This window comes from Pseudomonas sp. VI4.1 (assembly GCF_002029345.1).
In the GTDB taxonomy this organism is placed as follows: Bacteria; Pseudomonadota; Gammaproteobacteria; order Pseudomonadales; family Pseudomonadaceae; genus Aquipseudomonas.
The window spans coordinates 114,739-172,409 of sequence record NZ_MULM01000183.1; the positions used below are offsets into that span (position 1 = coordinate 114,739).

The 57,671-nt window shown below is 60.3% G+C and carries 47 protein-coding genes and 3 pseudogenes (2 of these 50 only partly in view); 38 read left to right on the top strand and 12 right to left on the bottom strand.

The annotated features are described in order from the left end of the window. A pseudogene (locus BZ163_RS31490) lies at positions 1-2,420 on the bottom strand (indolepyruvate ferredoxin oxidoreductase family protein) (it extends 1,143 nt beyond the left edge of the window). A gap of 385 nt (positions 2,421-2,805) precedes the next feature. Here BZ163_RS31490 and BZ163_RS31495 point away from each other — a divergent pair. The 8 genes and pseudogenes from BZ163_RS31495 to BZ163_RS31530 all read left to right on the top strand — a co-directional run bounded on the left by BZ163_RS31495 (position 2,806) and on the right by BZ163_RS31530 (position 11,835). Continuing rightward, positions 2,806-4,476, top strand: coding sequence for a DUF1302 domain-containing protein (locus tag BZ163_RS31495; protein WP_128874178.1), 1,671 nt, complete (start codon positions 2,806-2,808; stop codon positions 4,474-4,476). 66 nt (positions 4,477-4,542) lie between these two features. Beyond that, positions 4,543-5,895: a DUF1329 domain-containing protein gene (locus BZ163_RS31500; RefSeq protein WP_128874179.1), complete on the top strand. Its 1,353-nt coding sequence runs from the start codon at positions 4,543-4,545 to the stop codon at positions 5,893-5,895. Positions 5,896-5,959: 64 nt separating this feature from the next. Next, positions 5,960-6,778, top strand: a complete 819-nt coding sequence (locus BZ163_RS31505; RefSeq protein WP_128874180.1) for an SDR family NAD(P)-dependent oxidoreductase — start codon at positions 5,960-5,962, stop codon at positions 6,776-6,778. A 33-nt stretch (positions 6,779-6,811) separates the two neighbouring features. Continuing rightward, the gene (locus BZ163_RS31510) at positions 6,812-7,246 is read left to right on the top strand and encodes a nuclear transport factor 2 family protein (RefSeq protein WP_128874181.1); all 435 of its coding nucleotides are present in this window, start codon (positions 6,812-6,814) and stop codon (positions 7,244-7,246) included. A gap of 52 nt (positions 7,247-7,298) precedes the next feature. Beyond that, a complete protein-coding gene (locus tag BZ163_RS31515; RefSeq protein ID WP_128874182.1) occupies positions 7,299-8,675 on the top strand; it encodes a phosphotransferase in 1,377 nt (458 codons plus the stop codon). 59 nt (positions 8,676-8,734) lie between these two features. Next, positions 8,735-9,556 carry an SDR family oxidoreductase gene (locus BZ163_RS31520; protein ID WP_128874183.1) on the top strand — a complete coding sequence of 274 codons (822 nt, stop codon included), beginning with the start codon at positions 8,735-8,737 and terminating at the stop codon, positions 9,554-9,556. Positions 9,557-9,567: 11 nt separating this feature from the next. Beyond that, positions 9,568-10,815, top strand: coding sequence for an MFS transporter (locus BZ163_RS31525; RefSeq protein WP_128874184.1), 1,248 nt, complete (start codon positions 9,568-9,570; stop codon positions 10,813-10,815). Positions 10,816-10,909: 94 nt separating this feature from the next. Next, positions 10,910-11,835, top strand: a pseudogene (locus BZ163_RS31530) (zinc-binding alcohol dehydrogenase family protein). A gap of 149 nt (positions 11,836-11,984) precedes the next feature. Here BZ163_RS31530 and BZ163_RS31535 read toward each other — a convergent pair. Continuing rightward, positions 11,985-12,890 (bottom strand): AraC family transcriptional regulator, encoded by a 906-nt coding sequence (locus tag BZ163_RS31535; protein WP_128874185.1) that lies wholly within the window; start codon positions 12,888-12,890, stop codon positions 11,985-11,987. Between the two features lie 140 nt (positions 12,891-13,030). Between BZ163_RS31535 and BZ163_RS31540 the strand changes: the two genes are divergently transcribed. Continuing rightward, positions 13,031-13,942, top strand: coding sequence for a LysR family transcriptional regulator (locus tag BZ163_RS31540; protein WP_128874186.1), 912 nt, complete (start codon positions 13,031-13,033; stop codon positions 13,940-13,942). A gap of 5 nt (positions 13,943-13,947) precedes the next feature. Here BZ163_RS31540 and BZ163_RS31545 read toward each other — a convergent pair whose 3' ends face one another. Beyond that, positions 13,948-14,511, bottom strand: coding sequence for a TetR/AcrR family transcriptional regulator (locus tag BZ163_RS31545; protein ID WP_223518006.1), 564 nt, complete (start codon positions 14,509-14,511; stop codon positions 13,948-13,950). A gap of 402 nt (positions 14,512-14,913) precedes the next feature. On the opposite strand from BZ163_RS31545, the gene BZ163_RS31550 reads away from it, so the two are divergent. The 7 genes from BZ163_RS31550 to BZ163_RS31580 all read left to right on the top strand — a co-directional run bounded on the left by BZ163_RS31550 (position 14,914) and on the right by BZ163_RS31580 (position 24,393). Continuing rightward, on the top strand, positions 14,914-16,533 hold the full coding sequence (locus tag BZ163_RS31550; protein WP_128874188.1) for a GMC family oxidoreductase: 1,620 nt from the start codon (positions 14,914-14,916) through the stop codon (positions 16,531-16,533). Beyond that, on the top strand, positions 16,530-18,020 hold the full coding sequence (locus BZ163_RS31555; protein ID WP_128874189.1) for an aldehyde dehydrogenase family protein: 1,491 nt from the start codon (positions 16,530-16,532) through the stop codon (positions 18,018-18,020). Before BZ163_RS31550 ends, BZ163_RS31555 begins: the two co-directional genes overlap by 4 nt. Before the next feature lie 65 nt (positions 18,021-18,085). Beyond that, the gene (locus tag BZ163_RS31560) at positions 18,086-19,753 is read left to right on the top strand and encodes a DUF1302 domain-containing protein (RefSeq protein ID WP_128874190.1); all 1,668 of its coding nucleotides are present in this window, start codon (positions 18,086-18,088) and stop codon (positions 19,751-19,753) included. Between the two features lie 26 nt (positions 19,754-19,779). Beyond that, positions 19,780-21,141 carry a DUF1329 domain-containing protein gene (locus BZ163_RS31565; protein WP_128874191.1) on the top strand — a complete coding sequence of 454 codons (1,362 nt, stop codon included), beginning with the start codon at positions 19,780-19,782 and terminating at the stop codon, positions 21,139-21,141. 230 nt (positions 21,142-21,371) lie between these two features. Then, positions 21,372-22,409, top strand: a complete 1,038-nt coding sequence (locus tag BZ163_RS31570) for an amidohydrolase family protein (RefSeq protein WP_128874192.1) — start codon at positions 21,372-21,374, stop codon at positions 22,407-22,409. Continuing rightward, positions 22,406-23,605, top strand: coding sequence for a phosphotransferase (locus BZ163_RS31575; RefSeq protein ID WP_128874193.1), 1,200 nt, complete (start codon positions 22,406-22,408; stop codon positions 23,603-23,605). The genes BZ163_RS31570 and BZ163_RS31575 overlap by 4 nt, the downstream gene beginning before the upstream one ends. A 2-nt stretch (positions 23,606-23,607) precedes the next feature. Beyond that, positions 23,608-24,393: a tyrosine-protein phosphatase gene (locus tag BZ163_RS31580; protein ID WP_128874194.1), complete on the top strand. Its 786-nt coding sequence runs from the start codon at positions 23,608-23,610 to the stop codon at positions 24,391-24,393. Here the strand turns inward: BZ163_RS31580 and BZ163_RS31585 are convergent. Together BZ163_RS31585 and BZ163_RS31590 are read right to left on the bottom strand one after the other, a co-directional pair. Next, positions 24,390-25,274: a DMT family transporter gene (locus BZ163_RS31585; protein WP_128874195.1), complete on the bottom strand. Its 885-nt coding sequence runs from the start codon at positions 25,272-25,274 to the stop codon at positions 24,390-24,392. The genes BZ163_RS31580 and BZ163_RS31585 overlap by 4 nt on opposite strands. A 79-nt stretch (positions 25,275-25,353) precedes the next feature. Beyond that, positions 25,354-26,199, bottom strand: coding sequence for an SDR family oxidoreductase (locus tag BZ163_RS31590; RefSeq protein WP_128874196.1), 846 nt, complete (start codon positions 26,197-26,199; stop codon positions 25,354-25,356). A gap of 420 nt (positions 26,200-26,619) precedes the next feature. Between BZ163_RS31590 and BZ163_RS31595 the strand changes: the two genes are divergently transcribed. From BZ163_RS31595 to BZ163_RS31630, 8 genes and pseudogenes are all read left to right on the top strand, one after another. Further along, positions 26,620-28,281 (top strand): DUF1302 domain-containing protein, encoded by a 1,662-nt coding sequence (locus tag BZ163_RS31595; protein ID WP_128874197.1) that lies wholly within the window; start codon positions 26,620-26,622, stop codon positions 28,279-28,281. 30 nt (positions 28,282-28,311) lie between these two features. Next, positions 28,312-29,677, top strand: a pseudogene (locus BZ163_RS31600) (DUF1329 domain-containing protein). Between the two features lie 95 nt (positions 29,678-29,772). Then, positions 29,773-30,903 (top strand): YCF48-related protein, encoded by a 1,131-nt coding sequence (locus BZ163_RS31605; RefSeq protein ID WP_128874198.1) that lies wholly within the window; start codon positions 29,773-29,775, stop codon positions 30,901-30,903. Between the two features lie 35 nt (positions 30,904-30,938). Then, positions 30,939-33,470 carry an RND family transporter gene (locus BZ163_RS31610; protein ID WP_128874199.1) on the top strand — a complete coding sequence of 844 codons (2,532 nt, stop codon included), beginning with the start codon at positions 30,939-30,941 and terminating at the stop codon, positions 33,468-33,470. Positions 33,471-33,517: 47 nt separating this feature from the next. Then, the gene (locus tag BZ163_RS31615; RefSeq protein ID WP_128874200.1) at positions 33,518-34,489 is read left to right on the top strand and encodes a lactoylglutathione lyase; all 972 of its coding nucleotides are present in this window, start codon (positions 33,518-33,520) and stop codon (positions 34,487-34,489) included. Next, positions 34,486-35,304, top strand: coding sequence for an enoyl-CoA hydratase/isomerase family protein (locus BZ163_RS31620; RefSeq protein WP_128874201.1), 819 nt, complete (start codon positions 34,486-34,488; stop codon positions 35,302-35,304). Before BZ163_RS31615 ends, BZ163_RS31620 begins: the two co-directional genes overlap by 4 nt. 30 nt (positions 35,305-35,334) lie before the next feature. Next, entirely contained in the window at positions 35,335-36,156 is an 822-nt protein-coding gene (locus tag BZ163_RS31625; protein ID WP_128874202.1) for an SDR family NAD(P)-dependent oxidoreductase, read from the top strand. A gap of 99 nt (positions 36,157-36,255) precedes the next feature. Continuing rightward, positions 36,256-37,860 carry an NAD(P)/FAD-dependent oxidoreductase gene (locus tag BZ163_RS31630; RefSeq protein WP_128874203.1) on the top strand — a complete coding sequence of 535 codons (1,605 nt, stop codon included), beginning with the start codon at positions 36,256-36,258 and terminating at the stop codon, positions 37,858-37,860. A gap of 146 nt (positions 37,861-38,006) precedes the next feature. On the opposite strand, the gene BZ163_RS31635 is transcribed toward BZ163_RS31630, so the two are convergent. Beyond that, positions 38,007-38,666, bottom strand: a complete 660-nt coding sequence (locus tag BZ163_RS31635) for a TetR/AcrR family transcriptional regulator (RefSeq protein WP_128874204.1) — start codon at positions 38,664-38,666, stop codon at positions 38,007-38,009. A 174-nt stretch (positions 38,667-38,840) separates the two neighbouring features. Between BZ163_RS31635 and BZ163_RS31640 the strand changes: the two genes are divergently transcribed. From BZ163_RS31640 to BZ163_RS31660, 5 genes are all read left to right on the top strand, one after another. Further along, the gene (locus BZ163_RS31640) at positions 38,841-40,118 is read left to right on the top strand and encodes a cytochrome P450 (RefSeq protein WP_178110519.1); all 1,278 of its coding nucleotides are present in this window, start codon (positions 38,841-38,843) and stop codon (positions 40,116-40,118) included. Positions 40,119-40,169: 51 nt separating this feature from the next. Beyond that, entirely contained in the window at positions 40,170-41,201 is a 1,032-nt protein-coding gene (locus BZ163_RS31645) for a hypothetical protein (RefSeq protein WP_128874205.1), read from the top strand. Positions 41,202-41,334: 133 nt separating this feature from the next. After that, a complete protein-coding gene (locus tag BZ163_RS31650; RefSeq protein WP_128874206.1) occupies positions 41,335-42,123 on the top strand; it encodes an SDR family NAD(P)-dependent oxidoreductase in 789 nt (262 codons plus the stop codon). Positions 42,124-42,168: 45 nt separating this feature from the next. After that, positions 42,169-43,470 carry an MFS transporter gene (locus BZ163_RS31655; protein ID WP_128874207.1) on the top strand — a complete coding sequence of 434 codons (1,302 nt, stop codon included), beginning with the start codon at positions 42,169-42,171 and terminating at the stop codon, positions 43,468-43,470. A gap of 23 nt (positions 43,471-43,493) precedes the next feature. Beyond that, positions 43,494-43,844 carry a nuclear transport factor 2 family protein gene (locus BZ163_RS31660; RefSeq protein ID WP_128874208.1) on the top strand — a complete coding sequence of 117 codons (351 nt, stop codon included), beginning with the start codon at positions 43,494-43,496 and terminating at the stop codon, positions 43,842-43,844. A gap of 56 nt (positions 43,845-43,900) precedes the next feature. Here BZ163_RS31660 and BZ163_RS31665 read toward each other — a convergent pair whose 3' ends face one another. From BZ163_RS31665 to BZ163_RS31680, 4 genes are all read right to left on the bottom strand, one after another. Beyond that, positions 43,901-44,734 (bottom strand): oxidoreductase, encoded by an 834-nt coding sequence (locus tag BZ163_RS31665; protein ID WP_128874209.1) that lies wholly within the window; start codon positions 44,732-44,734, stop codon positions 43,901-43,903. A gap of 85 nt (positions 44,735-44,819) precedes the next feature. Further along, complete coding sequence (locus BZ163_RS31670; protein ID WP_128874210.1) at positions 44,820-46,055, bottom strand: NAD(P)/FAD-dependent oxidoreductase; 1,236 nt, start codon at positions 46,053-46,055, stop codon at positions 44,820-44,822. Positions 46,056-46,075: 20 nt separating this feature from the next. Next, positions 46,076-46,396: a 2Fe-2S iron-sulfur cluster-binding protein gene (locus BZ163_RS31675; protein ID WP_128874211.1), complete on the bottom strand. Its 321-nt coding sequence runs from the start codon at positions 46,394-46,396 to the stop codon at positions 46,076-46,078. A 26-nt stretch (positions 46,397-46,422) separates the two neighbouring features. Further along, on the bottom strand, positions 46,423-47,685 hold the full coding sequence (locus BZ163_RS31680; protein WP_128874212.1) for an MFS transporter: 1,263 nt from the start codon (positions 47,683-47,685) through the stop codon (positions 46,423-46,425). Between the two features lie 421 nt (positions 47,686-48,106). On the opposite strand from BZ163_RS31680, the gene BZ163_RS31685 reads away from it, so the two are divergent. The 6 genes from BZ163_RS31685 (at position 48,107) to BZ163_RS31710 (ending at position 53,568) form a co-directional block, all read left to right on the top strand. Further along, complete coding sequence (locus BZ163_RS31685) at positions 48,107-48,343, top strand: ferredoxin (RefSeq protein WP_128874213.1); 237 nt, start codon at positions 48,107-48,109, stop codon at positions 48,341-48,343. Positions 48,344-48,394: 51 nt separating this feature from the next. Continuing rightward, entirely contained in the window at positions 48,395-49,153 is a 759-nt protein-coding gene (locus BZ163_RS31690) for an SDR family NAD(P)-dependent oxidoreductase (protein ID WP_128874214.1), read from the top strand. Between the two features lie 78 nt (positions 49,154-49,231). Continuing rightward, complete coding sequence (locus BZ163_RS31695; protein WP_128874215.1) at positions 49,232-50,182, top strand: VOC family protein; 951 nt, start codon at positions 49,232-49,234, stop codon at positions 50,180-50,182. A 1-nt stretch (position 50,183) separates the two neighbouring features. Continuing rightward, positions 50,184-51,068, top strand: a complete 885-nt coding sequence (locus BZ163_RS31700; RefSeq protein ID WP_128874216.1) for a fumarylacetoacetate hydrolase family protein — start codon at positions 50,184-50,186, stop codon at positions 51,066-51,068. 39 nt (positions 51,069-51,107) lie between these two features. Further along, positions 51,108-52,694: an MFS transporter gene (locus BZ163_RS31705; protein ID WP_128874217.1), complete on the top strand. Its 1,587-nt coding sequence runs from the start codon at positions 51,108-51,110 to the stop codon at positions 52,692-52,694. Between the two features lie 88 nt (positions 52,695-52,782). Then, positions 52,783-53,568: an IclR family transcriptional regulator gene (locus tag BZ163_RS31710; protein ID WP_128874218.1), complete on the top strand. Its 786-nt coding sequence runs from the start codon at positions 52,783-52,785 to the stop codon at positions 53,566-53,568. A 9-nt stretch (positions 53,569-53,577) separates the two neighbouring features. Here BZ163_RS31710 and BZ163_RS31715 read toward each other — a convergent pair whose 3' ends face one another. Then, positions 53,578-54,768: a thiolase family protein gene (locus tag BZ163_RS31715; protein ID WP_128874219.1), complete on the bottom strand. Its 1,191-nt coding sequence runs from the start codon at positions 54,766-54,768 to the stop codon at positions 53,578-53,580. Then, positions 54,768-55,166, bottom strand: a complete 399-nt coding sequence (locus tag BZ163_RS31720) for a Zn-ribbon domain-containing OB-fold protein (protein WP_128874220.1) — start codon at positions 55,164-55,166, stop codon at positions 54,768-54,770. Before BZ163_RS31720 ends, BZ163_RS31715 begins: the two co-directional genes overlap by 1 nt. A gap of 140 nt (positions 55,167-55,306) precedes the next feature. On the opposite strand from BZ163_RS31720, the gene BZ163_RS31725 reads away from it, so the two are divergent. The 3 genes from BZ163_RS31725 to BZ163_RS31735 form a co-directional block, all read left to right on the top strand. After that, on the top strand, positions 55,307-56,008 hold the full coding sequence (locus tag BZ163_RS31725) for an SDR family NAD(P)-dependent oxidoreductase (protein WP_128874221.1): 702 nt from the start codon (positions 55,307-55,309) through the stop codon (positions 56,006-56,008). Beyond that, complete coding sequence (locus BZ163_RS31730; RefSeq protein WP_128874222.1) at positions 56,005-57,003, top strand: fumarylacetoacetate hydrolase family protein; 999 nt, start codon at positions 56,005-56,007, stop codon at positions 57,001-57,003. The genes BZ163_RS31725 and BZ163_RS31730 overlap by 4 nt, the downstream gene beginning before the upstream one ends. A gap of 123 nt (positions 57,004-57,126) precedes the next feature. Next, on the top strand, positions 57,127-57,671 hold the 5' end (the start) of the coding sequence (locus BZ163_RS31735; RefSeq protein ID WP_128874223.1) for an aromatic ring-hydroxylating dioxygenase subunit alpha. 856 nt of this gene lie beyond the right edge of the window; 545 of the gene's 1,401 nt are visible here — the first part of the coding sequence; its start codon is at positions 57,127-57,129; its stop codon lies beyond the right edge, outside the window.

A 57,671-nucleotide genomic window follows, 5' to 3' on the forward strand; every position in this document is an offset into this window, starting at 1 on the left:
CAGGGTTTCGGTGTTGGCACTGACCACCAGGTCGCAGCCTAGCAGCAGCGCCGCTTCACCTTCGGCAATGCGGGGAGCGAACAGCTGATCCTGGTGCGCGGCAATGCGGATGTGCGACCACACCGCGCCACCTTTTTGCGCCATGCCGGCCATGTCCAGGTTGAGTGTGCCTTTGCCTTCGATAAACGCCGCCATCCCGAGCAAGGCGCCGATGGTCACCACGCCGGTACCCCCCACGCCAGTCACCAGAATGCTGTACGGCTCATCCAGCGCAACGGTTGAAGGCGTAGGCAACGCCCATACCTCATCCGCCTTGGCTGCCAGCGCTTTGGGTTTGCGCAAGGAACCCCCTTCGACCGTGACGAAACTCGGGCAAAAGCCGTTGAGGCAGGTGAAATCCTTGTTGCAGGAGGACTGGTCGATTTCCCGCTTGCGGCCGTACTCGGTTTCCACTGCCACCACTGACATGCAGTTGGATTTGCTGCTGCAATCGCCGCAACCTTCACACACCGCTTCGTTGATCACTACCCGGCGTGCCGGGTCCGGGAACTTGCCGCGTTTGCGACGTCGACGTTTTTCTGCGGCGCAGGTCTGGTCATAGATGATTGCAGACACACCCTGGAATTGGCGCAACTGCTCCTGCACTTCGTCCATCTGGTCACGACGCAGCACCGGCACGCCGTCTGCCAGATCCTGGATATGCTGGTATTTCTCGACATCTTCGCTGACCACCACCACACGCTGCACGCCTTCGGCAGCGAGCTGCCGGCTGATTTGCGCCACGCTGAGGCTGCGTCCACCGGTTGTCCGCCGGTCATGGCCACGGCATCGTTGTAGAGAATCTTGTAGGTGATCTGCACCTTGGCGGCGATGGCGGCCCGGATCGCGAGAATGCCGGAGTGGAAATAGGTGCCGTCACCCAGGTTGGCGAACACATGTTGTGTGGTAGTGAAGGGCGCCTGGCCGATCCAGGCTACGCCTTCGCCGCCCATCTGGCTGAAGGTCTGGGTTTGCGGGTAGATCCATGCCGCCATGTAGTGGCAACCAATGCCGGCCAGCGCTCGACTGCCCTTCGGGACTTTGGTCGAGCTGTTGTGCGGGCAACCGGAGCAGTAGTGGGGCACGCGTTCCATCAGGTTGCTGAACTGGTCCTTGCCGGCCAGTTGCGCATCCAGCACGGCCAGGCGCACTTGCAGCGGGCCGTTTTGATGCAGGCGCAAAATCCGCTTGGCCAACGCCCGGGCGATCATCGCCGGGGTCAGGTCGTTGATGGCCGGCAGTAACCAGCCTGTGTGCGGCAGGCTCCACTCGCCCTTGTCGTCGAACTTGCCGACGATGCGCGGGCGTACGTCTTCGCGCCAGTTGTAGAGTTCTTCCTTCAACTGGTACTCGATCATGTGGCGTTTCTCTTCCACCACCACGATTTCTTCCAGGCCCTCGGCAAACTGCCGCACACCTTCAGCCTCCAGCGGCCAGACCATGCCGACCTTGTACACGCGCAGGCCGATCTGTTGGGCGAGGGTGTCGTCGATACCGAGGATTTTCAGGGCCTGGCACACGTCGAGATAGGATTTTCCGGAAGTGATGATGCCGATCCGCGCGTTCGCCGAATCCATCACGACCCGGTCGAGGCGGTTGGCTCGGGCGTAGGCGAGGGCGGCGTACAGCTTGTGTTCCAGCAGGCGCTGTTCCTGTGCCAGGGGCGGGTCTGGCCAACGGATGTTCAAGCCGCCTTCGGGCAGCGGGATATCGGGAATGATCGGCTGTACGCGATGAATGTCGATGTCGACGACGGCCGCGCTCTCCACGGTATCGGCCACCGCCTTGAGGGCGACCCAGCAGCCGGAATAGCGCGACATGGCCCAGCCATGCATGCCGTAGTCGAGGTATTCCTGCACCCCCGAGGGCGCCAGCACGGGCATCATGACCGCTTTGAAAATGTGCTCGGTCTGGTGCGGCAGCGAGGAGGAACGGGCGCCATGGTCATCGCCGGCAATGGCCAGCACACCGCCGAATTGCGAGGTGCCGGCGGCGTTGGCGTGGCGGAACACATCGCCGCAGCGGTCGACGCCCGGGCCCTTGCCGTACCACATGCCAAACACGCCATCGTAGGTGGCGCCTTCGAAGAGATTGACCTGTTGCGTACCCCAGATCGAGGTGGCGGCGAGGTCTTCGTTCATGCCTGGGTGGAACACCGTGTGGTGCTCCTTGAGATAGTCGCGCGCCTTCCACAATGCCTGGTCGAAGCCACCCAGCGGCGAGCCACGGTACCCGGAAATAAACCCGGCTGTATTCAGACCATTGGCCAGGTCGCGTTGGCGCTGCATCAGCGGCAGACGCACCAGCGCCTGAATACCGGTGAGCAAAACTTTTCCAGTGTGCTGGACGTATTTGTCATCCAGGGACGGGACCGCACTCATGTTTCATCCTCCAGGCTTTATTGTCTTGGCGGCGCCAGGAGAGCGGCGTTGCCTAGTTATTGGCTGGAGTCTAGGGAGTGGGTTTGCCATCGTAAAATCACAAAAACGACGGGTCGGTATTGGTTATTCAAATACCGTTCAATCGTCGATCTGTCATTGTTTTCACAGCAGGTGCCTAACACGCCATCAGTTGGGCCAAGTGATCTCGTGCATTTGGCCAATACCAAAATGCATTTGAGCAATGCTCCCAATCGTTGTGCCCGAACCGCCCCGTCCCGTCTACTTCAGGCCATACCGAAGGCCGTCGAGCCAGCGCTTATTGCGCGGCCCCAAACGGCCCACCGCCTCGGCTGCCAATAACAACAAGAATGTAATGGGAGTGTTGATGATCCACGCAAAGCTAAAGCCGTTAAGCCTGGCTGTCTGGTTCAGCGTGACCGGGTGTGCCTTGACCGTTGGCGATATTCAGGCCGCCGAGTTCGACACCGGCAATCCCGACCTGACTGCGCGTTGGGACAACACCGTGCGCTACAACCTCGGCGTGCGTGCCGAGGGGCGTGACTCCGCGTTGGCCAACAACGCCAGCTACGACGAGTCCGATGCCAAGTTTGATCGGGGGGATGTGGTCACCAATCGCGTCGATCTGATGAGCGAAATGGAGGTTGCCTACAAGCAGTACAACGGCTTTCGCATCAGCGGCGCGGCCTGGTACGACCAGGCGTATGCAGACACCGATGTCGAAACCAGCCCTGGCACTGTCTACTACCCCGGCGCCTTTCCCGGTACCAGCACGCCGAGCTACACCAACGGCCGGTACTCCAGCTTCACCAAGCGCTACCACCGCGGCCCCAGCGGCGAGTTGCTGGACGCCTTCGCGTTTACCCGCTTCGATCTCGGCGATATTCCGGTCAGCGTGCGTGCCGGCCGGCACACCGTTTACTGGGGCAATGGCCTGCTGATTGCCGGGCATGCGGTGTCCTACTCGCAAGCACCGCTGGACGGGCGCAAGGCCGTGAGCAACCCCGGTACCGAGACACGCGAAATCTTCCTGCCGCTGACGCAGCTTTCCACCCAGGCGCAGGTCACCGACAAGCTTTCGGTGGCGGCGCAATATTTCTTCGAATGGGACACCACTCGCGCACCTGAAGGCGGCACCTATCTGGCCTCTGCCGACGTCGCCCTGGAAGGGCCGGACCGCTTGCCGCTGTTCAGTGGTGTCTCGCGGCCATTGATCGACCCGGTCAAACCCAAGGACAGGGGCAACTGGGGCGTGATGGGCACCTACAGCTTCGACTTCCTGCACTCGGAGGTCAGCGCGTTCTATCGCGAGTTCGATGACTACAACCCGTGGGGCCTGCAAGTGGCGCCGACCTTCGCCCGTTACGTTTACGCCGAGAACGTCAAGCTCTATGGCCTGGGTTACTCCGCAGGCCCAGTACTGGGTGGCGGCTCCCTCGGTGTAGACCTGTCCTATCGCCAGAATACCTCGCTGGTCTCCAGCAACATCAGCACCACCGACAACCAGGGCGCCCGGGGTGACACCTGGCACATGGTGGTCAATGGCCTGTGGCTGCTGCCGCGCACCGATTACTTCGACACCGGAAGCCTGATCACCGAAATGGCGTTCAGTCACGTGGAACGGGTGACCAAGCACGAGGAGCTGTTCAAGGGTGAAGGCTACGGCGGCTGCCCGGCGGGGCAGGACAAGCACTACGGCTGCGCCACCAAGAACTATGTCGGCCTCGCCGTCAGCTTCGCGCCGCAATGGCTCGGGGTGTTCCCCGGCTGGAATATTTCCACTCCCATGAGTGTGGATTACGGCGTGAACGGCAATGCCGCAACGGGCGGTGGCAACGAAGGCAAATACACCTGGAAGGCCGGCGTCAAGGGCACTTACGACGAGCGCGTCGACGTGACCCTGTCGTACATCGGCTACGGCAGCGAACGCAAATACGGGGATGTCGCCGGCGTCGGAAAAACCGTTGTCGGTGGTACCGGCGACGTCGGCCTGACCGACCGTAACTGGGTCTCCCTGACCCTCAGCACAGCGTTCTGAACCGCCCCTGAACTGCACTGCAGTGATCACCGGACTCGGCGATCACCCATCTGAATGGAGAACGTTATGACAGTTAATTCATACGCGATAGGCCTGCTGGCCATCGCCCTGGCGGGGGCGGCCGTGGCCGATGAGGGCGCTACCACCGCCGACCTGGGCGGCAAGCTCACGACCTTTGGTGCGATTGTAGCGGGCAACGCGGCAGGCACTATTCCGGCGTACGACGGCGGTCTGAAAGTGCCTGCCGGCCTGGTGCCCGGCGACGGCAACTGGCCCAACCCGTTCGCCAATGAAAAACCACGTTTGCGGATTACGGCGGCCAATGCCGATCAGTACGCCGACCAACTGGCAGCCGGGCAGCTGCAATTGCTCAAGCAGAATCCCGACACCTATTACCTTGAGGTGTACCCGACACATCGGACGGCGACCTTTCCGGCCAATTTTCTGGCAGCCACCCAGCGCAACGCCAGTCGCAAGGACTGCAAAACCGAGAACGATGGCCTGTCGATCAGCGAAGGCTGCCGTGGCGGCCTGCCATTCCCGCTGCCGCGAGATGGTCGGGAATTGATGTGGAACTACATCCTCAACTACCAGGGCGTGAATGGCTGGGACTGGAACCACAGTGCCTATGTGGTCAATGAGGGCCACGCGACGCTGACCAACACCAACCGTTCCACCGGCGAAAAACCTTTTTATCAAATGGATGTCCCCGGGCGTGATCCGAAAATTGCCCAACGTATCTGGTCGCGCATCGTCGCGCCGGCCCGTACGGCCGGGCAGGCATCGGGGTACTGGGATTACCTCGACCCGGTCGCCGACTCCCGATATGCCTGGAGCTACAGCACCGGCCAGCGCCGTGTGCGCAAGGCTCCGGAGTTCAACTATGACACCCCCAACTCGGCGTTCGGCGGGGTGGCGTTCTACGACGAAATCTTCCTCTTCTCCGGGAAGATGGACCGCTTCGACTGGAAGCTGGTGGGCAAGAAGGAAATGTTCATCCCCTACAGCAACTACACGCTGAAATGGGGTTGCGACATGGACAAGAAACTCATGCCAAAACACATCAACCCCGCCTGTGAGCGCTGGGAGCTGCACCGTGTCTGGGTGGTGGAGGCGACCCGCAAGGACGGCGTGCGCCACGCGCAGAAAAAACGTCGCTACTACATCGACGAAGACACCTTCGGCGCTGCTGTCTACGACGCCTGGGACGACAGCGGCGCGCTGTTCCGCACCGGCTCGCAGTACAACATCCAGGCCTATGGCATTCCCAACAACCCGCAACAGGATTCCTATTCGTTGTACGACTTCACCCGTGACCAGTACGGCATGTTCGGCAACGGCCCGACTCGCTACCGCCAGGATCCGGTCGCCGAGCGTGAAGCCAATCCGCAGACCATAGCCGGTGGCCAGACCCGCTGACCTCACGCTCCTTTTCGGCGTTCGCCACGGGCGCCGATTTTTTTATCCGTCCCGAGACCCCTTTATGAACGAGATTGTGCAACGTTTAGCCGGCAAAGTCTGCGTGATCACCGGCGCTGGCAGTGGCATTGGCCGTGCCTCGGCACTGCGCTTCGCCAAGGAAGGCGCCACGGTGGTGGTCACCGACCTCTTCGCCGAATCGGCGCAGGCTGTGGCAGCGGAGATCGGCGTCAACGCACTGGCATTGCAAGTGGATGTCGGCGATGAAAACGCCTTGCGGCAGATGGTTGAGCAGACCGTCCAGTCCTTCGGCCGTATCGACGTGCTGTTCAACAATGCCGTGTACCGGAACCCGGCCACCACCCGCGATATCGACTTCATCAATTTCAACACCGAGCTGTTCCACAACTGCATGCGTGTCAACGTGCTGGGCGGTGTGTTGGCGTGCAAGTACGCCTTGCCGCACATGCTCGCCCAGGGCAGCGGCTCGATTCTGTTCACCTCGTCCACCAGCTCGATTGCCGGTGAAGTTTCCCAGTTCAGCTACGGCGCTTCCAAGGCTGCGCTCAACTGGTACGTGCAAAGCATTGCCGCCACCTTTGGCAAACGCGGCATTCGTTGCAACGGCATTTTGCCGGGGGTCATTCGCACGCCGGCCATGGAGAGCTGGGCCAATGAGGCGATGAAGGCCGCTTTTCTCGAGCTGCAAAACGTACCGCAACTGGGCGAGCCGGAAGACATCGCCGCCATGGCCGCGTTCCTCGCCAGCGATGACGCCGCATACGTCAACGGCACGCTGATGCGCGTGGACGGCGGCATGAGCTGCGGCACGCCGATGGTGCCGGTGGTGCGCAACTTCCTGCTGCCCCAGGCCTCGGTCTGATCCCGATCCATTCACCGCACTGGAGCCCGTTTCATGGCACTCGAACAGGAAGCGCTTCATCCTCGACATGCAGGCCGCTGGGGCGATGGCAGCGACGGCAGCCGCCCCGATATCGAACGCATCATGGCCACCTTCGCCGACGACGCCGTCTGGCAACTGTGGGTGCCCGGTGGCCCGGTGATCCGCGGGCGCGACGCGTTGCGCCGCGAAATCGAGCGGCAAATGAGTTATGTCACGCATAACCGCTGCACCACGCGCCACATCGTCTCTTCCGAGCGTGTGGTGATGACCGAACGCGACGATTACTGCGTCAGCAACGGTGTTCCCATGCCGCACTCGATGGTGGCGGTGTATGAGCTGGACGAACACGGGCTCATCTGTGCCTGGCGCGAGTACCTGGACACCGCCGACCTGGCGAAGAAAAAGGGCGTACCGCTGGAGCACGTCGGCGGCCCGACGCTGGTGTGACCAGCACCCATTGATTGCGGCGCTGATCATCAGCGCCTGAGGAAGACCCTGCATGTCAACAACAACGCCAACAACCATAAATGCGCCCCGTGATCCGGTCGAAGAAAAGCTGCGGACCTTTGTCGAAGGGCTGCTGGGCGGGAAAATCACGGCCATGCAACGCCTGCTGCGCTGGCGCCCGGCGTGGAACCTTGAACTGCAGCGCGAGGGCGAAACCCTTCAATTGCACATTCGTGGCGAGCGCGGCGGTGATGTCAGTCCATTCCCGGATCTGCGCCGGGAGGCGGATATTCTTACCTTGCTCGGTCAGCAAGGCGTGCCGGTCCCGCGTATCCACGGCTTTTGCGAAGACCCTCAAGCGATCGTGATGCAGCTGGTGCCGGGTAGTCGCGACGTCAGCACGGCGAAGAATGACGTTGAACGCCATGACGTCGCACGCCAATGGGTCGACGCCATGGCGCGTATGCACCAGCTGCCGTTGCAACCCTTTATCGAGCAGGGAATTCACCTGCCGGCCAGTGCCGAGGACATTACCCTGGCAGGCCTGGAAGCGTATTACCCGCTGTATGCGCGCAATAAATCCAAGCCTCAGCCGCTGGCAGAGTTCGCCCTCGGCTGGTTGCGTCGCAACGTGCCACAGCACCGTACCCGGCCTGCTTTCGTTCAGTACGACTCGGGACAGTTCCTGTTCGAGAACGGCCAGGTCCATGGCCTCTACGATTTCGAGTTCGCCATGATCGGCGATCCCCTGGCCGACCTGGCGTCGGCGCGCATGCGCGACAACTACGAGCCGCTCGGGGACAGTTTCGCGGCGCTGTATCGCTACTACCAGCAAGTGACCGGCGAACCGGCGGACCCCGATGTGGTGCGTTACCACACCGCACTGTTTGCCACCGTCAGCACGATGCAGTTCTCGGCGTCGGTGGCCGCGCCACAACCGGGCGATCCCCATGACACCTATACCGAGTTCGACATCGCCCTGCGTCGGGTGGTGGTGCATGCGTTGGCCGAAGCCATGGGGGTGCCTCTGCAAACGCCGACACTGGACATGGCCAGCAGCGGCCCGAATGCACAGCTGCTGACCATGCTCGCCGATGCCTTGGCGCAGGTGGAGGTCGGCAGTGACTTCCAGAAAACCAAGCTGCGCGCAGTGAGCAAGCTGGTGGAGTACCTGGGCCGTGGCGATGCCATGGAATTGCGCTTGCGCGAGCTGGAACAACAGGAGGCGCAAGTGCTGCTCGACCGCACCTTCAGTGACTACAGCGAGATTGATGCAGCGCTGGAAGCCTTTGTCAAAAGCGCCGGGCCTGAATACGACGAACCCTTGCTGCGTCTATTCATGGCGCACATCGAGCGGCGCGTCCTGGTTTATGGCAGCACCGCCATCGGCGCCTCCGCCAGCCACATCGACCTGCCGCCAGTCGTCTGACGCGGTGAAACCTTCCTCGCCCGGTGGCTGGCCGCCGGGCCCTTGTTTTCGGAGTGTTTATGTCTGTTCCTGATAATGCCTTCCAGCATCGGTATGGCCCTTGGGCAGTGATTGCCGGTGCCTCCCATGGCGTGGGCGCCGCATTTGCCCATCAACTGGCCGAGCGTGGCCTGCACTGCGTGCTGGTGGCTCGCCGTGGCGAGGTCATGGCGCAATTGAAAAGCGAATTGGAGGATCGTTATGCCGTTGAGGTGCTGGTGGTGACCCAGGACCTTTCTCATCCCGATGCCTGTGAGCGATTGCTGGCGACGGTCGGTGAACGGCAAGTCGGCCTGTTTATCTACAACGCGGGCGGCGATCCTTACATCACACGTTTCCTCGATACCTCGGTCGAAGACTGGGGCGCCTTGCTGCGCCTTAATTGCTTGACCGTGATGCAATGCAGCCACGCCTTTGGTGCCGCGATGCTCGAGCGCGGGCAGGGCGGCTTGCTGCTGGTGGGTTCCCAGGCTGCCTTGGGGGGCATTCGCAAACTGGCCATGTACACCGCCACCAAGGGGTTTGCGCTGAACCTTGGCGAGTCGTTATGGGCGGAGTGGAAAGACCGTGGCGTCGATGTGCTCAACCTGCTCATCGGCACCGTCGACACACCCACCATGCGCGATGCCATGGTCAAGCTGAACATTCCCGACGCCCTGACCATGACCTTGCCCAAGGCTGAAGACCTGGCACTGCTGGCGCTTGCGGAGCTGGGCAATGGCCCGACGCTGATTCATCCCGAAGACACCCTGGTCCAGGACGTGAATGCACCTCGCGCGGCACGGCGTGCCCATGTGCTGGGCAAGAGCGCGGAAGCGGCTGTGTTTATCGGTAACGACTGAGGTCACATACCATGAAAGGCTTTGATAACGCAGAATTCAAACGCGGTTGGCGAGTGCTGATTCTGGCGCTCGTCGGCGTTGCCACCAGTTCCAGTTCGTTGCTGCTGTACAGCTTCAGCTCCATGGTGATTCCCCTGGAACAGGCCATGGGCTGGGGCAGGGCGGAATTGCAGGCGGCGATCACCGCACTCTCGCTGGGCACCATCGTCGCGTCGCAATTGGCCGGCTGGCTCAACTTGCGATATGGCCTGCGCCTGGTCACGTTGCTGTCGCTGCTGGCACTGTCCCTGAGTGTCTTCACCCTGACCTGTATCAATGGCTCGATCTGGACCCTCTACCTGGGGTTTTTCCTGGTGCCGCTGGCGGGGCTGGGTACGTTGCAGGTGACCTGGTCGCACCTGGTCAACTTGTGGTTCGAGGAAAACCGTGGCCTGGCGCTGGCGATCATCCTCAGCGGCTCCGGGCTGGCGGCGATCATGCTGCCGCTGATCACCGCCTGGGCGATCAGCCGGTGGAATTGGCAGGCAGGTTTCCTCGCGCTGGGCGTGTTGCCGGTATTACTGGCGCTGCCCTTGGCATTACGCTGGTTATTGCCGACGGCTGATGCCAGCCACCAAACAGCGACGCTCCCGACCACCAGCGGACAAGCCGGCGGGCTGCTGCTGCGGGAGGCGCTGCGTTCGTGGCGGTTCTGGGTGTGCAACCTGTCGATGACATTGGTGGTGTCCTGCGTGGTGGGCATGGTCACCAATATCGTGCCGTTGCTGCAGGACCGAGGCCTGAGCGCCCTGCAGGCCAGTCAGATTTTCGCCAGTTTTGGCGTGTCGCTGATTCTTGGCCGGCTGCTGGTGGGCTACCTGATCGACCGGTTGTGGGCGCCCGGTGTCGCCTCTCTGGCGCTGCTGATGCCGGCATTTGCCTGCGGCATCTTTGCCTATGGGGATTCCAGTATTGCCCTGTACACCCTCGCCACGTTGCTGGTGGGGGTGGGTGCGGGTGCCGAGTTCGATATCGCTGCATTCCTGATCGCCCGTTACTTCGGCATGCGCGACTACGGCCGCTTGTTTGGCGCGCACCTGGGTTTGATTACCGCGGGTGCCGCGATCTCACCGTTACTGTTCGCGGGGTTGTTCAAGCTCACCGGCGGCTACTCGGCCATGCTGCTGTTCAGTTTTATCTGCTTTGTCGTCGGTCCCTTACTACTCCTGACGCTGGGTGGGTATCCGCGTTATCAGCCGGTGACATTGGCGGCCAGTTAGACAGATTGCTTAAGTAAATATAGACAAATAACAGAAAAATGTTCAATTATCGTTGAAAGTGCAGCCTGACAATAAAACAGACAAGGAGAATGCCATGCGTGCAGCAATCATTTCCGAGCGTAATGCGCCGCCGGTAGTCGGCGAGTTTCGTGAGCCGCAACCGCAGGACGGCGCAGTACTGATCGATGTCGATACCGCTGGCCTGGGGGGCTGGGATGTACTCGGTGCGTACCGTCTCGGTGTCGAATACCCCTGTGTGATTCGCGGCGAAGGTGTGGGCCGTGCGCCGGATGGTCGCCGGGTGTACTTCGGCGAGCGCTCGGTGTTGCCGTTTGGTGCCTGGGCAGAACGCACCCTGGTGCCGCAAGCCGAAGTGTGGAATGTGCCGGACGACGTCGACGATAAAACCGCAATCAGCATGGGCATCGCCGCTACCGGTGCCATCGTCCCGCTGGAAAAGGCAGCGATTCAAAAGGGTGAAAAGGTCCTGATTCTGGGCGCCACCGGCACCCTCGGCCAGATCGCCCTGCAACTGGCGCGCGGCATGGGTGCGGGCAAGGTGGTCGGTGCTGCGCGGTCGGGCGAAGCACTGGGCCGTTTGAAGTCGCGAGGCCTCGCCGATGAAGTGGTGACTTGGGTGGCAGCGATGATGTCGCGGCCCTCAAGGACGCAGCCGATGGCGGATTTGATGTGGTGCTCGACCTCGTGTGCGGCCAACCCATGTTGACGTCCCTCAAAGCCACCAACTGGGGCGCGCGGATCATGACCATTGGCACGGGCGCCGGCCGCCAGCTCAATCTGGATATTGCCGATCTGTTGTTCCGCAACCTGTCGTGCATCGGCACTGGCCAGCGCCCGCCCGCAGACCGTGAGCAGATCTGGCTGCGTCTGCTGAAGATCGCCAAGGAGCAGCAGATTCAGGTGGATTATCTGGATTTCACCCTCGATCAGGCGGCTGAAGCCTGGGCCGCGCAGGTCAATGGGCCACACGCCAAAATCACCGCCACGATTCGTCGTTAAAGCCCTGAGGCGACCAGCTCTTTGTAGGAGCGAGCTTGCTCGCGATGGACGTTAACGATAACGCGTTTTTTCTGAGTAAACGCGTCGCCCTTGAGACCATCGCGAGCGAGCTCGCTCCTACAAATTTCCTTGCCTCGCCCGGGGGCCTTCTAGCGCTGGCGCTGCTGGCGAAATTCCTCAGGTGTGACCCCCAGTTCTTTACGGAATGCGGCACTGAATGCCGCGGCATTGTTGAAGCCCGCCTGATAGGCCACCTGTTTGATCAGCAACCGTGGGTCGGCCAGTAGCGCCACGGCTTTTTGCAGGCGACTTTGTGCGGCGTACTGGCGCAAGGTCATGCCTGTGGTGTTTTTGCAGCGACTGGACAGCGTTCGCAACGGCATCTCGCAGGCCAGCGCCAAGTGGCTCAGGGAGCGGCCTTCGTCGCCGGCAGTGTCGAGCAGTTCACGCAGGATGTTGAGTTGACGATGGCTGAGTTTTTCAGCGCAGTGTGAGGAACAAGTGGCATCGTCGGGTGCGTCGATAAATTCGCGGCGCAGGTCCAGGGCAATACTGGTGAGCAGGCATTCGGTTTGCAGTTCGCTGGCAAAACCGGGATTGGCCACCTCTTCGGCCAGACGTTGCAAGGAGGCGTGCAGGTAACCGCTTTGCAGGTTGAGCATGGCTTCGCTGACGTTGTCCTGCCAGTTCCAGCGATAGCTGCCCAGGACACCGAGAGAGGAGGGATCGAACAGGCACACCAGGGCCTTTTGCTCGCCGGCATCGTGGCGCAGGTGGAATTCGGTGCCATGGGGAATGAACAACAGCTTGCCCAGGGGTTGGAATTGGTGCACGCCGTGGCTGGAAAAACTGCCGCAGTTAGGCTTGATCTGAGCACTGGCAGGCAGCATCAGGCGCAACAGGCAACTGTTGCCGGTTTCGATCAAGGCGGTGCCCGTGTTGGACCATTGCGCGTGTTCGACCCGGATGTCGAAGCCTTGCCTGGCCAGCGAAGCTTCAGTCAGGAAATTGCCCGACGCTTCACAGTCGTATTCGCTGTAGTGGATCGCGTTCATTGTTCAACCTTCAGCCATTTTTATTGTTGGCGCTGAAATTCGAGATAACGATACGTCAGGGCAGCTACCCGGTCTTGAGTGTAACCAGCACGTGGACCGAGCTGTTTCATATATTCAGGCGGCAGGTATCAGAAAATCAGATGACAAAAGGCAAAGATATTTCCATGCGCCAACTGCGCTATTTCGTTGCCGCCGCCGACGCCGGGCAGTTTTCCCAGGCGGCGCTGAAGGCGCATGTCTCGCAATCGGCGATTACTGCAGCGGTGTTGCATCTGGAGCAGTCGATGGGCGTCAGCCTGTTCGACCGCTTGCCCCATGGCGTGACGCTGACCGCAGAAGGCAACAAGTTTGCCCAGCATGCGCGGCATATTCTCGACACGCTGCAGGACGCCCTCAGTGAACCGCTGTTTCTCGGCCACGCCATGCAAGGAATCGTGCGCGTGGGTGCCTCTTACACGGTGCTCGGCTATTTTCTGCCAGCGCTGCTGGCACGCTTCAAACGCAGCTACCCGCAGGTCGAGATCGACCTGATCGACATGGACCGCCAAAGCATTGAAGCAGCCCTGAGCAATGGCGACCTCGACCTGGGCCTGGCGATTGTCTCCAACACACCGAACCTCGAGGGGTTTGCTCACCATGTGCTGATCCGTTCCCGCCGCCAACTCTGGTTGGCCAGTCAGCACCCGTTGATGGCCGCCACCTCGATCAATCTCGAAGACGTTGCCGAGCATGCCTATATCCTCGCCACGGTCGATGAGGGGGAGACCTCGACCCTGCGCTATTGGGACTCCCGTGGACTGGCACCCAAGGTGGCTTTTCGCACCTCTTCCATGGAGGCATTGCGTGGGCTGGTGGGGCATGGTTTCGGTGTGACCATTCTCTCGGACATGCTCTACCGGGCCTGGTCCCTGGAAGGCAAGAAGATTGAAATCCGGCCGCTGGTGGACGTGATTCCACCGATGGAGCTTGGGCTGATCTGGCTGCCGGATAACCGTTTGTCGGCACCGGCGCAGGCATTCCGGCAGTTTCTGATCATGGCCTGCGCCTCGTAGCCTGGCTACTGGCGCACGGTGGTGTCCGGCGGCCAGGTGCCATTGTTCATCAGGCTGTCGAAGGTCTCGGTCATTTCCCGCGCCGGGTGCGGATAGTCGTGGCGTACCCACCACAACCAAAGCCCGACCAAAGCCCCGACAAAACAGCGCACTGCCGCTTCGCCACGCATATGCTCCAGCAGGTACAAGCCTTGTTTTCGATAATGCTCACGCACCTGAATGATCAGGATATTTTCCAGGTGGGCGAGAATCACGCCCTGTCCCGGGCCGCTGAAAAACGACGTCGTCAGCGCCGCATGGCGTTCGGTGGCGCTAAACAGCCAGGCTGAAACATCCAGCAGCACCCGGCGGTCGCCATCGACTTCGGTGACCTTGGTCGAGGGTGTGCCGATGGCCTCGTACCCGGCGACGATCAAATCTTCCTTGTCGCGAAAGTGCGCATAGAAGGTGGAGCGGGCCACCCCGGTACTGTCCAGTATTTGCTGAACGGTGACCCCGTCGTAGCCCTTTTCCAATGCCAGGCGGTACATGTGGTCCAGCAGCAATTCACGGGTGCGCTGAGAGCGCATTGCGTGACGTTGGCCGGATTGGGTTTTATCGACTGTTTGCGCGCAAGTGAAGTGAGCCATCCAGTACCTCGGCAGAGCTTTTTATTAGGGTCTTGGCGCCGGGCATGGGCATCCCGACGGTGATGGTTAAACAGTGACAGAGGATTTTTTACACCAGCCAGATAAGTTTTAGAACATTTTCACTGAAAGTGTTAATGAATCCCCTGCATGCCGAACAGATTTGCAGTTCTGTTCGTTGTGGCTTCTTCCCTCCAGCCTTACCGTTTCTCCAGTCCATCAGAGACCCTTGGAGAACAATAATGCACCTCCCCGCTGAAGCGTCCACGCCTGTTCCTGCGCTAATCCTCACGTGCCTCGCCTGGTGGTTCAAGGCTTAAAGCAACCAGCAAAAGAAGAACAATAATGAGCAAAATCTACGACTACATCGTCATCGGTGCGGGGTCATCCGGCTGTGTATTGGCCAATCGCCTGTCTGCCGACTCGACCGTTTCGGTGCTGCTGATCGAGAGCGGCCCGGATCACACCAGCCCGTTGATCTCCATGCCCCGTGGCATTGGCAAACTGCTCAGCCCCGGCAATCCCCATGTGTGGAGCTACAAGGCGGCGCGCGGGGAGGGCATGAGCGACGAGCAGTGGCTCAAGGGCAAGACGATTGGCGGCTCCAGTTCGGTCAACGGCATGGTCTATGTGCGGGGGACACCGGCCGACTACGACAACTGGGAAGCGCAAGGCTGCACAGGTTGGGGCTGGAAAGACATGGGCCGGCAGTTCGTCGCCCTGGAAGATCACCAGTTGGGCAAAAGCCAATGGCGGGGAGTCGGTGGCCCGCTCAAGGTCACTGTGCACCCGCCTGGCCATGCTCTGTGCGATGCGGTGATCAGCGCAGCTGGCGAGCTTGGCGTGGCGCGCACCGAAGACACCAATCATGTCGACTCGGTCAGCCAGGGTGGCTTTGGCTATCAACCGCAAACCACCTGGAAGGGCCAGCGTTTCAGTGCCGCCAGGGCCTTCCTCGACCCGGTTCGCGCCCGCCCGAACCTGACCGTAATGACCGGCACCGACGTGCAGCGCATCGAGTTCACCCAGCGGCGCGCCAGTGCCGTGCGCGTCGACGGCGTCGAAGGCAAGACCCGCTTCGAAGTTCGCCGTGAGGTGTTGTTATGCGCCGGAGCAATCGAATCACCCAAGCTGTTGCAACTGTCCGGTATCGGCCCGGCCGAGCTATTGAGCTCATTGGGTATCACCGTGCTGCAGGATGCGCCCGAGGTGGGTCGCAACCTGCGTGAGCACGTATACATGGCCATGCAGTACCGGGTCACCAGCGGCAGCTTCAACCACTGCTTCCATGGGGTTGGGTTACTCGGTGCAGTGGCGCAATACTTCTTGCGCAAGAAAGGCCCGATGACCCACGCCGCCCACGAGGCCGGCGGTTTTATCAAGACCCAGCCGGAGCTGGATTGTCCGGATGCGCAAATTGGCGTCAGCCTCTACTCCATGAACGGCGACGGCAACAAGGTCGAAATCGACAAGCAGCCCGGCCTGACCATCGGCGGCTATTTCCTGCGCCCACAGAGCCAGGGTGAGGTGCGCATTCAATCGACGGATGCCGCGGTACCGCCGCAAATCAACGCCAACTACTTGAGCGCCGAGATCGATCGCACCTCCGCGATCGCGTTGTTTCGCTGGTTCCGCCGCCTGGCCGCGCAGCCGGTACTCAAGCCATTCATCGTCGGTGAACTGACGCCCGGGCCGAAGGTAGAAAGCGACGAGCAGATTCTTGCCGCGTTCCGCCGCTTCGGTCAGACCGCCTATCACGTTTCCGGCACCTGTCGCATGGGTGCCGACAGTGCGTCGGTACTCGACCCCGAACTGCGTGTACGGGGCGTAGAGGGCTTGCGTGTGGTCGACACCTCGGTGATGCCATGCCTGGTGTCCGGCAACACCAATGCCCCGGCCATGGCCATCGCCATGCGCGCCGCGGAACTGATTACCGGCAAAATCTCAGGAGATCCAACCCCATGAATGTTCCCTTCACCCAGTTGGACAAGCTGTACATCGACGGCGCTTGGGTGGCTGCCGATGGTCCTCGTGAAGCAGTGCTCAACCCGGCCACGGAAGCGGTCATCGGTCATGCCCCGACAGGCGATCTGCACAGCGCCCATGCGGCCATTGCCGCCGCGCGCAGCGCCTTCGATAACGGCCCGTGGCCGTGGCTGAGCATGGCCGAGCGAGCGGGTTACATGCGGCGCATGCACGCCGCCCTCGTGGCCAAGCGGGAGCTGATTGCCGCGCTGATCATCGCTGAAGTCGGTTGCTCCCAAGGCGTGACGTACGCCATGCAGGTGGATATGCCACTCAGCCATGTGCTGACGGCGATCGAGCAGTCGCTGCTCAGCGACAGCCTGCAAATCCCGGTGCAGGCCAATCCCGATCCGTTCAACCCGACGGGGCCGATGATTCTCGGCAGCGGTACGGTGGAGCGCGAGGCTATTGGCGTGGTGGCCGGCATCACCGGCTACAACTTTCCGTTTTTGCTCAACCTGGCCAAGGTGTTTCCGGCCTTGCTGGCCGGCAACACGCTGGTGCTCAAACCCTCGCCGTTTACCCCGTACTCGGCATTGCTGTTCGGCCAGATCGCCGAAGAGATCGGTTTGCCCAAGGGCGTACTCAACATTGTCACCGGCGGCATTGAGGTGGGCAGTCTGTTGAGCAGTGATCCACGGGTGGACATGGTCTCGTTCACCGGTTCGGAAACCGTCGGCGTCAGCATCATGAGCCAGGCGGCGCCGACTCTGAAGCGCGTGCACCTGGAACTGGGCGGCAAATCGGCATTGATCGTGCGCGCCGATGCCGACATACAGGCCACCGCGCTGGGGGCCATCGCCGGGCTGGCGGTGAATGCGGGGCAGGGTTGTGCGCTGCTGACACGCTTTGTGGTGCACCACTCGGTACGCGAGCAATTCGTGCAATGCGCCAAAGCCATTGCCGGGCAATGGAAAGTCGGCGACCCGGCGGACCCGAGCGTGATGATGGGGCCGCTGATTCGCGAGTCGCAGCGCGCCAAGGTCGAGCACTTCATTGCCAATGGCCGCGATGTGGGGGCCACGCTGGTGTGCGGCGGTGGACGGCCGGCTCACCTGCGGCAAGGCTTCTTCACCGACATCACCCTGTTCGTTGACGTGCGCAACGACATGCTTATTGCCCAGGAGGAAATCTTCGGGCCGGTGGGGGTGGTGATCGGCTTCGACAGTGATGACGAAGCCGTCGCCATCGCCAACGATTCGCGCTTTGGCCTCAACGGTGCCGTGGCCTCGGCAGATGCTGCAACCGCCTACGCCCTGGCCAGACGCATTCGTGCCGGCAGCGTGTACCTCAACGGCGGCAGCGGCAGCCTGCCCTATGCACCCATCGGCGGTTTCAAGCGTTCAGGTCTGGGCCGCGAGTTCGGGCCGAACTGGCTCAAAGAGTTCACCCAGGAAAAATCCATCATCTACCCCATCGGGCGCTAGCGGTGGCGCCCTGAAACCGAGGGCGCAACCAAAACGAACGACAATAAAAACAAAAGGTGGTTTGCATGAAAAAGATGAGTAGACAGGGACGCATGCGAGCCCGGCGGGCGGTGGTACTGCTGGCGGTCGGGGAAATGGTGTTGGGTTACGGTGGTGCGGTGATGGCGGCGCCGATCGAACTGTCCAATCCGGACTTTCACCTGCGTTGGGATAACACCCTGCGCTACAACCTGGGGATGCGCATGGAGGACCAGGACCGGCGCATCATGAACAACCCCAACTACGATGAATCCGACGGCAAGTTCGACAAGGGCGACATCGTCACCAACCGCCTCGACCTGCTCACTGAACTGGATTTTGCCTACCGCAAGGAATGGGGCGCACGGCTCAGCGCCGCCGGCTGGTACGACCAGGCGTACCACGATAATGACGTGCGCAGTCATGTCGCCGGTTTCCAGAGCAGTTATGACAACGACCACTACAGCTCCGAAGTGAAGCGCTACGTTGAAGGCCCTTCGGGGGAAATTCTCGACGCCTTTGTCTGGAAAAACCTGCGCCTGGGCGATGCTTCGGTGAACGTCAAGATCGGCCGTCATACCAACTATTGGGGTGAAGGGTTGCTGTTCGGTGCCCACGCGATTTCCTACTCGCAAGCGCCGCTCGATGGTGCCAAGGCGGTGACCAGTCCCGGTATCGAAACCAAGGAAGTGTTCTTGCCCATCGGGCAGATTTCCGTCAAGGCCCAGGCCACCGACAACCTGACCCTGGCCGCGCAGTATTTCTACGAATGGGATTACACCCGTATCCCGTACGGCGGCACCTACTTCGGTGCGGCGGACCCGTTTTTCGAAGGCCCGGACCGCTTGCCGGTAGCGCCAGGTTTTTCTTTTAACCGGGAGAAATCCAAATACGGCCGTGACTCCGCCAACTGGGGCGTGATGGCCAAATACGATGTTGACGCGATTCAATCGACATTGGGTGCGTACTACCGCCAGTTCGATGACTACCAACCCTGGCTGGCGCCAGAAGTCTCGGCCGCTACCGGCAGCTACCGCCTGGTGTATCCACGTAGCGTCAAACTGGTCGGCCTGAGTCTTTCCACGGTGCTCGACACGGTGTCGATCGGTAGCGAGATCTCATATCGCAAGGGCGGTGCCTTGAACGCGGTGGGCGTCGACCCATCCGACAACGAAGGGCCGCGTGGCGATACGTTCCACTTCGTCGCCAACGCCGTGTATGGCGTACCGCGTAACTTTATCGCCAATAACGCCACGCTGGTGGGCGAGTTTGCTTACAGCCACCTGCGCAAAGTGACCGACCACGAAGAGCTTTACCTGGGCGAGAACAGCAGTAATTGCGTCGACCCACGTGCAGGCACGCCGGGTTCAGGGGGTAAACGCGACGGCTGTTCGACTCGCGATTACGCGGCCATTGCGGTCAATTACACACCGCAATACCTGTCGGTATTCCCGTCCTGGGACATGACCGTACCGCTGACCGTCAATTATGGCCTGTCGGGGAACGCCGCCAGCGCCGGCGGGGGTAACGAAGGCGCACTGACCTGGTCTGCCGGCGTGCAACTGACCTATGCCCAGCGTTACGAATTCGGCTTGCGTTACGCCGACACCGACGCCCAGTCCAAGCACATCCCCGGTGACACCGTCGGTGGTAATGGCGGCGTAGGCGGAACCGACCGTGGCTGGCTGGCCTTCACCTTCAAAACCTCCATCTAAAAAGCCAAGAAGCGGAGTACCAGTTTATGAAAGGACAATATGCATGGGCGGTGGCGCTGTTGAACATCGCCACCTGCAGCCAGGCTGCGGCACCGGCGGACCAGGTGGCACAAATCGGTAAAACCCTGACGCCGTTCGGCGCGATTATCGCGGGCAACGCCGATGGCAGCATTCCCCCTTACACCGGTGGCCTGAAGCAAAGCCCACCAGGCTTCAAGCCGGACAGCGGATTCTGGGCCGACCCCTTCAAGGATGAAAAACCGCTGCTGCGCATCAACTCGAAAAACATGGAGCAATACGCCGACCGCCTGAGTGGCGGGCAGAAAATGCTGCTGAGTAAATTTCCCGACTACTACCTGGATATTTACCCGAGCCACCGCACGGCGGCGTACCCACAGGAGATGCTGGAGGCCACGGTGCGCAACGCCAGCGATTGCCGCGCCACCAAGGATAACCTGGCGGTAGATCCGGTGTGCCGCGGAGGCCTCCCGTTCCCCCTGCCGCAAAATGGCAACGAAGTCATCTGGAACCAGCAATTGCGCTACAAAGGCCCGGGGTACACCACCACGGCGTCGTCCAACAGTTGGGTGGTGGATTCTCAAGGTTCGGTAACCAAGACCGCCGAGTCCGCGACCATGGAGGAGGCCCCTTACTACCAGGTCAAACAGGCTGATCGGGATCCACAGCTGTACTACCGCGCCTGGGCGCTGGACAGTTACCCGGCCCGCAGCGCCGGACAACTGATCATCCTTGCCGACTACCTTGACCCGCAACGCCAGCCGCGCCGTGCCTGGAGTTACACCCCAGGTATGCGCCGCATCAAGTTGGCGCCGGAATTTGCCTACGACACCCCGGTCCCCAACCAGGGGGGAGTGAACCTGTTCGACGAGTTGCAGATGTTCTCCGGCAGCCAGGACCGCTTCGACTACAAGCTGGTCGGCCGCAAGGAAATGTACATTCCGTACAACGCTTACAAGTTCTACTTCAGCTGCGGCCAGGAAGAGCAGTTCAAGCCGCATCATACCAACCCGGCCTGCGAGCGTTGGGAGCTGCACCGGGTGTGGGTGGTGGAGGCGACGCTGAAACCGGGCAAACGCCACGTCTACAGCAAGCGCACCTATTACCTTGACGAAGACACCTTTGGTGCCGGGCTGTATGACGCGTGGGATCAGGGCGGCGTGTTGTACCGCGCGCTGTTCCAGAGCGGCGTACAGCTGTATGACAAAAATCTGCCATACAACGTGAAAAACGTCAGTTACGACTTCAACAAAGGGATGTGGTCGTTGCTCAACGACGGCCTCAAGGGCGGCTATCGGGTCCACGACGCGCCGTTATCGGAGCGCGATATGAAACCTGAGTCGATTGTTTCCCAAGAGACCCAGCGCTGATTGCATCGATTGGACACGCTTTTGCGGCCTGAGAGGGCCGTTTTTTTTTGCCGGTTTTGATGGCAGCGCCGTTCATTCAGTCGTTGTGATTTTATTTTTCGTGATAATAATATAAACACATATTGTAAATGTGTTTATATTATTGCCGATGCAGTTATCCCTAAAATCGGCCCAAACATCCTGCAAATGGAGCGTTGGGCCTGCTGGCAAATTACAAAAAGGAGAACGCCATGCTGATTGATGTCCACGCCCACTTGCTGACTGAGGGCATGTTCAACCGCCACGAGTTCTGGGGGCCGTTCATGAAGGTGCAGGGGCTGACCGTGGGGCATTTTTCCCTCGGCACCAAGCAACCGGCCAAAGCGGCTACGGATGCCGAAGCGCAGGCCAATATCCTGGCGCGCATGAGCCACGCCAGCCGCCGCAAGCTGATGGCCGAACGGGGTGTCGACAAGCTGGTGATGTCCACGCCGTCCCATTGCTTTATGTATTGGGCGGGTGATTTTGCCAACGAATACGCGCGTATCTGCAACGACGAGTTGTCGGCGTTTTGCCGGGCCGATGCCGACCACTTCGATTTCTGGTGCCACGCCAACCTCGCGGACCCGCAGAACGCGGCCAAGGAAATCGAACGGGCGGTGACTCAGTTAGGCGCCAAGGGCGTGTGCGTCGGCGGGGCTAACTTCAACGGCCTGGAGGCTCACGACGAACGCCTGTTTCCAGTCTGGGAAAAGCTGACCCAGCTGGACGTGCCGATCATGGTGCACGGCTTCAACCAATCGATTTACTGGGGCGAAAAACACACTGACGACAAGTTCGAAACCACCTCCATCATCGGTGACTGTGTCGATGAAACGCTGTTTTTCTGGTACCTGATCTGCGGCGGTGCGCTGGATGTATTCCCGACCCTGAAAACCTACATTACCCATGCCGGTGGCATGGCGGTTTTCCAGTTGGGGCGCCTGAGCGAACTGAACCGGGCCATGGCACCGGACTCGCGCAACCAGCGACCGCTGATGGATTACCTGCAGAACTTTTACTTCGACCTCGACGTACACGCGCCAGGCCTGCGCCGTGGTGTCGCCGAGGTGGTGGGCGCGGAACGTCTGTTGTACGGCACCAACTTTGGCGGCGCCTATGACCATGGCGATCTGACCGAAGGCCTCGGATTGTCCACGGCAGACCGCGAACGGATTCGCAGCGGTAACGCGATCGAGCTGCTCAAGCTGCAGGTGCCGGCCAACGCCGGTCGGGTGCTGACGCCGTGAAGGATAGCCTGCCGGGCATGGCCGCCGGGCGGCCATACCCGCAGCGCAGCGGACGCCTGCCACGCCACCTGAACGAAATCAGTGCGGCGTGGCTCACGCAGTTATTGCAGCCGCGCTATCCGGGCATTGAGGTGCTGGCGTTGACGGCGGTGGAGGTCCGTAACGGTCACACCACTAAATTGCGCGCCAGGCTTGAGTTGAACGAGGTCGGTCGGCGCGCCGGTATTCCAGAACATGTGTGCTTGAAGTCTAACTGGTCCGACGGTTTCGAGAGTGGCGATATCTGTGAGCTGGAAGCGCGCTTTTATCATCTGGCGAGCGGCTGGTCCGATGCGCCACTGCCAAACACCTATTTCACCGACTGGGATGCCGACGGTGGCGGGCGAGGTCTGGTGATGATGGAAGACCTCGGCCTGGCCGTCGGGCAATTTGGCCATAGCACCGATCACCTGGGTGTGGACGGCGTCGCTCGGGGGCTGGAATCACTGGCGACGCTGCATGCGGCCACCTGGAACAATCCGCAGCTGCGGGGTCAGAGCTGGCTGCCGGTGTCGATGGACAACCCGGTGGACAGCGACGGCCTGCTGCGCATGTACAACTACATCAAGGTCAATCTGCGCAAACCGGAGTACCAGCGTCTGTTGCCAAAATGGATGTACGAGACACCGGAATTGTTCAGCCATGCTTTCGACGAATTGGCTGCCTTCGAGCGGGAGCAGACTTCACCCGGCTGTTTGATCCATGGCGACTCGCACCAGGGCAACAGCTTTTTACGCAGTGACGGTCAACGTATCTGGCTGGACTGGCAGCTCGCCAGGTATGGCCGGCCTTGGCGTGATGTCGCCTATTTCATGCTCGGCGCGCTGACCGTGGCAGAGCGCCGCACCGATGCGCAGCGTTTGCTCGGCGTCTACCGCGAAAAACTGATCAGCCTCGGTGCCGAAGGCGTGCTTGACCAGAACGCAGCCTGGGAACAATTGCGACGCTGGCCGGTGTGGGGGATGCAGACCTGGATGTCGAACATGGACGACTGGGGACAGGCAGGACAGCCGATGGTGGAACGTTTTTTCGCCGCCGCCGAAGATTTTGATACCGTGCACTTGCTGACTCACGGCCGCAAGCCTCGCCGAACGACTACATTGGGGCAGGGCGCGCGGCCACTCACACCAGCCTATCATCACCTGTTGGAGGGGTGATCATGGCAGATCAGGAATATCTCATTCTTCAAGGCGCGGATAACTTTCGCAGTTTGAAAGGCATGCCCACTCGCTGTGGTCGCCGCATTGGCGGCCATTCTCTATTGCGTGCAGATCAGTTGCATCGGTTGACCGTCCAGGACTGGCAGACGCTCCAGAACCTGAAGCTGAAGACCGTCTGCGATCTTCGCAGCGCGGGCGAGCGTGAGCGTTACCCGAACTGCTTGCCTGAATCCGCCATCCAGCATCTCCATCTGGAGGTTATTGGCGATGTGCGTGCCGACCCACGTATTGCCGCCATGCTGGTCGATAATCCGGTGGTGGAGGGCGCACGCGACATGATGCTTGAGGTTTACCGGCAACTGCCGGGCATGTTGGCGCCCCGGTTGCGTGCCTTGTTTGAACTGTTTTCCGAAGACAATGCAGCGGTGCTGATTCACTGCGCGGCGGGCAAGGACCGTACCGGCGTGGCGGTCATGTTGCTGTTGCACGCCCTCGGTGTCGCCCCTGAACACATCATGGCCGACTATGTACGTTCGGCACGGCGTTTCAGTCAGCTGGATGCAGAGCGTCAGGACGCGATGAGCAATGCTGTGAGTCGCATGGTGGGCCAGCCGGTCAGCGAAGCGGCGATCGACGCGGTATTGGATGCCCGGCCCGAATACTTGAATGCCGCTTATGCGGTGATCGAGGCCGAGTACGGTGGGCTGGATGACTATCTGCAAGGCTTCAGTGGTTTGAGTTACGCGGGCTTGCGGGAGTTGCGAAATACCTTGTTGGTCACCTAGGTCGCGGCTTCGGCCATGACCCGCGCGGGTTTCCATTGCGCCAAGCCGATCCCCAGCAAAATCAACCCGCCGCCGACCGCGTGGTACAGGTGCAATGTTTCGCCAAGGAGTCCAATCGCCAATACCGCGGTAAACAGGGGCACCAGGTTCATCAGCACGGCGGTTTTTTCCGGACCCAGTGCTTGCAGACCCCGCATCCATAAGCCGGGTGCCAGTGCCGAGGCAAACAGCCCGGCGAACAACACCAGCGGGATGTTCCTGACAGTCAGGTCTATCGACGGTGCCAGCACAAAGGGCGGCACCAGCAGCAGGGTGCCGCAGATAATTTGCACATAAAGGCTTTCCCAGGTCGGCAGGGGAATCTGCCAGCGCTTAACCAGCACGCAGTACAGCGCATATGACAGCGACGCCAGCAACATCATCAGTTCACCTCGGCCAACCCCGTGCTGCCAGAGCGAGGGCAAGTCGCCTGCTGCGAGCAACCAGATCAGTCCAGCAAACGAAACCAGAGCACCGACCAGCAATGTCGCGGTCGGTCGGGTATTTAGTAACGGAAATGCGAGCAGCACGGTGAGCAGTGGCATGGTCGCCAGGATCAGCCCCATGGAGGTTGCGCTCACCGTGTGCGCCGCGAAATACGCCAGCGACTGGTACAGCGACATGCCGAGCAAGCCCAGTAACCCCAGCTTGGGTAGATGGAGCCGAATCTGACGACGCAAGCGCCATACCCTGGGCACCAACACGGGTGACAACACCAACAACGCGGTCAGCCAGCGGTAGAAGGAAATGGCCGCAGGGTCAATCACCCCGACCGACAGGCGATTGACCACCGTACTGGCGGCCCAGATGAGTGTGGCAAGAACAGGTAGCAGCAGGTTCATTACGGGTGCGCCAACGTTGAGGGTGCGCAGTGCGCACCGTGATAACCGCCGTATTGGCGGTTGTCGATGTGCGCTCGCGTTATTCGCCGGCAGCGTTACGTGCCGCAATGGCAGCGGCAAAATCGCGCTTGAGGGTCGGGAAGTAGGCAATTTGCCCGCCCATGCCACCAGCGATGTCGATCGAGGCTGCGCTGATGAAGCTGGCATATTCACTGGCCAGAAACAGCGCCATGCCCGCCACGTCTTCAGGTTTGCCGTAGCGCCCCAGCGGTACGACTTTCATCACCATGGCGTCGAACTCCTCGCGACTGACCCCCGGCCCCATCTCTTTGTAATGACGGTCCCACTGACCGGTATCGATCCAGCCCATGTTCAGGCTGTTGACCAGGATATTGTCCTTGGGCAGGGACATGCCCAAGGAGCGGGAGAGGGCGATGCATGAGGCGCGGTTGATCACCGAAGGGATCCCGTCCGGTGTCGGAATCACCCCGGCCAGGGCGTTTATTTCGATGATCCGCCCCCAGCGCTGTTCGCGCATGAATGGCACCACGGCCTGGACGAAACGGAAATGCCCCATCTGCAGGATGTTGGCGTGTTCAAGGATGGCTTCCGGCGTCAGGGTGTCGAGATTGCCGCCACGACCTTGACCTGCGTTGTTCACCAGCACGTCGACCCCGCCCCAGGCGTGTGCAACTTCAGCCACGAACGCCTTGACCCCGTCACTGTCGGTGACGTCGACAACCCGGGCAATGACCGCTTGGGCATGTTGCGAGAGCTCTTCTGCGGCTTTGCGCACGGCTGACTCGCTGCGGGCGCAGATCGCTACGCGTGCCCCTTCAGCCGCGAAAGCCCGGGCGATGGCCAGGCCGATGCCCCGGGAAGCGCCCGTGATGATCACGCGCTTGGCACTCAAATCAATGTTCATGGTGGCTCCTGTTGTTTTTGTTGTGCCGGTTCAATGGCCGTCTTTGCTGCCGAACGCCACGAATTCAGTGGGTATGCCAGGGCTATTGAAAGCCCAAAGGTAAAAATCGTCAAAGATTATTTGAACGTTTATTGATTTTGTGTGCAGTATTACAGCTAGGGATGCCCTGAGCTAAATGGAATGTCTTCCTTTTCGGGTTCGAAATTCTAGATAGAGAATTGAAATCTTTATGTGGAATTTTGTTTGAGGATCCGTTACGGTGACTTTCAGCTGAGGAGGAAGTGGTCCTGGTAGCGTGCCAGACCTCTTGAGCGGACTGTCCAAGCGCGATTTCAACGGTCCTGTGGGGTTTCGCAGATCGCTGGAATGATCGTTTGAACGCACATAACGGCTGAAAAATAAAAATAAAAGGTAGTGTGTATGAAACATAAGACCAAGCAGGGTCGGCTGCTGCTAGCTCAAGGTGCGTTTACGCTGATGTTGGTTAGCGTTGCGCCTGGCGTGATGGCGCTCTCGTTCGATCTGCCAAACCCCGATTATCGCCTGCGCTGGGACAACACAGTCCGTTACAACCTGGGTATGCGGACCGACAGCCAGGACAGTCGCATAATGAACACGCCGAACTTCGACGAGTCCGACGGCAAGTTCGATAAAGGCGATATTGTTACAAATCGTCTCGATGTGTTGAGTGAGCTCGACTTTTCCTACCTCAACGAGTGGGGTGGACGCCTCAGTGGTGCAGGCTGGTTCGACCAGGCCTATAACGATCACGATGTGAAAAGTAACGTTCCCGGCTACGCCACCAGCTACCACAACAATCGCTACAGCGATGAAGTAAAGCGCTACATGAATGGTCCGTCGGGTGAGATTCTCGACGCCTTTGTCTGGCGTAACTTCAACATCGGCGAAACGCCGGTTAACGTGAAGGTCGGTCGCCATACCAACTATTGGGGTGAGAGCCTGTTGTTCGGCGGGCATGCCGTGTCCTACTCCCAGGCACCCAGCGATGGCGTGAAAGCGTCGACCAGCCCGGGTATCGAAACCAAGGAAGTGTTTCTGCCGGTCGGCCAGATCTCGGCCAAGGCGCAGGTCACTGATCACCTCTCGGTTGCCGGTCAATACTTCTATGAATGGGAGCCCACTCGCATTCCTTATGGCGGTACCTATTTCGGTGCGGCCGACCCTTTGTTCGAAGGGCCGGACCAGCTGCCGTTGGCCGCCAATGGCGCGACGTTCCAGCGTCAGGATTCACGCTTCGGTCGTGATGGCAAAAACTGGGGCGTGATGGCCAAACTGAATGTCGAAGAGGTCGAATCAACGTTCGGCGCCTACTATCGCCAGTTTGACGACTACCAGCCTTGGCTGGCCCCGCAGATCAAGGCAGCCGCCGGGTCCTACCGGGTTGTTTACCCGCGTGGCGTGAAGCTGGCCGGTCTCAGTTTTGCCCGCGTGTTCAATACGGTCGCGGTCGGTTCTGAACTGTCCTACCGCATGAACGGCGCCTTGAATGCCACCGGCGTCAGCGCGCTGGACGATGAAGGCCCGCGCGGCGACACCATTCACTTTATCGCCAACGCCGTTTACGGCGTGCCGCGTAACTTCATTTCCAACAACGGGACACTGGTCGGCGAGTTCGCCTACAGCCACTTGCAGCGCGTAACTGAACACGAAGAGCTCTTTAAAGGTGTCGGCAAAAACGCTTGCACCAACGCCAGAACCCCTGGCATTGCAGGCTCCGGCAGTGAGTCGGATGGCTGCTCCTCGAAAAACTACTACGCAGTCGCGGTCAACTACACTCCGCAATACATTTCGATCTTCCCGTCCTGGGATATGGACGTGCCACTGACCGTCAATTACGGCTTGCACGGCAACGCACCCACAGCCGGTGGCGGCAGCGAAGGTGCGCTGGCTTACTCCGTCGGCGTCAAACTCACGTATGCCCAGTTATATGAGTTCGGCCTACGGTATGCCGACACAGCGGCCCAACCGAAAAACCTGGCCAATGGCACCGTCGCCGGTAACGGCAACGTCGGTGGCGAAGACCGCGGCTGGCTGGCTTTCACCTTCAAGACCTCCTTCTGATAAATCAAACAAGAATCGGAGAACGTGTTCATGAACCGTCAACTTGCTTTAACTGTCGCCCTGATGAGTGTTGCAACCTGGAGCCTGGCAGCCACCGCTGCTGGCGATGCCTCTGACCTGGGCAAGAGCCTCACCAAGTTCGGCGCGATCCAGGCCGGTAATGCCGATGGCACGATCCCCGCTTACGAGGGTGGCCTGACCACCGCACCGGCAGGGTTCAAGCCCGACAGCGGATTTTGGTCGACCGGTTCAGGATGAAAAGCCACTGTTTCGCATCGATGCCAAAAACGTCGACAAGTATGCGGACAAGCTCAGCGAAGGACAGAAAACCCTGATCAAGAAGTACCCGTCCTACTACATCGACATTTACCCAAGCCATCGCACGACCGCCTATCCCCAGGCGGTACTCGATGCCACCGTGCGTAACGCCGGCAGCTGCAAGGTCCAGAAAGACGGCCTGGCCGTCGATCCATCCTGCCGTGGCGGCCTGCCGTTCCCGATCCCGAAGACCGGCAACGAAGTGATGTGGAACCAGCAAGTACGGTACAAGATCGGCACCGGCTACTCGACCACGTCTTCGTCCAACAGCTGGGTAGTCGACGCCAATGGTTCGGTCACCAAGACTGCCGAGCAGGCGACATTCGAAGAAACCCCGTACTACCAGGTGACTCAAGCGGATCGCGATCCACTGATGTATGCCCGGGTATTCTCGCGCAATGACTATCCGGCGCGGCGTTCCGGTGAAGTGGTGGTCCTCACCGACTTCCTCGATCCATTGGCCAAGGCCCGCCGTTCGTTCAGTTATTCTCCTGGCCAGCGCCGGGTAAAACTGGCACCCGAATTTGCATTCGACACCCCGGTGGCCAGCCAGGGCGGTGTGACGCTGTTCGACGAACTGCAAATGTTCTCCGGCAGCCAGGACCGCTTCGACTACAAGCTGGTCGGTCGCAAGGAGATGTACATCCCGTACAACGCTTACAAATTCTACTTCGGCGTCGGCAAGCAGGAAGATCAGTTCATGCCGCACCACGCCAACCCGGCGAACGAGCGCTGGGAACTGCATCGGGTATGGGTCGTGGAGGCGACGTTGAAGCCGGGCATGCGCCACGTCTACAGTAAACGCACCTACTACCTGGATGAAGATACCTTTGGCGTAGGCCTGTATGACGCCTGGGACAAGAGCGGCGCGTTGTATCGCTCGATCTTCCTCAGCGGCGTTCAGCTCTATGACAAGAACATTCCCTACAACGTGAAAAACGTCGTTTATGACTTCAACAAAGGCATGTACGCGTTGCTCAACGATGGTTTGAAAGGCGGCTACAAGTTCATCGACAAACCACTCTCCGAGCGTGACATGAATCCTGAAGCCATTGTGGCTCGGGTAACCCAGCGCTGATGTGATTTCACCTGTCCTGCCTGCCGGTTTGCGCATCAAGCCTGGCAGGCAAAACAGGTGTGTTTGCCACGCGGGATGGTTAAGGAATAAAAATAATGACTGGCCCTGGCCCTGCTTCTTTTCTTTTCTCCACGTCGCGCCTGCTCTTGGCTGTCATGTTGACGATCGGCGCCAGCGCATTGCTGACGGCGCCTGCCTACAGCGCCGTCGCGTTGTCGGCCGATTCGCTCGACGTGCCGGCGCAGCGGATCGACGAACGCCTGCCCGCCCCCTTGCTGTCGGTCGCCAGGGCTGGCGATGCGATGATCGGCGTCGGCCTGCACGGGCTGATCCAGCGCTCCACCGATGAAGGCCGCACCTGGCAACAGGTCGACAGTCCGGTTTCCAGCGATCTGGTGCAAGTACGGTTTCGCGATGAGCGTAATGGCTGGATCGTCGGTCACGATGCGCTGGTCATGCACACCACAGATGGCGGTGACACCTGGCAGGTGCAACTCGACGGGCGCCGCCTGTTGACCTTGCTCAACGCCTACTACGGCCCGCGGGCCGAACAAGGCGATGAAGCTGCATCCCTGGTGCTCAGGGAAGTTGCCATGGCCGCCGGTACCTCGGCGACACCGGATGTATTGGCCGCCCCCTTTCTGGATGTGATGTTCGATGAGCACGGCAGCGGATTTGCCGTGGGTGCCTTTGGCATGTTGTTGCACAGCACCGATAACGGCCAGAACTGGGAGCCGTGGATCGAGCGCAGTGACAACGATAGGCGCATGCACCTGTATGGCCTGGCGGAACATGCCGGCACTTTTTATATCGGCGGTGAACAGGGTCTGGTGTTGCGTCTGGACGGTCAGCAGCAACGTTTCGTGAAAATCGATACGCCCTACACCGGCACCTACTTCGGCGTCCGTGCCTTCGACGGCCTGCTGTTGGCCTACGGACTGCGCGGCAATCTGTTTTCCAGCCGTGATGACGGCCAGCAGTGGCAGCCTGTGGCAACCCATCTCAATAGCAGCCTGGTCAGCATCGTCGAGCAGGGCAACGCCTTGATCGTCGTGAGCCAGGGTGGGCAACTGGTCAGCGTTGATCGGCAGAGTCTGCAGGTCACCCCGCTGGCAGATGCGCGGGTGGGCGAGGTGTATGCAGCCAGTGCCACCAAACAGGCTGGGAGCCTGGTTGTCACGCGCTTCAGCGGCGCCAAGGTCATCGATATCGCCCAGGCCAACTAAAGCCGTCGGCACGATTCCCCTACGAGAAAGAAAAAATGGTCGAGCAAAAATTCAACAGCGGGATGCCAGTGATTGCCAACCTGGAGGACTTTGACAAGAACTCCGGTGGCTGGTTTGAACGGGTCATATTCCGTCATCGCATGGTGGTCGTCGTTGCCTGCTTGCTCGCCACCGTGGTGCTGGGCTTCTTTGCTACACGGCTGCAGGTGAATGCCAGCTTTGAGAAGATGATTCCCAGCTCCAGCCCGTACATCAAGAATTACCTGGCCTACAAGAACCAGTTGCCGGGTCTGGGTAACAGCATTCGCGTGGTGGTCGAAAACAAATCCGGTGATATCTACGACGCCGACTATTTGCTGGCGCTGCAGAAGGTCAACGACACCCTGTATCTGATCCCGGGTATCGACCGCTCCTGGATGAAGTCGCTGTGGATGCCCATCGTTCGCTGGAAAGAAGTGACGGAGGAGGGTATCGATGGCGGTGCGGTGATGCCATCGGATTACGACGGCAGCGACAAGTCGATCCAGGCCCTGCGCCGCAACATCATGCGCTCAGGCATCATTGGCAACCTGGTGGCCAACGACGGCCAGTCGAGCATGATTGTTGCGCCGCTGCTCGATACCAATCCGCAGACCGGTCAACCCCTGGACTACGGTGATTTCTCCAAGCAACTGGAAGCGCAGATCCGCTCGCTGGAAAGTGACAAGGTGGGCATCCACATTGTCGGTTTCAGCAAGCTGGTGGGCGACCTGATCGACGGCCTGTATTCGGTCATGCTGTTCTTTGGCGCATCGGTGCTGATCGCCGGGCTGTTCGTCTATTTCTATACCCGCTGCCTGCGCAGCACCTTGTTGCTGGTCAGCGTGGCGGTGGCGGGTGTGGTGTGGCTGCTGGGTTTGATGCAGATCCTCGGCTACGAGCTGGACCCGTACTCGATTCTGGTGCCGTTCCTGATTTTCGCCATCGGGATCTCCCATGGCACGCAGAAAATGAACGGCATCCTCCAGGACATCGGTCGTGGCACCCATAAATATATTGCCGCGCGCTATACCTTCCGCCGTTTGTTCCTCACCGGTCTGACCGCGCTGCTGACCAATATCGTCGGTTTTGCGGTGCTGGTGATCATTGATATTCCGGTGATCCGCGACCTGGCCCTGACCACCAGCATCGGTGTCGCGGTGTTGATTTTCACCAAGCTGCTGCTGATTCCGGTGGCGTTGTCGTACCTCGGTGTCAGTAAAAAAGCCGCGCGGATCGCCATCGCCAAAGACCAGGCAGGGGCAGAAAACCGAGGTTTTCTCGGACACCTCTGGCACAGCCTCGACCGCTTCACCGAACGTCCGTGGGCCACGGCGGTCATCGCCTTGTCACTGCTGGTAACCCTGGGTTGCAGCGTAGTGATGATGAACCTCAAAGTGGGCGATCTGGACCCCGGCGCGCCCGAGTTGCGCGCGGATTCGCGCTACAACCTCGACAACGCCTACATCACCAGTCATTACGGGCTTTCCAGCGACCAGTTCGTGGTCATCATGAAGACCAATGAAGACAGCTGCCGTCTGTACCAATCGCTGCAAAGCATGGACAAACTGGCCTGGCGCCTGCGCCAGACGCCGGGTGTACAAACCACTCAGTCGCTGTCCGAGACCGTGCGCATGATCAGCTCCGGCATGGCTGAAGGCAGCCCGAAATGGCTGAGCATCAGCCGTGACCAGGCGATCACCAACTCGGCGGTGGATGCGGCGATGATTTCGGCCCCGGGAATCACCAACCAGCAGTGCTCGGTGACCCCATTGATTGCCTACCTGGCAGATCACAAGGCCGACACCCTGAGCCGGGTATTGAAGGTCTCTGAAGAATTCGCCAAGGAAAACAACACCGCCGCTGGCGCTGAACAGCCTGTGGAATTCCTCCTTGCTGCGGGTAATGCCGGGATCGAGGCCGCCACCAACATCGAGGTGGAGAAGGGCATCATCACCATGTACCTGGCGGTGTATGGCGCCACGGCCTTGCTCTGCCTGCTGACCTTCCGCAGTTGGCGCGCCACCCTGGTGGCGCTGATTCCGCTGCTGATGACCACCATCATTTGCAAGGCGCTGATGGTCTGGTTGGGCATCGGCCTGAAAGTGGCCACCTTGCCGGTGATCGCCGTGGGTGTCGGTGTCGGTGTCGACTACGCGCTGTATCTGCTCAGTGTGCAGCTGGCGGTACAGGAACGCGGTGGCAGCCTGGCGGTTGCGTATCGCCGGTCGCTGGACTTCACCGGCCGGGTCGTCGCACTCGTGGGCCTGACGATGGCTGCCGGGGTGATTACCTGGGCCTGGTCGCCGATCAAGTTCCAGGCGGACATGGGCATTCTGCTGACCTTCATGTTCTTGTGGAACATGCTCGGTGCGCTGGTGTTGATCCCGGCCCTGTCGCATTACCTGCTCAACCCCAAGGGCAACACCAAGGCCGGGGTGACCCTCGACCTTGAAGACGTCCGCACGCAGCAAGAACCGCGTAAACCCGCAACCGGCGCAACGACCCACTCATTGACTGAGCTCGCCTTACCCCGGCGTGCCCGCTGACTAATAGCCGGGCACAGACCCTGGCTGGCAATTGCAAGGAGAGAAAGATGTTCGAGTTATTGATGAGTGCCGACATGATGGTTCCAGACCCGGACGGCATGACGGAAATGTTGGTCGACAAGCTCGGGATCTACAAACACGAGCGCTGGCGCCAGGCGTTCGATAATCACCCGTACATTGCGCATTTTCTACGGGTGCACAAATCCCTGGCGGTGTCGCCAACGCGCATCGAACCGCAATGGCACCTGGATCGGCCGAACCCCGGCGATCCGTTGTTCCATGACTTTCTGGAAAGCCTGAAGGATTTCCAGGGGCATCATCGGCCGATGATCACCCACTCCATCGTTCTGGCCCTGCACGGGGACAAGTTCGACGCGCTGGTGGACAAACTGATGCGTCGTCGCTTGCCGTTCCGCATGGCGCAGCGCACCCCGGAGATGCCGTTCGACCGTTTGTGGCTGGGTGCGACACCGGAGCAGCCGTATTACAAGCCCGATGTGGATGGTGGCCTGTGCATTGAGATTATGCCGACCGAGCCGTTGCAGATGCCGCCGGAAACCTATCAATTGCCGCCGATGCAGCCGCGCGATCAGAAGCCTGGCGACATGGTCCGCGTCACCGCCCGTGGCTTTCTGGTGCGCGACCTCGACGAAACCCTGCGCAAGGTGTCGACCAACCTCGACTGGGAACCGAGCGGCCCGGTCGAGAGCATCGGCAGCGAAGGTTACCGCCGTGCGCGCATGGGGTTCACCGTGCCGAACAGTGCGACCCTCGATGTACTCGAGGCCACCTACTGGAACACCGACGCCGGCCACTACGTCAATAACTGGGGCCCGGGTCCGTACTACATCCGCATCGGCGTCAACGATCTGGCCGCCAAGGCGGAAGATTTGCGTTCACGCGGCACCCGGTTCCAGTGGATCGAATCCTCGGAAGCTGTGGGCGGCCGTGCGTTGATCAAGATCGACCCACAAGAACTCAATGGCCAGGTCTTCGAGTTCGAGGAGTGCCCTGTATGAGTACAGCGCCGAACCAGCAGCCTCCCGTGCTGATCAACGATGCGGTGCGCCTGGAGCGTAATGCCATGGTGGGCTGGGTGGTATTGACCCGGCCCCGGCAGATCAATGCCATCAACGACGACATTCGCCAGGGTGTACCGCAGGCACTTTTGCTGTTGCAGCAAGACCCGCAGATTCGCGTCATCGTGATTCGCGGGGAAGGCGAGCGGGGCTTTTGTGCGGGCGCCGATATCAAGGAGCGTCGTGGTCCGGAGTCGAGCCTGCAAGTGCGCCAGCGCATGGAAAACGTGCGCTGGATCGAAGCTCTGGATCGCGTCAGCAAACCGGTAATCGCTGCCATTCATGGCTACTGCATGGGCGGTGGGCTGGAGCTGGTACTGGCGTGTGACATCCGCTTCGCCAGCCCCGATGCCGTGTTCGCCCTGCCGGAAACCGGCCTGGGGCTGATTCCCGGTGGCGGCGGTACGCAACGACTTTCCCGGGTGGTGGCGCCGGGTCAGGCGTTGGACATGTTGCTCACCGGTGACCGGGTGGGCGCCGAACAAGCCCAGCGCATTGGCCTGGTCAGCCGCCTGGCCAGCGACAACGCCAGCCTGCTGGACGAAGTGGGGGCCTTTGCTCAACGAATCGCCGTCAAACCACCCACCGCGTCGGCGTTTGTCAAACAGGCGGCACGGGCGGCGCTGGAGATGGACCTTAAACGTGGCCTGGACCTGGAACTTGATCTATTCGCCTTGCTGGCCCCGACCAAGGATGCCCGCGAAGCGGCCCAGGCGTTCAGCGAGCGGCGCGAACCGCGTTTTACCGGCGAATAAAACGCCTCCCAAAACAATAAGGAACAGGACATGAGCACAGGAAAACTGGCAGGGCGAGTCGCCATTATTACCGGCTCCGGTGGCGGCCTGGGCGCGGAGTGCGCGCGGGTGCTGGCGTCGCATGGTGCAAGTATTGCGGTGGTCGATATCAATTTCGAAGGCGCCACAGCCGTGGCCCGATCACTCCTCGCCGACGGACATGAAGCCTTGGCGATTGCTACGGACGTGTCCTCGGAAGACGCCGTGCGGGCGATGGTTGCCCAGGTTAAACAGCATTTTGGCCGTATCGACATTCTGCATAACAACGCGGCGATCCTGAATGCCGAGCAACGTCAGCTGGACCGCGACTTCGTCAACCTCGACATGCAGGCCTGGGACCGCGCCATTGCCGTCAACCTGCGTGGCGCCGTGCTGTGCACCAAGCATGTGATTCCGGTGATGCTGGAGAACGGCAAGGGGTCGATTATCTTCGCCACCTCGGGACTGGGCATGCAGGGCGATATGTCCCTGACCGGCTACGCCACCTCCAAGGCAGGGCTGATGATGCTGCCGCGGATGGTGGCCTCGCAGTACGGCAAGCAAGGCATTCGCGGCAACGCCGTGCAGATCGGCCTGGCGCCTTCGGAGCACGCCATGCCTGAGCCCTTGCTCGACATCCTGCGCGACAACCACTGCACCGCCGAACTGGGCACACCCCGGCAGATCGCCGATGTGGTGGCGTTCCTGGCCAGTGATGAATCCTCCTTTGTCACCGGCACCACATTGGTCGCCGACGGTGGGTTCAGCAGCCATACACCCTCTCTGGTGGCGATGCGCGCGCTGTTTGCGCAGATGGGTCGCACCGGCATGTAACGCATGCTCCGGGGCACCGTTTGCGGTGCGCCGCGGCTGATCTTCGCCGCCACAGCTGCCGCACGCCGCCGTGGTTGAACTTCGACTTGGAAGCATTTGATGAACCAGAACCAAAATGCGAGCAGCACGGATTTTGATGTGATCATTGTCGGCGGTGGCACCAATGGCCTTTCGGCTGGCTGCTATCTGGGCCTGGAAGGCAAAAAAGTCCTGGTGCTCGAGGCGCTGGACAAGGTCGGCGGGATGGCTTCGTCGGGTTATCTGATCCCCGAAGCGCCGCAGCATCTGGTACACCCCTGTGCCCTCGATATGATGTCGATGCGTGTGCATTCCCATGTGCCGGCGGAACTGGGGCTTGATCGACATGGTTTCAAATCGATAGAACTGGCGCCGGGGTATGTGTATCTGCACCCGGATGGGCAGTCGCTGGTTTTCTGGCGCGATCGCGAGAAAACTGCCGCCGAGATTCGCCGCTTCAGCAGCAAGGACGCCGAGGCGTTTCTCGATTTCATGAAGGTCATCGACATGTTCCTCGATATCGCGCTGCCGATGATGCGTGTCGACCCGGCCAAAACGAACCTGGGCGTGAAGCTGAAAATACTCGGCACCGCGATCAAACACAAAGCCTTGAAGCCCGAACTGATGGCGCTGATGACGGGCTCTGCGTGGCAGGCGGCGCGTGAGCGCTTCGAGCATCCGGTGACCATTTCCGCGATGTGCGCACTCACTGGCCTGGCGGGAGATATCAGCGCCGATGGCGGTGGCATCTATTACGCCTTGCTCGGGTTCCTCCATCGTTTTGGCGTGGGCCGGGTCATGGGCGGTATGCAGCAGTTGAGCAATGCCATGCAGTCTCGACTGGAAGAACTGGGCGGCCAGGTGCTTGTATCGGCCAGCGTCAGTGAAATCGTGGCCAGGGACGGGCTGATCAAAGGCGTGAAACTGGCCGATGGCCGCCAGTTTACGGCCCGGGCGGTCATCGCCGGTTGCCACCCCAAACCCGCGCTGGAGATGGTCACCCGCGGCCAGATCCCGCAACACCTGCTCACCCGCATCGCCATGGCACCGGCCAACGGCAAAGGCTCGGGGCCACTGAAGGTGGATGTTGCCTTGCGTGGGCAGATTTCCGTGCCACGTTTTGCTGCCATTCGCGGCGACGGCGTGGATCTGCGTAAAACCGTGATGTTGATCGGCACTGAAGAGGCGGTGCTGGAAAACTTCGCCGCCTGCGCCCGTGGCGAGGTGCCGAAGTTGCCCTATATCACCGTGGCCGCACCGAGCGCCGCCGACCCCTCACAAGCGCCAGCCGGCCAGGATGTTTTGTACATCTATCCGCCGGTGATGCCGGTGAACCCCAACGAGGGCTGGGATGCATTGCGTGAGCGGGTGGCCGACCAGGTACAGGAACAGCTGTATGACTACATCGAAGGGATCGAAGGGCAGGTGATTGGCCGCCACATCGAGGCGGCCCCGGACTTTACCGCGCGCTTGAACACTGTAAATGGCTGTGTGGTGCATATCGACACCACCACGATGCGTTCGAGCACCATGCGGCCTGCGCATGGTCTGGGCGGCGATACGTTGCCCGTGGCGGGCTTGTATCTGGGCAGCGCCGGTATTCATCCGGGCGGTGGGGTCAATGGCATGGCCGGGCGATTAGCGGCTAAGCGGGTGAGCAAGTACTTGCAGAAAAAAGCTAACTGAAGGACATCGACCTGTAGGAGCCGGCTTGCTGGCGATGGCGGCGGATTGATCAACATCGATGTCGCCTTCCAAATCGCAATCGCCAGCAAGCGCTCCTACAGAGGTCAGCGACTGAGTTTTAGAAAAACGCCGACAGCGATCAAACGCTATCGGCGTTTTTTTTCTGCGCCCAGCGAAATACTCGCCAGGACAAAGTCCGCCGAGTACTGACGCCAGGTGGCCATGCCTTGCTCCGAATCCGTGTCCAGCCCGGCGAGAGCCGACATTGAATAGCGGTTGGTAAACCAACCAGTGGTCACCAACGAAGCGCTGGCCAGCAGCAGGCGCGGATTGATGTTCGCGCGAAAATCGCCACTGGCGGCACCACGCAGCAGAATCGCGTCGAGCTTGGCAATCAGCTTCGGTGCCATTTCCAGAAAATGGTTACGCGGTGTTTCGTGGGTATCATGGTAGCGAATGCCCTCCAGCGCCAGGCTGCCGAGGAAGGGGTCCAGACGATACTGGTCGAAGAAATGATTGAGCACAGCGCGCATCGCCACCGGCGGTGAAAGCTCTTCGACTTTGAGGTTGACCAGCTCGGACATGATGTTGTCCGAAGACTCATCCAGTACCGCTACAAACAGGCCTTCCTTGGAGTTGTAGTAGTGGTAGACCAGCTGCTTGGTGACGCCGGCATCCCGGGCAATGTCCTCCACGCGCGCACCGGCCAACCCCTTTTTGGCGAACTCCACCCGTGCGGCAGCGAGCAGGCGATTCATCGTATTGCGTTTGCCCTGTTCGCCACCTTCTCCTGCCTTTACCGCCACCTCGTACTCCTCATGCCTGAATGGGGTCACAACTTGAAGCATATACCTCAGCGCCATCGTTTGACCCTGAGTCAAACGAAGCGGACTACCGGTGCAGACACAACCGCATACCATGGAATGGCAGCCGGGCAATCTTGGTGTGCAAGAAGAATAAAAACAAGACAGGAGATCCTGATGAGCAACGAAAGTGCAGCACTGGACCTGGCAACCGCCTATTCCGCCGTATCGGAAATGTACCGCGGCACCGACCTGGATATTCACGCGGTGTGCCGCGAACAACGGCTGAAATCGCCGATCTATGAAGGCGACTTCATCACCCAGTTCGGCGTTCCGACCAATGCCGGCACCCAGCAGGGCACTCGCCCGACCTTCGCTTTGTTCAAATACCAGGACGTGATGACGGTTCTGCGCGATGGTGCGACCTACACCAGTGGATTTATTGCCGAAGGTCTGGGCGCGTTTTTCGATGGCTTGATCATTCTTGCCATGGACGGTGACGAGCACCGCAAGGTGCGCGCCTTGCTGCAGCCAGCGTTTATGCCGGAGACCGTGAACAAGTGGCGCCCGCAGATCGATCAAGTGATTCGCGAGGAGTACATCCAGCCGATGTTGCCGGCGAAGAAAGCTGACTTGATGAAGTTCGGCCTCGAACTGCCGATTCGCGTCATGTACGCCTTGATGGGCTTCCCCTCGGATGAGCCCTCCAAGTACAAGCAATACGCTGCCTGGGCCCTGGCCATTGTCGGCGGCAACCAGATCGACCCGAGAAAAATGGTCGAAGCGCGGCGCCAGGCAGGGATCGCCGTCAAAGGTCTTTACGACGCCCTGGCCGAGGTCGTGGTGCAACGTCGTGCCGAAGGCAGCCAGGGCGATGATGTGGTCGGTCGTTTGCTGCGCGCGGAGTACGAAGGGCGCACGCTGGATGACCACGAGGTCATCACCTTTACCCGCTCGTTGTTGCCGGCCGCAGGCGAAACCACCACGCGCATGTTCGGTTCGGTGATGACCTTGCTGCTCACCACCCCTGGCTTGCTGGAGCGCGTCAAGGCCGACCGCTCACTGATCGGCAAGCTGATGGACGAAACCACCCGCTTTGAACCGGTAGCCACTTTCAAGGTGCGCGAAACCGCCAAGGAAGTGGAATTTCACGGCGTGAAAATCCCAAAGGGTTCGTTCGTGCAATGCATGGTGGTGTCCGCCAACCGCGATGAAGACGCTTTTGAAAACCCCGATGTATTCGACATTGATCGCAAGCCCAAACCCTCCTTTGGTTTCGGCTTCGGCCCGCACATGTGCATCGGTCAGTTCGTGGCCAAGGTGGAGATCAGTTGCGCGGTCAATGCGATCCTCGATCTGTTCCCCAATTTGCGCCTCGACCCGAGCGAGCCTGTGCCGCTGATCGGCGGTGCGCAATTGCGCGGCGTGTCCAGGCTCCCGGTGATCTGGGACTGAACCAGGCTGCAAATCCGTTTCCAGGCCTCAACAAAAACAACAGAGGGCATTATGAGAACGTTTAAAACCATTCCAGAACGCGGTGATTTCGGCTTTCAACAACTGGTTGGGCCGCACAAGGTCACTGGCGCTTCGATGTCCGCCGAACGCGGCTTCTTTGGCCTGCACCTGAGCAAGAGTTCCCCGTTCGGCTCGGTACGCGACGATCAAGGCAACATCTATTCATTCGTACGCTCGCTGATGGCGCCCAATGGCACGCCGAACCCGACCAAGTTCATCTATCTGAACAACCACGTCGACAACGTCCACCTGCGCATGGACCACGAAAAAATGGCCCGGCAGGCACTGACGCCGCTGCCTGTGCATAGCCTGGAAGGCGATGTCGCACGTTGGGCCAGCCACCCGGGTGAGCCCGGCAACGCTTGGGAGATCACCGCCAGCAGCGAACGTCTGACCTGGAAAGAAGAAGGGCTGTTTCACCTTGAAGGCCGTCTGCTCGGTCCGGGCCTGCAGTGGTATTTGCCGGGCGTGGAATGGGGCACCTTTTACGTGTCGCAGTTGTGGGACATCGCCGGTGTCTGCGAGGGACGTCCGGTCAAGGGCGCCATGGCACTGGACCAGTTCTACTTGGCCGAAGGCGGCGCCATCCACTTCAAGAAAGACCTGGTGGTGAACAACAACAAGCACGTGATCTGGTGGTCCTTTGTCACCGTCTATAAAGACGGCACCTGGGATACCGGTTCGTTCATGGTCGGTCACGACCACTTGGGCTATGCCATTTTCAACAATGAAAAAGGCGAGGTTCGGGTCACCACCGATATCGAAGGACAAACCGAGCACAAGGATGGCAGCTACTTCCTGAAGTCCGCCAAAATCGTGCTGGAAGGCAAGGAAGAGTGGGAGTTTTTGCCCGATGAGAAGGGCGAGATGATCGACTTCGTCGGCGGCTTCCCGATCACGGCGCAGCAGGAAGGACGTTGGCGTCGGGTGGGTGATACCCGTGAGCCTTCGCATTGGCTGGGCTGGGGCGAATCGGACCGCCGTAACGGCTCGGCCCGTAATGTGCCAGGCAAAGACCTGTAACCCCCCCTGTAGGAGCGAGCTTGCTCGCGATGGACGTGAACGATAACGCGCCCAGTCTGACACCCCATGGCGCTCTCAGGTTTATCGCGAGCAAGCTCGCTCCTACAGGGTTCAATAACAATGAGGAATCACGATGAAATTCCGCGACAAAGTCGTGCTGGTCACCGGTGCCGGTCGAGGCATGGGACGTGCCATTGCCCTGGCCTATGCCCGTGAGGGCGCCAAAGTGGTCGTATCAGCACGCACCGCCAGATACGGCGAAGAAACGATCGGACAAATCAAGGCCCTGGGCGGTGAAGCCTGCCTGGTCGGTGGCGACATCGCCGACCGCGAGGCGATCAAGTCGATGGTGCAAGGTGGCGTAGCCCATTTTGGTGGCCTGGATATCGTGGTGCATTGCGCCGCCGATACCAGTCACGGACTGATCGCCGAAATGGCCGATGACACCTTCGATCACATCGTTCGCAGCAATATTCAATCGTTGTTCTGGTTGGCCAAGGACAGTGCGCCTTACCTGTCCAAAGCGGTCGACAAAGGGAGGCTGATTTTTATCTCCTCCGGCGAAGCCAACCGCAAATACACCCCTCGCCTGATTGCGTATGGCTCCAGCAAAGCCTTCATGAATGCCTTCGCCCGCGGCCTAGCGGTGGAATTCGGCGCCATGAATATTCTGGTCAACGTCGTCGAGCCCGGGCTGATCGGCACGGACCACATGCTCGAAACCCTGGGCAATGAACTGCCACATAAACTCGCCGCCCATTTCCCTGTGGGTCGCCTGGGCGAGTCAGCCGACATTGCCAATGCCGTACTGTTTCTGACCTCCAACGAGGCCTCCTATATCACCGGCACCTCGCTGCTGGTGGATGGCGGCGCCACCATGATCGCGCTGCCCAAGGTCGAAGAAATCCTCAAGGGCCATTAATCATGTCGCGCGTCCGCGATGGCGGGCCGCGCCGGGAGTCAGCTCATGACAACTGAGACACGCAACAGCAGCACCACGGCCCACGGTGGCAATGATTTTTCCGAGTTCAAGCGCGGCTGGCGCGTGGTGGTGCTGGGCCTGTTTGGCATCTGCACCAGCATTACCGCTGCGCTGCTGTATGCCTTCGGTACCTTGGTGATTCCGCTGGAACAAGCCTTCGGCTGGAGCCGTGGCGACTTGCAGGCATCGATTCCCTTTCTGTTCGCCGGGGTGGCGATTTCAACGCAACTGGTCGGCTGGCTCTATCGTCGCTACGGCCTGCGCCGAGTGGCGATTGTGTCGATCGTGCTGCAGATAGTCGGTTATTTTGCTATCACCCGGATTCAAGGCTCGATCGGCTGGTTGTACCTGGCGTTTTTCAGCATGCCGATCATTTGCGCCGGCACCATTGCGATCACCTGGACGCAATTAGTCAACCTCTGGTTCGAGCGTAACCGTGGTCTGGCGCTGGCAGTGATTCTGTGTGGCACTGGATTGATGGCGATGATTCTGCCGCCGCTATTGTCGCGGCTGATTGCCGCCTATGGCTGGCAAGCCGGGTTCATTGCATTGGGGGCGATGCCCTTGCTGTTTACGCTGCCATTGTCATTGATGTGGTTGCGCATGCCGGTGCAGCACGCCAGTCCTGATGCGACGACGCAAAAGGAGCAGCCGGAGCTGACCGGCATGTCCTTCAAGCAAGCGTTGCACTCAGGGATGTACTGGGGCTTTAACGTCGCGTTGATATTGTCGGTGTCGCTGACTGTCGGCATGGTCACCAACATGGTGCCGATGCTGCAAAGCAAGGGCTTGAGCGCCCAGCAAGCCAGTCAGATTTTCAGCACCTTTGGTATTTCCATCATCGGCGGACGTTTGCTGGTGGGCTATCTGCTAGACCGCTATTCACCTTCCGTGGTGGCTGCCGTGAGCCTGGCACTGCCCGCGCTGGGCTGCGCGATCTTTCTCTTTGGCGGGGCGCAGAACACGCCGTTGCTGGTGTTGGCCACCCTGTGCATCGGCGCCAGCGCCGGGGCTGAGTTCGACCTGGCGGCATTCCTGATGGCGCGCTATTTCGGCCTGAAAGACTACGCACGGATCTTTGGCCTGCACCTGTGCCTGATCACCATTGTTTCCGGACTGGTGCCGATGCTGTTCGGCCATCTTTACGATCTGTATGGCAGCTATTCAGCGGTGCTGGTGTGCTGCTTCTGCTGCGCCATCATCGGCCCGACCATTCTGCTGTGGTTGAGGATGGAGCCGGCATTCCTGGCGCGTCAGCGAAACCTGCAGCAACGGCAACACGCCTGACCCCACTTGAGGATGAACGTGATATGAGCATGGACAAACAAGCAATCGAACACTTCCTGCACGGTCAGATCGACTGCTGGAACAGGGGCGACAAGCAGGGTTTTTTTGACCACTATCGCAGCGTCTCGGCCAATGGCTTGAGTATCGAATACGTCGGCAAGCCACAGCATGATGCCTGGCAGGTGCTGGAAGGCATGTGGTTGCAGCAGCAACCGAAGATTCGCGTCGAGGTGCGGCAGTGCATCGTCAATGGTATTGAAGCGGCCTGCCATCACCTGAATGCATTTCGCGAGCAAGAGGGTGGCATCGAAACGATCGAATTGTACCGATTCGAAGAAGGGAGGTTGTTCGTGCGTTACTTCATCAACCAGTAATCGTTGAACATCCCGCGTGCGCACAGCCTGGTCAAAAAGGCTGTGCGCACCGGCGGCTAAACCCCGTCGGTGGAGCAGGACAACGGCCGCCACTGCTCGATTTGCGCGAGCATCTTGTTGAGCTTGTCGCTGACTTGCTGATAAGCGTCGGAGCCCGCCAGGTAACGCAAGGGTGGGTGTTCACTGTTGGCCAGGTGCACCAGCGCGTCGCCCAGTTTCGCCGGGTTGCCGGTTTGCTGGTGGTTGTAGGCGGCGGAAGCACCTTTGACCTTGGCCGTGAAGGCGGCGTAATCCTCCAGCCCACGGGTGCCGAAGACAGCGGAACTGGGGTCGAGAAAGTCGGTACGGAACACGCCGGGTTCCACCAGCGTGACCTTGATGCCGAATTGCGCCACCTCCAGGGCCAGGGATTCGGAAAAACCTTCCACGGCAAATTTCGACGCGCAGTACAGCGCCGCACCGCCCATCCCCACCACGCCGCCCATCGATGAAAGGTTGAATACCTGGCCGCTGCGTTGCTGACGCATGACGGGCAATACGGCGCGGCAGACGTTGAACACCCCAAACACGTTGGTCGCGAACTGCTTGTCGGCGTCGCTGGCGAAATTCTCTTCAAAGGGCGCCAGTTGTCCATAACCGGCGTTATTGACCAACACATCGATTCGGCCAAAAAACGCGACGGCAGTCTCTACGGCGGCAAGCGCCTGGGCCTCGTCGGTCACATCCAGAGCCACTGCCAACACGCGCTCACCGTACTCGGCGAAGACGTTGGTCAGCGGTTCGATACGCCGGCCGCTGACCACCACACGGTCACCATCGGCCAACGCGGCCTTGGCAATGGCGGCACCAAGACCTCGGGCCGCTCCGGTAATAAACCAGACTTTGTTCATTGCATCGCTCCAGTCGTTGTGCAAAAAAAAAGCCGCGTCAGCTCTGAGGCGGGCGCGGCTGCGGGTTTAGAGGTCCGTGCGGCTCTCAGTCACGATTGGCTGCTTCCCAGGCCTTCAGGTCGAACCCATCCGCGGCGGCTTCGGCGGCCGTCAGCTTGGGCGCGCGGGCAAGAAGCTTGCGCGCGGCCATGTGGTCGCCAATGCGATTGCAGGACTCTACGGCCACGAGGCGGTCTTGGCGGAAACACAGCACAGAGACTTGTTTGTCTTCGACAGAGCTGAGCACAACGGTGCTGTCATAGCCATTGGAGAGCCCGGCTATCTGCAGCTTCAAGTCGCCCTGATCGGTCCAGAACCAGGGCAGGGCGCTGTAGGGCGCCGGTTTGCCCATCAATCGTGCGGCCACTGCGCGGGCCTGGTCGATGGCGTTCTGCACCGACTCGAGGCGGGTGTGCTGTTCATCGTTCTGCAGGCAGGGGAAACTGGCGACATCGCCCACTGCGGAAATTCGCGGGTCAGAGGTCAGCAGGCTGGCGTCGACCTTGATGCCGTTTTCGATGTCCAGGCCCGCTTCGGTCGCCAGTTGCGCATTGGGGATCACTCCGATTCCAAACACCACCAGGTCTGCGGGAAGAGCGCGTCCGTCACCTGTTTGCACCGCGCACACCCGGCCGTTGTCGCCATCGATGCGGCTCAAGCCCTGGCGGAAGTCAAAATGCACGCCCCAGGCTTCATGGGACTGGCGAAACAACTCGGACATCTCCCGCGACACGGCACGAGCCATGGGGCGCTCGCCCAGTTCCAGCACGTGCACGTTAGCCCCCAGGGCAGCGGCCACCGCCGCGAATTCGAGGCCGATAAACCCGGCACCGATCACCACCACATTGCGCGCTTCCTTGGCCAGCGGCGCCAGGGCATCAGCATCGGCTTTGGTCTTGATGCCGAACACTTGCGGCAACTCTGCGCCGGGCACCGGCAGTGGTCGGTTGTGTGCACCGGTGGCCAGGACCAGATGGTCGTAACTGACAGCATCACCGGAGGCCAACACCACGCGTCGGTTCAGGCGGTCAATGGCGGTCGCCTGGTCATGCAGCAATTCAATGCGCTGGGTGGTGTAAAAATCCGCGGGGCGAAACAGCAGATTGGTCGATTGGATCTTGCCGAGCAGATAAGCCTTGGACAACGGCGGTCGTTGATAGGGCAGGCCTGGCTCATCGCCGATCAGGGTAATACGCCCGTCATAGCCTTCCTGACGCAGGGAGGCAGCGACCTGGAAACCGGCCTGGCCAGCACCGACGATAACGACTGAGGCTAGGGTCATGAGAGCTCCTTCAAGCGCATTCAGAATTGCGACGACGGCAGGTGCAGCACCATGCCGTCCATCTCTTGGCTGATGATCAACTGACAGCTCAAGCGGCTGTTGTCACGGCGCTCGAAGGCGTACTCGAGCATGTCGTTTTCCATGCCTTCTGCCGCTTGCACTGTGCTCAGCCAGGCTTCGTCAACATAGGTGTGGCAGGTGGCGCAGCTGCAGGCGCCGCCGCAGTCGGCGGAAATGCCCGGCACCGAGGCGAAGGTAGCGGCCTGCATGACCGATTGGCCGATGTCGCCTGTGACCTGGTGGGCGGTGCCGTTGTGTTCGATAAGCGTCAAAGTGGGCATGGTCTGCTCCGATTCTTGTTGGGGGCTCAGGATTGGCTGGGAACTATTTGCGCATTGAAATGCGGCACTCGCCCCAGGGTCAGTAACAACAGGGGGCCGATCAGGCAGCAGGCAGCGCTGTACACCAGCATCGCGGTGTACGAACCGGTGCGTGCCAGCATGTACGCGAAAAGCAGTGGCGCCAGCGCCGAGGCCACGGTATTCAAACCCTGATGGACGCCAAACAGACGACCGTATTCGCGCAAGCCGAAGTAGCGGGCGATCAGGAACGCGGCAATATCGAACTCTGCCCCGGCGCCAAAACCGACCAACACTGCAGCCAGCATCAGCGGCGCAAATTCAGTGGTGGGGCTCAGGTAGATGAAACAACCGACGGCGGGCAGCACCAGGCTGAGCGCGGACACTGCCGGTGGCCACAGGCGATCGAGCAAGTAGCCGATCAACATGCGGCCGAAGATCAGCGAAATACCGAAACCACTGAAAATGGTGGCGGCCTCTGCAGCGGACAAGCCCCTGGCTTGCAGCATGGGCACCGTGCTGGTGACCATGCCGACAATCGAAGAAATCACCAGGCTAAGTGCCAGGTTGCAGGTCCAGAATTTCAGCGAGCCCATGCCTTCACGAAAACCCATGCCGGGCAATTGCTCCAGGGCACTGCCGTCATCACGGTGACCCACCGCAGCGGGCAGCTTGAACCACAGCAGAATCAACGGCAGTAGCACCAACAGGTTGAGCAGCGCGAGAATCACGAAGGCCGCGCGCCAGTCCCATTGTTCAATGCCCCAGGCCATCAGGCGGGGAATGGTGGCGGCGGTGACGCCGGTGCCGGACAGACCAATGGCCAGCGCCAGGCCGCGATTGCGGTCGAACCAGAGGCTCAACAGCTGCGTCCAGGTCACGGCCAGTGCGCCCATGCCGACGATAGGCAGCAACGCAAAAGCGATGTACATCGACCATATAGACTGGGTCAGTTGCGTGGTCGCCAGGTAGCCGAGCGACAGCAACAGCAGAGAAATGACCGTGACGCGTTTCATGCCATAGCGCAGGTTGAACCAGCCTACCAGCTGCAGGGACACCACGGCGCCGCCAAACAGGAACGTGATGCAGGCCTGCAGCTCGCTTTTGCTCCAGCCAAAGGCATCACCCAACGGCACGACCAATGTGCCAAAGCCGTAGAGCAGGGCGGCATTGATGCTGATGGCGACACCGGCGACAGACAAAATGAGGATTTTCCAGCTCTGCCGGAATTCGCGCAGATCGATTGCCGCTTCGTTTTTGGACGGGTGCATCGGGTTGGCTTCCTTATAGGTTTTGTTGAGCCAAGCACTGCTACAGGTGGCGATGTGGACCACCCTCAGCAGATTCTTTAAACAGAATCTGGTTTTGTATTCAGAATAAAATCAGAAATCACGCTTTGTCCAGCACTGCTATCTGACTCACAGACAAACGAATTTCCTGCGTGCAACTTGCCTTTGAATCAATCTGGTCCGGCCGTGTTCAACATGTGCTAGCGAGCCTGCTTGCGATAGCGGCCTGACTGGCGACGTTCATGCCGAATGTCCCGGCCTCATCGTTGGAACGCCGCCCGGACCAGGCTCGCTCCCACAGGTGTTCAGGTGACTCCAGCATATCCGTGCTAAAAATTAATTGCACATAAAATAAATAAGTGTTCATAATTTGCCGAGGCTGGACCTGATAAAGGAGAAAAAAATGAGTTCAGAAAAAGCGCAATTCAAAGCCGTGGCCGACCGTAGCCGCTGCTGTGGTTATGGTTTGTGTGCCGCGATTTGCCCCAGCGTGTACAAGCTGGATGCCGATGGCATGGTGTACTTCGACGACGCCCGTGTCCCGCCGGAGTTGGAGGAGGAGGCCCGTGAAGGTGCTGCCGCCTGCCCCGCGGAGGCCATCTGGCTCGAGCCCATTACCCCGGAAGATGAAGCCGTTTGAGGGCGTGAGCGTCAGTCGTCACGGGATAACCACTGAGGTGAGGATGTGCTAATGGGACGTTTACCAAACAAGGTCGCGCTGATTACCGGTACCGGCGGTGGCCAGGGCAGGGCTGCAGCACTGCGTTTTGCCCGCGAGGGGGCCATTGTGGTCGGTTGCGACTTTGTCGCCGAGGGCCACGAGGAGACGGCAGCCTTGATGCGGGCCGAGGGTTTTACCCTGTATGGCTCGGCACCCGTGGACCTGGGCGATCACGAACAGGCCAAGGCCTGGATCGATGCCGCCGTCGCGGAGCATGGGCGCATCGACATCCTCTACAACAATGCTTCCGCCGCGCGTTTCGGGCTGGTCAGTGAGCTGTCGATCGAAGACTGGCACTACACCATGCGCAACGAAATCGATCTGCTGTTCTATACCACCAAGTATGCCTGGCACCATTTGGCCGAGCAGCGCGGGGTGATCATCAACGTATCGTCCACCGCAGCCTGGGGCGGCTCGAAAGTCGCTGGCATCAGCGCCCACTCGGCGGCCAAGGGTGCGGTGGTGTCGTTCACTCGCCAGTTGGCCGTGGAAGGGGCCCCGTTCGGCATCCGTGCGGTCAGCTTGAGCCCGGGGTTTGTTGCTACACCGGGTACCCGGCCGTTTCTGGAAGACCCCAAGATGCGCGCCATGCTGTTGGACGGTGTATTGATGGACCGTCCCGGCGAGCCTGAGGAAGTGGTGGCCATGGCGGTATTTGTCGCCTCGGACGAGGCTTCATTCATCACCGGTTCAGACTTCGTCATCGACGGCGGGTTACTGGCGATCTAGCACACGCGGCATCATGACAGGTGGCAAGTCAGGCGCTACGGGCACCGCCTCATCTCGAACAATAACAAGGTGAATAACGTGGACATCATCGGTATCGGTTACATGGGCTTCGAAACCCCCAATCTCGAGGCGTGGCGTGAGTACGGCCCGCAGGTGATGGGCTTTGGCATCGGTAAGAACCCCGAGAGTGACCCGGAGTCGCTGTACTTCAAAATCGACGATCGACGCCATCGCTTCGCTTTCCATCCAGGCAAAGTCGACCGAATTGCCTACATCGGCTGGGAAGCGGTGGGACGCATGGCCTTCGAAGATGGCATCAAGAAGCTGGCGGCGGCCAATGTCGAATACAGCCGTGGCGATGCCCAGTTGTGCGAAAAGCGCGGCGTGCGCGAATTGGTGCGCTTCCGCGACCCTGTGGGCTATCAGCATGAACTGTTTTACGGGCAAAAATGGATGCCGCGCTCATTCCAGCCAGGGCGTCCACACAGTGGTTTTTTGGCTGACGAACGGGGAGCGGGCCATGTGGTGCTGATCACCCCGGACTACACCCCGGAACTGGAACACTTCCTGCTCAATGTCATGGGTTTCAGTTGGTATGGCGCTGGCGCGGGCAAAGGGCGAACCGGCTTCTTCCGATCCAAGCTCAACCATCACACCAGCCATGACATTGCCTATGGCCACGGGCCGGGACGCATGGGGGTGCAGCATGTCGGGCTGTTTGTGCGCAATGTGCGTGATGTTGGTGAAACCTACGACATCGTGCGCCAGCGCGAGCTGCCGATGATGATGACCCTCGGCCAACATGCCCAGGACCCGCACCTGTCGTTCTACCATTTCACTCCGTCCGGCTTCGCCTTCGAGACCATTGCTGAAATCGAGCCATGGCAAGGCGACCCCTATGAGCTGAACCCGGAAAAACTCAGCCTGTGGGGCCACGAAATGGTCGGCCCGATTCTCGGTGCCAGCGTCAAGACGCCGGAAGAAGTGCTCGACGCCGAGTACCTGCCGATCTATCTGGCCAAGCACTGACATGCGCCTGGCGCGGGTCGAGGTTGCCGGGCAGGCGTTCTGGGCATTGATCGATGAGCACACTGAGCGCTGGCGGCGGATCAACGCGCCGTTTTCCCACTGGGCCGGGCTGGGTGCTGATCTTGTGCCAGATGCCCTGGACCTGAGTGGCGAATGGTTGCCGTTGTCAGCTGCGCGCCTGCTTGCGCCGCTGGAACCTGGCGCTCGGGTTTTTGGAGTGGGTCTCAATTACCTCAGCCACCTCAAGCGCCTGGGCAGTGATGCGCCGGCGCACCCGCTGGCTTATATGAAACCCGAGTCAGCGTTGGTCGGTGCCTATGACGAAATCGATTATTCGCCGCTGACCACCCAGCTTGACTACGAGGTCGAACTGGTCGCAGTGGTGGGCCGGCCGTTGCTGGAGGAACCCCATGCCAGCGACTGCCTGCTGGGGTACACGGTGGGCAATGACATCAGTGCCCGGGATGCCGGCAAGCAGATCGGTCGCCTGGACCTGTTGACCCAGAAAGCCATGGACCGCACCACGCCGGCAGGTCCCTGGATCGTGACGGCGGACGAGTTGGGAGTCACGGGGCAACCGGCTCTGGATATGCGCCTGAGCGTCAACTATGAACTGCGCCAGCAGGACAATACCCGGCAGATGATTTTCCCCCTGGATGAGTTGCTCAATTATCTGGATGCACGCATCAGTCTGCGTGCTGGCGACCTGGTGTTTACCGGTTCCACCCACGGCGTGGGTCTGGAAAGCGGGCGTTTTTTGCGCCCGGGTGACCGGGTCGAGGCGCAAATTGAAGGCATTGGCCGACTGCGCAATACCATCGCTGCGCCACGCCAACTCAGCCCCGCACGTGCGGCTGGGCGACTGGGCCAACCGCTGGATAAATAACCCGCTGATTTTGACAGGTGTAGACGCCGAGGAGTGATGATGAGCGAGGGTTCGGCGTGGGCGCCGTTTCGCAACAAAGCGTTCCGCGGCTTATGGCTGGCAGGCGCTGTGGTCAATATGGCGATCTGGATGCAGACAGTCGCCGCGGCGTGGATCATGACCACGCTGACGACGTCGGCCGCCATGGTCTCCCTGGTGCAAACCGCCGTGACCCTGCCGGTATTCCTGTTTGCCTTCCCCGGTGGAGTGATTGCCGATCGGGTGGACCGCCGCAGCTGGCTGATCATTACCCAGTGCATGATGCTGTTCGCCGCGCTGGTACTTTGCCTGCTTGCGTACAGCGCACACCTGGAAACCTGGGGGCTGCTGGCGTTTACCTTTGTGCTGGGCACCGGCAGTGCGCTGGGCATGTCGGCATGGATGGTGACCATGGTCGGAGTACTGCCCCGCGACCAAGTGCCGGCCGCAGTGTCCTTGAACGGAATTTCCATCAACGCTACCCGGGCTTTGGGACCGGCGCTGGCCGGTGCCTTGATTGCTTACTGGAACACCACCTCGGTGTTCCTGGTGATAGGGCTGTGCATGTTCGCGGTGCTGCTCTTCCTCTTTCGCCTGATGCCAAACCCGCCGGCCGTGGGCTTGCCACCGGAAACCCTGACGGGTGGCATGCGCAGTGGCCTGCGCTATATCCGTCATTCGGCGGTATTGTTCAGCGCCATGAAGCAGGTTTTGGTGTTCACCAGCAGCGCCAGCGCCTTGTGGGCCCTGATGCCGCTGGTGGCCAAGCAGGAATTGGGCATGGACGCCGGTGGCTATGGCTTGCTCATGGCGTTTCTCGGCGCCGGTGCAGTGTTGGCTGCACTTTGCCTGCCGCGGCTGTATCGCGTAATGGGCATGCGGCATCTGCTGGTGTGCGGCGCCATCGCCTTCGCCCTCGCGACACTCACAGCCGCGCTATCCAACAACCGCTATGCGGTCTGCACGATGATGCTGCTGGCGGGTTTTGGCTGGATGGCGGTCAACGCGACCATTTCCACGGTGGTGCAAACCTATGCCGCCAACTGGGTACGCGCACGGGTCGCAGCGGTCTATGTGTTGATCCTGATGGGCGCGATGGCGGCCGGCGGCGCGATATGGGGGGCCTTGGCGCAGTATCTGGGTTTAAGCCAGAGCTTGCTGCTGTCGGCTCTCTTGCTGTTGGTCGGCATTGCGCTGACCCGTAACGGCCATGTGGAATTGGGCCAGGAGGCCGATTTTGCCGAGGTGCAACTGACCGACACAGTCCAGCTGGCCAGTCCGGTGGCCCATTCCGATGGGCCGGTATCGGTGGAGATCGTGTACCAGGTGACCGCGCCGGACCGCGATGAATTCCTGGCCGCCGTGTACGCTGTAGGCAAGGCGCGACGGCGTAATGGTGCACAAAACTGGCGCCTGTACCGCGACATGTCTGACCCGCGACTCTACAGCGAGCGCTTTATTGTCGAGTCCTGGCTGGACTATTTGCGCCAGCAGGTTCGGGTGACCCAGGCAGACCATGCCCAGGAGCGCCTTATCGAACGTTTTCGTCGCGAAGACCTGCAAACCCGTCGGTTGATTTACCAGCCGCCAGTGAAACAACCCGACTAAAGTGGTCGAATAATTCCCAGATAAAACTTTTACGGCGTCATTCATTCTCAGGCTAGAATGGCGTCACTTTAAAGTTACTGGATCGGCCATGGACCTCACTGACGTCAACGACACCACCAAATCGGCCGGCGCAACCCTCGTCAAGCCCGTTTCCAACGCCATTCGCATCCTGCGCTACCTTAGTCAGGTGGGTACACCGGAACGTTCGGTGGACATCGCCCGGCAATTGAAGATCAACCCCAGCACCTGTTTCAATATCCTGCGCACCCTGGTGCAAGAGGACGTGGTCGACTTCAGTGCCATGTCCAAGCGTTACTCCGTCGGCCTGGGGCTGGCGCGCCTGGTCGAACAGTTGGTCACCCAGGGCCACCGCGTCCAGATGGCCAAGCCCCTGTTGCAGAACCTGGCTGCGCGCCAGCGGGTAACCATCACCCTGTGGCGCAAGATGAGCCCCGACCGCATCGTCATTGTCAGCTCCGCCGCGAGCCCGACCGATGTGCGTATCGACATGGCCGAAGGTCAGCGCCTGCCGATTCTGATGGGGGCCAGTGGCCGGTTGTTCGCCACGCAGATCGACCTCGACGACCCCGAGGTGCAGAGCAGTTTCGAAACCATTCGCTGGGCCCAGCCGCTGTCGCTGGAGGTTTACCGTGAGGAAGTCAGAAAGGCTGCCGAGCGTGGCTGGGCAATGGACGATGGACATTTCTCTGGGGGGATTCTTGCCATTGCGGCGCCGGTCTACTCACCCACCCACAGCATCGACTTCACCGTGTCGGCGGTGATGTTCCGCGGACAACGGGATGAAGAGGGCCTTGCCGAACTGGGCAAGGCGCTGATCGAGTTCTGTAACGAAGTGGCCGGCGTACTCTACTGAGACGCGCGGTTACTCGCGTACCAACAGCAGGCTGCCCCCCAGCGGGCCGCCACCTGCGGCCACCGTACTGACGCGGTGTTCGCGCGTTTGTCGGCCTTCGGCGCGGCCCCACAGTTGCAGGCAGGCTTCATGCACGTAACCCAGGCCGTGGGTGCGCCCGCCAGACAGCTGCCCGCCATTGGTATTGATGGGCAAGCTGCCATCCAGCGCGATGCGCGTGCCACCCTCGACGAACGCGCCACTTTCCCCGGTCGGGCACAGGCCCAGGGCTTCCAGCCAGATCAGGGTCAAGATCGAAAAACCGTCATAGAGCTGCGCGGATTCGACGTCCTGCGGGGTGTAGTCGGTGCGAGCCCACATCATCTGGCCGACATCGAAGGCGGCCATCTTGGTCAGGGAGATCTGATCCCACGACCACGGCTGGTTCAACGCCGCGCCCATGGCCTCGATGCGGATCGGTGTGTTCGGCAGGTCCCGGGCGATATCACGACGCGATAGGATGATGGCGGTGGACGCGTCGCAATGCACGTCGCAGTCGAACATGCGCAAAGGGGTGGAAATCATTCGCGACGCCATGTAGTCGTCCATGCTCATGGGCGAGCGGTACAGCGCTTTGGGGTTGCGCATGGCGTTCTGGCGACAGGTCAGGGCGATTTGCGCCAGTTGTTCCGGTCGGGTGCCATATTCATGGAAGTGACGCTGGGCATACAGCGCCATCAGGTTGATGCCCGATTGCACATTGAAGGGCGTAAACCATTGCCAGGCGTAGCTGCTGTCGCGGCCCTGGGTTTTATTGGTCAGTGCGCCCGCTTGTTTGTTGACCATGCGGGCTGACGCTTCGGTGATGGTGCGAAACACCAGGACGTGATTACACAGTCCCGCCGCAATCGCCATGGCACCGTTGATCACGCCGGTAAGCGGGCCGGGCCCTTCGTAACCGCCGCCGAACCAGTTGACGTTGAGTCCAAGGGCACTCTTCAGCGCACTGGGACCGACCGGTGAAAACGGGTCGCCATTGTTGTTGTCGCCCGGCCAACAGGCCACGCCGTCGATGTCGCTGCGTTGCAGGCCGGCGTCGGCAATCGCTTCGAGGCACGCATCCAGGGTCAGGCGCATGGCTGACTTATTCGACGGTCGCCCGACTTCCGATTGGCCGATGCCGGTGATGGCTACGTCTTTCTCATAACGATGATCGAACATCACTGATCCTTCTCGAACAGAGGCAACCACACATCCTCGACATTGAGGAAGCTGACCCGTACCGGCATGTCGATATGCACATCCGTGACCGGTATGCCCACGACGTTGCTCACGAACTGCAAGCCGGCCTGTTCAGCCAGTTCGATGATCGCCACCACATAGGGCACCTCCAGGTCGGGGGTCCAAGGTTGGTAGTTGATGGTGTAACTCAGCACTTTGCCCTTGCCGGACACCGCTTCTGGCGCCACGTCAAAGCTTGCGCAATGCGGGCACAGCGGGGCGGGCGGGTGGAAATACCGGCTGCAGGCCGCGCAATGATGAATGAGCAGTTCGCCCTGTTCGCCGCCTTGCCAGAAGGCGCGGTTATCGGCGTTGAGTGCAGGCAGTTTTCTAGGCATCAGCGGTCCGCAGGTGAGTATTTGACTTGAAGTCATACGGTATCATTTGTACATATTTTCTAAAAGTGTCATATATTTGTTCCGACGAAGGCACGAATCCACCGTTCGCGCCGTAAAAACAACAACAAGAGGATTTCGCGATGACCCAATCATTACTGGACAAGAGGGTAGTCGTCACCGGCGGGTTTGGTGCCCTCGGCAGCACGCTTGGCCAATTCCTGCTGGCCCGTGGCGCCCGGGTCGCCTTGCTGGATCGTAGCGAGGCGCCCGCCGCCTTGCTGGACACGGAAAACCTGCTGTGCCTGGGCGGCGTCGACCTGACCTCGACCGAGTCGGCCAGCGCGGCGTTTGAGCAGGTTGCGGCGCACTTGGGTGGCATCGATGGTTTGGTCAATGTCGCCGGCGGTTTTGCCTGGGAGACTGTCGAAAGCGGCAGCCTGCTGACCTGGGATCGGCTCTACCAGATGAACGTGCGTACCGCCGTGGTCAGTTCCCAATCGGCGCTGGCGCACTTGTTGGATTCCAAGGCAGGACGCATCGTCAACCTGGGCGCGCTGGCCTCGGTCAAAGCCGCAACCGGTATGGGGGCTTATGCCGCCTCCAAGGCCGGTGTCGCCCGATTGACCGAGGCGTTGGCCGAAGAGCTCAAAGACCGTGGCGTGACGGTTAACGCCGTGCTGCCAAGCATCATCGATACCCCGGCCAACCGCGCCGACATGCCTGATGCCGACAGCAGCCGCTGGGTGACTCCGGAGGCGTTGGCGGCGGTGGTGGCCTTTCTGTTATCCGACGACGCCGCTGCGATAACCGGTGCGCTGCTGCCTGTGAGTGGCCGCGTATGAGACTGGTGACCTATACCGACGCCCAAGGTTTTGACCGCGCGGGTGCCTTGCTCAATCGGGACCAGCATGTACTCGATCTGCAAAATGCTTACCGCGTGATGGAAGGTCGCGACAGTGTGGCACTGAGCAGTATTCTGGCCCTGGTGGAGACGGGTGAGCCGGCGCTGGAACTGGCCCGTTCGCTGGTTGCCAAGGCACCCTCGGCGGCGGTGCTGGAACGTGCCAGTGTGAAACTGCGCGCACCGATCCAGCCACCCCCACAGATGCGCGACTGTTCGTGCTTCGAATTGCATCTGCGCCAGAGCTTCGCGGCGGCCCGCCGCGCCCGCGCGCTGCGTACCGAAGATCCGGAAGCCACGTTGAAAGCGATGAACACTCGCGCCGACGACCGGGTGATCGAGACCTTCAACAAGCAGCCCATCTACTACAAGGGCAACCGTTTTGCGGTGATTGGCATCGACGACGAATTCCAATGGCCAAGTTTCAGTCGGGCGATGGATTTCGAGCTGGAGTTCGGTTGCTACATCGGCAAGCGCGGCAAGGACATCAGCCGTGAAGCCGCCCGTGGGCATATCGTCGGTTACACCATCTTCAACGACATGAGTGCGCGCGACGCCCAGGCGCTGGAAATGCCCGGCATGCTCGGTCCGGCCAAGAGCAAGGATTTTGATACTGCCAACATCATGGGGCCCTGCCTGGTCACCGCCGATGAACTGGGTGATCCCTACGACCTGAATATGGTTGCCAGGGTCAATGGGGAGGAGTGGGGGCGCGGCAATACCCGTGATATGCGCTGGAGTTTTGAAGACGTGATTGCCCACGTGTCCCGCTCGGAAACCTTGTACCCCGGTGAGTTTCTTGGCTCCGGCACGGTCGGCAACGGCTGCGGCCTTGAGCAACTGCGTTATTTGAAGCCTGGCGACGTGGTCGAACTGGAGATCGACGGCATTGGCGTGCTGCGGACTCAAGTGGGCAAGGCCTCGAGCCAGGATTGACGCATACGTGAATGACGGAAGAATTCATTTACAAGTGCAAAGTGAATTCTATGTACATAAATAGGAAAAGTGTCTTATATTTCGTCGCAACCACTGTCGTGACGCTCTGATCAGGAGGCAATCATGCTAACAAGAACAAGCCCCGTATTGTCTGATGGAACCAAGGTCTCGGACCTCATCTATCCTTCCAGCCGTGAAGTACAAATGCGCGTGTTGTCTGACCGCGAAATTTACGACCTGGAGATGGAAAAAATCTTCGGCAAGATCTGGGTACTCCTGGGTCACGAGTCGGAAATCCCTAACTCCGGTGACTTCATGGTCCGTGACCTGGGATCCGACTCGGTCATCGTTGCCCGTGGCAAAGAGGGCGAGGTGTTTGTAAACCTCAACGTGTGCCCGCACCGCGGGATGCGCATCAGCACCGCCGATTGCGGTAACACGCAAATACATAAATGCATCTATCACGGCTGGGCCTTCCGCCCGAATGGCGACTTTATCGGCTCGCCCGTCGAGCGCGAGTGCATGCATGGCAAGATGCTGCCCAAATCAGAACTGGGCCTGAAAAAGGCGCGGGTCACGCTGTATGGCGGTCTGGTATTTGCCACCTGGAATATCGATGGGCCGTCGTTTGACGAGTTCCTCGGCGATGCCAAGTGGTATTACGACAT

What these genes read in the sequence shown, in the direction of transcription:
- BZ163_RS31495 (WP_128874178.1), top strand. Translation starts at nt 2,806, where the DNA reads ATGATCCACGCAAAGCTAAAGCCGTTAAGCCTGGCTGTCTGGTTCAGC.
- BZ163_RS31500 (WP_128874179.1), top strand. Translation starts at nt 4,543, where the DNA reads ATGACAGTTAATTCATACGCGATAGGCCTGCTGGCCATCGCCCTGGCG.
- BZ163_RS31505 (WP_128874180.1), top strand. Translation starts at nt 5,960, where the DNA reads ATGAACGAGATTGTGCAACGTTTAGCCGGCAAAGTCTGCGTGATCACC.
- BZ163_RS31510 (WP_128874181.1), top strand. Translation starts at nt 6,812, where the DNA reads ATGGCACTCGAACAGGAAGCGCTTCATCCTCGACATGCAGGCCGCTGG.
- BZ163_RS31515 (WP_128874182.1), top strand. Translation starts at nt 7,299, where the DNA reads ATGTCAACAACAACGCCAACAACCATAAATGCGCCCCGTGATCCGGTC.
- BZ163_RS31520 (WP_128874183.1), top strand. Translation starts at nt 8,735, where the DNA reads ATGTCTGTTCCTGATAATGCCTTCCAGCATCGGTATGGCCCTTGGGCA.
- BZ163_RS31525 (WP_128874184.1), top strand. Translation starts at nt 9,568, where the DNA reads ATGAAAGGCTTTGATAACGCAGAATTCAAACGCGGTTGGCGAGTGCTG.
- BZ163_RS31535 (WP_128874185.1), bottom strand. Translation starts at nt 12,890, where the DNA reads ATGAACGCGATCCACTACAGCGAATACGACTGTGAAGCGTCGGGCAAT.
- BZ163_RS31540 (WP_128874186.1), top strand. Translation starts at nt 13,031, where the DNA reads ATGACAAAAGGCAAAGATATTTCCATGCGCCAACTGCGCTATTTCGTT.
- BZ163_RS31545 (WP_223518006.1), bottom strand. Translation starts at nt 14,511, where the DNA reads ATGCGCTCTCAGCGCACCCGTGAATTGCTGCTGGACCACATGTACCGC.
- BZ163_RS31550 (WP_128874188.1), top strand. Translation starts at nt 14,914, where the DNA reads ATGAGCAAAATCTACGACTACATCGTCATCGGTGCGGGGTCATCCGGC.
- BZ163_RS31555 (WP_128874189.1), top strand. Translation starts at nt 16,530, where the DNA reads ATGAATGTTCCCTTCACCCAGTTGGACAAGCTGTACATCGACGGCGCT.
- BZ163_RS31560 (WP_128874190.1), top strand. Translation starts at nt 18,086, where the DNA reads ATGAAAAAGATGAGTAGACAGGGACGCATGCGAGCCCGGCGGGCGGTG.
- BZ163_RS31565 (WP_128874191.1), top strand. Translation starts at nt 19,780, where the DNA reads ATGAAAGGACAATATGCATGGGCGGTGGCGCTGTTGAACATCGCCACC.
- BZ163_RS31570 (WP_128874192.1), top strand. Translation starts at nt 21,372, where the DNA reads ATGCTGATTGATGTCCACGCCCACTTGCTGACTGAGGGCATGTTCAAC.
- BZ163_RS31580 (WP_128874194.1), top strand. Translation starts at nt 23,608, where the DNA reads ATGGCAGATCAGGAATATCTCATTCTTCAAGGCGCGGATAACTTTCGC.
- BZ163_RS31585 (WP_128874195.1), bottom strand. Translation starts at nt 25,274, where the DNA reads ATGAACCTGCTGCTACCTGTTCTTGCCACACTCATCTGGGCCGCCAGT.
- BZ163_RS31590 (WP_128874196.1), bottom strand. Translation starts at nt 26,199, where the DNA reads ATGAACATTGATTTGAGTGCCAAGCGCGTGATCATCACGGGCGCTTCC.
- BZ163_RS31595 (WP_128874197.1), top strand. Translation starts at nt 26,620, where the DNA reads ATGAAACATAAGACCAAGCAGGGTCGGCTGCTGCTAGCTCAAGGTGCG.
- BZ163_RS31605 (WP_128874198.1), top strand. Translation starts at nt 29,773, where the DNA reads ATGACTGGCCCTGGCCCTGCTTCTTTTCTTTTCTCCACGTCGCGCCTG.
- BZ163_RS31610 (WP_128874199.1), top strand. Translation starts at nt 30,939, where the DNA reads ATGGTCGAGCAAAAATTCAACAGCGGGATGCCAGTGATTGCCAACCTG.
- BZ163_RS31615 (WP_128874200.1), top strand. Translation starts at nt 33,518, where the DNA reads ATGTTCGAGTTATTGATGAGTGCCGACATGATGGTTCCAGACCCGGAC.
- BZ163_RS31620 (WP_128874201.1), top strand. Translation starts at nt 34,486, where the DNA reads ATGAGTACAGCGCCGAACCAGCAGCCTCCCGTGCTGATCAACGATGCG.
- BZ163_RS31625 (WP_128874202.1), top strand. Translation starts at nt 35,335, where the DNA reads ATGAGCACAGGAAAACTGGCAGGGCGAGTCGCCATTATTACCGGCTCC.
- BZ163_RS31630 (WP_128874203.1), top strand. Translation starts at nt 36,256, where the DNA reads ATGAACCAGAACCAAAATGCGAGCAGCACGGATTTTGATGTGATCATT.
- BZ163_RS31640 (WP_178110519.1), top strand. Translation starts at nt 38,841, where the DNA reads ATGAGCAACGAAAGTGCAGCACTGGACCTGGCAACCGCCTATTCCGCC.
- BZ163_RS31645 (WP_128874205.1), top strand. Translation starts at nt 40,170, where the DNA reads ATGAGAACGTTTAAAACCATTCCAGAACGCGGTGATTTCGGCTTTCAA.
- BZ163_RS31650 (WP_128874206.1), top strand. Translation starts at nt 41,335, where the DNA reads ATGAAATTCCGCGACAAAGTCGTGCTGGTCACCGGTGCCGGTCGAGGC.
- BZ163_RS31655 (WP_128874207.1), top strand. Translation starts at nt 42,169, where the DNA reads ATGACAACTGAGACACGCAACAGCAGCACCACGGCCCACGGTGGCAAT.
- BZ163_RS31660 (WP_128874208.1), top strand. Translation starts at nt 43,494, where the DNA reads ATGAGCATGGACAAACAAGCAATCGAACACTTCCTGCACGGTCAGATC.
- BZ163_RS31665 (WP_128874209.1), bottom strand. Translation starts at nt 44,734, where the DNA reads ATGAACAAAGTCTGGTTTATTACCGGAGCGGCCCGAGGTCTTGGTGCC.
- BZ163_RS31670 (WP_128874210.1), bottom strand. Translation starts at nt 46,055, where the DNA reads ATGACCCTAGCCTCAGTCGTTATCGTCGGTGCTGGCCAGGCCGGTTTC.
- BZ163_RS31675 (WP_128874211.1), bottom strand. Translation starts at nt 46,396, where the DNA reads ATGCCCACTTTGACGCTTATCGAACACAACGGCACCGCCCACCAGGTC.
- BZ163_RS31680 (WP_128874212.1), bottom strand. Translation starts at nt 47,685, where the DNA reads ATGCACCCGTCCAAAAACGAAGCGGCAATCGATCTGCGCGAATTCCGG.
- BZ163_RS31685 (WP_128874213.1), top strand. Translation starts at nt 48,107, where the DNA reads ATGAGTTCAGAAAAAGCGCAATTCAAAGCCGTGGCCGACCGTAGCCGC.
- BZ163_RS31690 (WP_128874214.1), top strand. Translation starts at nt 48,395, where the DNA reads ATGGGACGTTTACCAAACAAGGTCGCGCTGATTACCGGTACCGGCGGT.
- BZ163_RS31700 (WP_128874216.1), top strand. Translation starts at nt 50,184, where the DNA reads ATGCGCCTGGCGCGGGTCGAGGTTGCCGGGCAGGCGTTCTGGGCATTG.
- BZ163_RS31705 (WP_128874217.1), top strand. Translation starts at nt 51,108, where the DNA reads ATGAGCGAGGGTTCGGCGTGGGCGCCGTTTCGCAACAAAGCGTTCCGC.
- BZ163_RS31710 (WP_128874218.1), top strand. Translation starts at nt 52,783, where the DNA reads ATGGACCTCACTGACGTCAACGACACCACCAAATCGGCCGGCGCAACC.
- BZ163_RS31715 (WP_128874219.1), bottom strand. Translation starts at nt 54,768, where the DNA reads ATGTTCGATCATCGTTATGAGAAAGACGTAGCCATCACCGGCATCGGC.
- BZ163_RS31720 (WP_128874220.1), bottom strand. Translation starts at nt 55,166, where the DNA reads ATGCCTAGAAAACTGCCTGCACTCAACGCCGATAACCGCGCCTTCTGG.
- BZ163_RS31725 (WP_128874221.1), top strand. Translation starts at nt 55,307, where the DNA reads ATGACCCAATCATTACTGGACAAGAGGGTAGTCGTCACCGGCGGGTTT.
- BZ163_RS31730 (WP_128874222.1), top strand. Translation starts at nt 56,005, where the DNA reads ATGAGACTGGTGACCTATACCGACGCCCAAGGTTTTGACCGCGCGGGT.